Annotated in this window: 58 protein-coding genes and 3 pseudogenes; 36 read left to right on the top strand and 25 right to left on the bottom strand. The window is 70.5% G+C overall.

Annotated elements, in window-relative coordinates; all coding sequences use genetic code 11:
- Positions 1-1,291: 1,291 nt before the first annotated feature.
- Complete coding sequence (locus V1L54_RS27475) at positions 1,292-1,951, top strand: MarR family transcriptional regulator (protein WP_039655034.1); 660 nt, start codon at positions 1,292-1,294, stop codon at positions 1,949-1,951.
- The gene (locus V1L54_RS27470; RefSeq protein WP_330120852.1) at positions 1,945-2,361 is read left to right on the top strand and encodes a hypothetical protein; all 417 of its coding nucleotides are present in this window, start codon (positions 1,945-1,947) and stop codon (positions 2,359-2,361) included. The genes V1L54_RS27475 and V1L54_RS27470 overlap by 7 nt, the downstream gene beginning before the upstream one ends.
- A gap of 430 nt (positions 2,362-2,791) precedes the next feature.
- Here V1L54_RS27470 and V1L54_RS27465 read toward each other — a convergent pair whose 3' ends face one another.
- Complete coding sequence (locus tag V1L54_RS27465) at positions 2,792-3,178, bottom strand: hypothetical protein (RefSeq protein ID WP_330120851.1); 387 nt, start codon at positions 3,176-3,178, stop codon at positions 2,792-2,794.
- A gap of 294 nt (positions 3,179-3,472) precedes the next feature.
- Between V1L54_RS27465 and V1L54_RS27460 the strand changes: the two genes are divergently transcribed.
- Entirely contained in the window at positions 3,473-4,075 is a 603-nt protein-coding gene (locus V1L54_RS27460) for a hypothetical protein (protein ID WP_330120850.1), read from the top strand.
- Positions 4,076-4,105: 30 nt separating this feature from the next.
- Here the strand turns inward: V1L54_RS27460 and V1L54_RS27455 are convergent, their stop codons facing one another.
- The 5 genes from V1L54_RS27455 to V1L54_RS27435 form a co-directional block, all read right to left on the bottom strand.
- Positions 4,106-4,705 carry a DUF6262 family protein gene (locus V1L54_RS27455; RefSeq protein WP_330120849.1) on the bottom strand — a complete coding sequence of 200 codons (600 nt, stop codon included), beginning with the start codon at positions 4,703-4,705 and terminating at the stop codon, positions 4,106-4,108.
- A 90-nt stretch (positions 4,706-4,795) separates the two neighbouring features.
- Entirely contained in the window at positions 4,796-5,323 is a 528-nt protein-coding gene (locus V1L54_RS27450) for a hypothetical protein (RefSeq protein WP_330120848.1), read from the bottom strand.
- A gap of 376 nt (positions 5,324-5,699) precedes the next feature.
- Positions 5,700-5,960 (bottom strand): hypothetical protein, encoded by a 261-nt coding sequence (locus V1L54_RS27445; protein WP_330120847.1) that lies wholly within the window; start codon positions 5,958-5,960, stop codon positions 5,700-5,702.
- The gene (locus V1L54_RS27440) at positions 5,957-6,262 is read right to left on the bottom strand and encodes a DUF6247 family protein (RefSeq protein WP_330120856.1); all 306 of its coding nucleotides are present in this window, start codon (positions 6,260-6,262) and stop codon (positions 5,957-5,959) included. Before V1L54_RS27440 ends, V1L54_RS27445 begins: the two co-directional genes overlap by 4 nt.
- A 153-nt stretch (positions 6,263-6,415) precedes the next feature.
- Positions 6,416-6,766 (bottom strand): hypothetical protein, encoded by a 351-nt coding sequence (locus tag V1L54_RS27435; RefSeq protein WP_330120846.1) that lies wholly within the window; start codon positions 6,764-6,766, stop codon positions 6,416-6,418.
- 126 nt (positions 6,767-6,892) lie between these two features.
- Between V1L54_RS27435 and V1L54_RS27430 the strand changes: the two genes are divergently transcribed.
- The gene (locus V1L54_RS27430) at positions 6,893-7,609 is read left to right on the top strand and encodes a DUF3800 domain-containing protein (protein ID WP_330120845.1); all 717 of its coding nucleotides are present in this window, start codon (positions 6,893-6,895) and stop codon (positions 7,607-7,609) included.
- A gap of 121 nt (positions 7,610-7,730) precedes the next feature.
- Here V1L54_RS27430 and tpg read toward each other — a convergent pair whose 3' ends face one another.
- Both tpg and tap read right to left on the bottom strand, forming a co-directional pair.
- Complete coding sequence (gene tpg / locus V1L54_RS27425) at positions 7,731-8,288, bottom strand: telomere-protecting terminal protein Tpg (protein WP_330120844.1); 558 nt, start codon at positions 8,286-8,288, stop codon at positions 7,731-7,733.
- A gap of 3 nt (positions 8,289-8,291) precedes the next feature.
- Positions 8,292-10,382 (bottom strand): telomere-associated protein Tap, encoded by a 2,091-nt coding sequence (gene tap, locus V1L54_RS27420; protein ID WP_330120843.1) that lies wholly within the window; start codon positions 10,380-10,382, stop codon positions 8,292-8,294.
- 249 nt (positions 10,383-10,631) lie between these two features.
- On the opposite strand from tap, the gene V1L54_RS27415 reads away from it, so the two are divergent.
- The 5 genes and pseudogenes from V1L54_RS27415 to V1L54_RS29595 form a co-directional block, all read left to right on the top strand.
- Positions 10,632-10,934, top strand: a complete 303-nt coding sequence (locus tag V1L54_RS27415) for a hypothetical protein (RefSeq protein ID WP_330120842.1) — start codon at positions 10,632-10,634, stop codon at positions 10,932-10,934.
- A 335-nt stretch (positions 10,935-11,269) separates the two neighbouring features.
- The gene (locus V1L54_RS27410; RefSeq protein ID WP_330120841.1) at positions 11,270-11,515 is read left to right on the top strand and encodes a hypothetical protein; all 246 of its coding nucleotides are present in this window, start codon (positions 11,270-11,272) and stop codon (positions 11,513-11,515) included.
- Complete coding sequence (locus V1L54_RS27405; protein ID WP_330120840.1) at positions 11,512-12,087, top strand: RNA polymerase sigma factor; 576 nt, start codon at positions 11,512-11,514, stop codon at positions 12,085-12,087. Before V1L54_RS27410 ends, V1L54_RS27405 begins: the two co-directional genes overlap by 4 nt.
- Positions 12,084-13,142, top strand: coding sequence for a hypothetical protein (locus tag V1L54_RS27400; RefSeq protein ID WP_330120839.1), 1,059 nt, complete (start codon positions 12,084-12,086; stop codon positions 13,140-13,142). Before V1L54_RS27405 ends, V1L54_RS27400 begins: the two co-directional genes overlap by 4 nt.
- An 84-nt stretch (positions 13,143-13,226) precedes the next feature.
- Positions 13,227-13,400: pseudogene (locus V1L54_RS29595) on the top strand (transposase); the annotation flags it as partial.
- A gap of 140 nt (positions 13,401-13,540) precedes the next feature.
- Here V1L54_RS29595 and V1L54_RS29590 read toward each other — a convergent pair.
- The 3 genes from V1L54_RS29590 to V1L54_RS27385 all read right to left on the bottom strand — a co-directional run bounded on the left by V1L54_RS29590 (position 13,541) and on the right by V1L54_RS27385 (position 14,786).
- On the bottom strand, positions 13,541-13,723 hold the full coding sequence (locus V1L54_RS29590; protein WP_443076810.1) for a hypothetical protein: 183 nt from the start codon (positions 13,721-13,723) through the stop codon (positions 13,541-13,543).
- A 403-nt stretch (positions 13,724-14,126) separates the two neighbouring features.
- Positions 14,127-14,456 carry a hypothetical protein gene (locus V1L54_RS27390; RefSeq protein WP_330120838.1) on the bottom strand — a complete coding sequence of 110 codons (330 nt, stop codon included), beginning with the start codon at positions 14,454-14,456 and terminating at the stop codon, positions 14,127-14,129.
- A gap of 120 nt (positions 14,457-14,576) precedes the next feature.
- Positions 14,577-14,786 carry a hypothetical protein gene (locus V1L54_RS27385; protein WP_330120855.1) on the bottom strand — a complete coding sequence of 70 codons (210 nt, stop codon included), beginning with the start codon at positions 14,784-14,786 and terminating at the stop codon, positions 14,577-14,579.
- 479 nt (positions 14,787-15,265) lie between these two features.
- On the opposite strand from V1L54_RS27385, the gene V1L54_RS27380 reads away from it, so the two are divergent.
- Positions 15,266-15,970: a restriction endonuclease gene (locus tag V1L54_RS27380; protein WP_330120837.1), complete on the top strand. Its 705-nt coding sequence runs from the start codon at positions 15,266-15,268 to the stop codon at positions 15,968-15,970.
- A gap of 51 nt (positions 15,971-16,021) precedes the next feature.
- Here the strand turns inward: V1L54_RS27380 and V1L54_RS27375 are convergent, their stop codons facing one another.
- The 5 genes and pseudogenes from V1L54_RS27375 to V1L54_RS29585 all read right to left on the bottom strand — a co-directional run.
- On the bottom strand, positions 16,022-17,185 hold the full coding sequence (locus V1L54_RS27375) for a protein kinase domain-containing protein (protein ID WP_330120836.1): 1,164 nt from the start codon (positions 17,183-17,185) through the stop codon (positions 16,022-16,024).
- A gap of 145 nt (positions 17,186-17,330) precedes the next feature.
- Positions 17,331-17,522: a hypothetical protein gene (locus V1L54_RS27370; protein ID WP_330120854.1), complete on the bottom strand. Its 192-nt coding sequence runs from the start codon at positions 17,520-17,522 to the stop codon at positions 17,331-17,333.
- 50 nt (positions 17,523-17,572) lie between these two features.
- Positions 17,573-17,848 (bottom strand): hypothetical protein, encoded by a 276-nt coding sequence (locus V1L54_RS27365; RefSeq protein ID WP_330120835.1) that lies wholly within the window; start codon positions 17,846-17,848, stop codon positions 17,573-17,575.
- Between the two features lie 97 nt (positions 17,849-17,945).
- Positions 17,946-18,176: a hypothetical protein gene (locus V1L54_RS27360; RefSeq protein ID WP_330120834.1), complete on the bottom strand. Its 231-nt coding sequence runs from the start codon at positions 18,174-18,176 to the stop codon at positions 17,946-17,948.
- A gap of 178 nt (positions 18,177-18,354) precedes the next feature.
- Positions 18,355-18,633 (bottom strand): annotated as a pseudogene (locus tag V1L54_RS29585) (DciA family protein); the annotation flags it as partial.
- A gap of 34 nt (positions 18,634-18,667) precedes the next feature.
- Between V1L54_RS29585 and V1L54_RS27355 the strand changes: the two are divergent.
- On the top strand, positions 18,668-18,823 hold the full coding sequence (locus tag V1L54_RS27355; protein ID WP_330120833.1) for a hypothetical protein: 156 nt from the start codon (positions 18,668-18,670) through the stop codon (positions 18,821-18,823).
- Positions 18,824-18,825: 2 nt separating this feature from the next.
- Positions 18,826-19,026: pseudogene (locus V1L54_RS29580) on the top strand (IS701 family transposase); the annotation flags it as partial.
- A 26-nt stretch (positions 19,027-19,052) separates the two neighbouring features.
- On the opposite strand, the gene V1L54_RS27350 reads toward V1L54_RS29580, so the two are convergent.
- Positions 19,053-20,840: a ricin-type beta-trefoil lectin domain protein gene (locus tag V1L54_RS27350; protein ID WP_330120832.1), complete on the bottom strand. Its 1,788-nt coding sequence runs from the start codon at positions 20,838-20,840 to the stop codon at positions 19,053-19,055.
- 511 nt (positions 20,841-21,351) lie between these two features.
- Here V1L54_RS27350 and V1L54_RS27345 point away from each other — a divergent pair.
- Entirely contained in the window at positions 21,352-22,557 is a 1,206-nt protein-coding gene (locus V1L54_RS27345; protein ID WP_330120831.1) for an IS110 family RNA-guided transposase, read from the top strand.
- 55 nt (positions 22,558-22,612) lie between these two features.
- On the opposite strand, the gene V1L54_RS27340 is transcribed toward V1L54_RS27345, so the two are convergent.
- Complete coding sequence (locus V1L54_RS27340) at positions 22,613-22,858, bottom strand: hypothetical protein (RefSeq protein WP_330120830.1); 246 nt, start codon at positions 22,856-22,858, stop codon at positions 22,613-22,615.
- 461 nt (positions 22,859-23,319) lie between these two features.
- Here V1L54_RS27340 and V1L54_RS27335 point away from each other — a divergent pair, with 461 nt between their 5' ends.
- A complete protein-coding gene (locus tag V1L54_RS27335; protein WP_330120829.1) occupies positions 23,320-25,113 on the top strand; it encodes a ricin-type beta-trefoil lectin domain protein in 1,794 nt (597 codons plus the stop codon).
- Positions 25,114-25,572: 459 nt separating this feature from the next.
- The gene (locus V1L54_RS27330) at positions 25,573-26,001 is read left to right on the top strand and encodes a hypothetical protein (RefSeq protein WP_330120828.1); all 429 of its coding nucleotides are present in this window, start codon (positions 25,573-25,575) and stop codon (positions 25,999-26,001) included.
- A gap of 705 nt (positions 26,002-26,706) precedes the next feature.
- Here the strand turns inward: V1L54_RS27330 and V1L54_RS27325 are convergent.
- Positions 26,707-29,295 (bottom strand): hypothetical protein, encoded by a 2,589-nt coding sequence (locus V1L54_RS27325; RefSeq protein WP_330120827.1) that lies wholly within the window; start codon positions 29,293-29,295, stop codon positions 26,707-26,709.
- Positions 29,296-29,945: 650 nt separating this feature from the next.
- Positions 29,946-30,245 carry a helix-turn-helix transcriptional regulator gene (locus tag V1L54_RS27320; RefSeq protein ID WP_330120826.1) on the bottom strand — a complete coding sequence of 100 codons (300 nt, stop codon included), beginning with the start codon at positions 30,243-30,245 and terminating at the stop codon, positions 29,946-29,948.
- Positions 30,246-30,338: 93 nt separating this feature from the next.
- Between V1L54_RS27320 and V1L54_RS27315 the strand changes: the two genes are divergently transcribed.
- On the top strand, positions 30,339-30,980 hold the full coding sequence (locus V1L54_RS27315) for an HAD family hydrolase (protein ID WP_330120825.1): 642 nt from the start codon (positions 30,339-30,341) through the stop codon (positions 30,978-30,980).
- Positions 30,981-30,984: 4 nt separating this feature from the next.
- Positions 30,985-31,824 (top strand): DUF1932 domain-containing protein, encoded by an 840-nt coding sequence (locus tag V1L54_RS27310; protein ID WP_330120824.1) that lies wholly within the window; start codon positions 30,985-30,987, stop codon positions 31,822-31,824.
- 7 nt (positions 31,825-31,831) lie between these two features.
- On the opposite strand, the gene V1L54_RS27305 is transcribed toward V1L54_RS27310, so the two are convergent.
- The 4 genes from V1L54_RS27305 to V1L54_RS27290 all read right to left on the bottom strand — a co-directional run bounded on the left by V1L54_RS27305 (position 31,832) and on the right by V1L54_RS27290 (position 35,082).
- Positions 31,832-32,401, bottom strand: a complete 570-nt coding sequence (locus V1L54_RS27305; RefSeq protein ID WP_330120823.1) for a phosphotransferase-like protein — start codon at positions 32,399-32,401, stop codon at positions 31,832-31,834.
- Complete coding sequence (locus tag V1L54_RS27300; RefSeq protein WP_330120822.1) at positions 32,398-33,435, bottom strand: AAA family ATPase; 1,038 nt, start codon at positions 33,433-33,435, stop codon at positions 32,398-32,400. Before V1L54_RS27300 ends, V1L54_RS27305 begins: the two co-directional genes overlap by 4 nt.
- A gap of 181 nt (positions 33,436-33,616) precedes the next feature.
- Positions 33,617-34,186: a P-loop nucleotide/nucleoside kinase family protein gene (locus V1L54_RS27295; RefSeq protein ID WP_330120821.1), complete on the bottom strand. Its 570-nt coding sequence runs from the start codon at positions 34,184-34,186 to the stop codon at positions 33,617-33,619.
- A gap of 137 nt (positions 34,187-34,323) precedes the next feature.
- Positions 34,324-35,082 (bottom strand): GntR family transcriptional regulator, encoded by a 759-nt coding sequence (locus V1L54_RS27290; protein WP_330120820.1) that lies wholly within the window; start codon positions 35,080-35,082, stop codon positions 34,324-34,326.
- A 342-nt stretch (positions 35,083-35,424) separates the two neighbouring features.
- Between V1L54_RS27290 and V1L54_RS27285 the strand changes: the two genes are divergently transcribed.
- The 19 genes from V1L54_RS27285 to V1L54_RS27195 all read left to right on the top strand — a co-directional run bounded on the left by V1L54_RS27285 (position 35,425) and on the right by V1L54_RS27195 (position 51,781).
- Positions 35,425-36,171: a hypothetical protein gene (locus V1L54_RS27285; RefSeq protein ID WP_330120819.1), complete on the top strand. Its 747-nt coding sequence runs from the start codon at positions 35,425-35,427 to the stop codon at positions 36,169-36,171.
- Between the two features lie 803 nt (positions 36,172-36,974).
- On the top strand, positions 36,975-37,199 hold the full coding sequence (locus V1L54_RS27280; protein WP_330120818.1) for a hypothetical protein: 225 nt from the start codon (positions 36,975-36,977) through the stop codon (positions 37,197-37,199).
- A gap of 186 nt (positions 37,200-37,385) precedes the next feature.
- Complete coding sequence (locus tag V1L54_RS27275) at positions 37,386-37,664, top strand: WhiB family transcriptional regulator (protein WP_330120853.1); 279 nt, start codon at positions 37,386-37,388, stop codon at positions 37,662-37,664.
- Positions 37,665-37,776: 112 nt separating this feature from the next.
- Entirely contained in the window at positions 37,777-38,136 is a 360-nt protein-coding gene (locus tag V1L54_RS27270) for a hypothetical protein (RefSeq protein ID WP_330120817.1), read from the top strand.
- A gap of 452 nt (positions 38,137-38,588) precedes the next feature.
- Entirely contained in the window at positions 38,589-40,100 is a 1,512-nt protein-coding gene (locus V1L54_RS27265; protein ID WP_330120816.1) for a DUF2637 domain-containing protein, read from the top strand.
- 115 nt (positions 40,101-40,215) lie between these two features.
- On the top strand, positions 40,216-40,692 hold the full coding sequence (locus V1L54_RS27260; protein ID WP_330120815.1) for a hypothetical protein: 477 nt from the start codon (positions 40,216-40,218) through the stop codon (positions 40,690-40,692).
- The gene (locus tag V1L54_RS27255; RefSeq protein WP_330120814.1) at positions 40,689-40,997 is read left to right on the top strand and encodes a hypothetical protein; all 309 of its coding nucleotides are present in this window, start codon (positions 40,689-40,691) and stop codon (positions 40,995-40,997) included. The genes V1L54_RS27260 and V1L54_RS27255 overlap by 4 nt, the downstream gene beginning before the upstream one ends.
- Before the next feature lie 1,010 nt (positions 40,998-42,007).
- Positions 42,008-43,300: an ATP/GTP-binding protein gene (locus tag V1L54_RS27250; RefSeq protein WP_330120813.1), complete on the top strand. Its 1,293-nt coding sequence runs from the start codon at positions 42,008-42,010 to the stop codon at positions 43,298-43,300.
- 21 nt (positions 43,301-43,321) lie between these two features.
- Entirely contained in the window at positions 43,322-43,741 is a 420-nt protein-coding gene (locus tag V1L54_RS27245; RefSeq protein ID WP_330120812.1) for a conjugal transfer protein TraB, read from the top strand.
- Between the two features lie 81 nt (positions 43,742-43,822).
- Positions 43,823-45,958, top strand: a complete 2,136-nt coding sequence (locus V1L54_RS27240) for a chromosome segregation protein ParM (protein WP_330120811.1) — start codon at positions 43,823-43,825, stop codon at positions 45,956-45,958.
- Between the two features lie 77 nt (positions 45,959-46,035).
- The gene (locus V1L54_RS27235) at positions 46,036-46,224 is read left to right on the top strand and encodes a hypothetical protein (RefSeq protein ID WP_330120810.1); all 189 of its coding nucleotides are present in this window, start codon (positions 46,036-46,038) and stop codon (positions 46,222-46,224) included.
- 370 nt (positions 46,225-46,594) lie between these two features.
- Complete coding sequence (locus V1L54_RS27230; RefSeq protein ID WP_330120809.1) at positions 46,595-47,086, top strand: hypothetical protein; 492 nt, start codon at positions 46,595-46,597, stop codon at positions 47,084-47,086.
- A 52-nt stretch (positions 47,087-47,138) separates the two neighbouring features.
- Positions 47,139-47,909, top strand: coding sequence for a hypothetical protein (locus tag V1L54_RS27225; protein WP_330120808.1), 771 nt, complete (start codon positions 47,139-47,141; stop codon positions 47,907-47,909).
- Positions 47,910-48,504: 595 nt separating this feature from the next.
- Positions 48,505-48,939: a hypothetical protein gene (locus V1L54_RS27220; RefSeq protein ID WP_330120807.1), complete on the top strand. Its 435-nt coding sequence runs from the start codon at positions 48,505-48,507 to the stop codon at positions 48,937-48,939.
- Positions 48,926-49,315, top strand: coding sequence for an RRQRL motif-containing zinc-binding protein (locus V1L54_RS27215; protein WP_330120806.1), 390 nt, complete (start codon positions 48,926-48,928; stop codon positions 49,313-49,315). Before V1L54_RS27220 ends, V1L54_RS27215 begins: the two co-directional genes overlap by 14 nt.
- A 408-nt stretch (positions 49,316-49,723) precedes the next feature.
- The gene (locus V1L54_RS27210; protein ID WP_330120805.1) at positions 49,724-50,185 is read left to right on the top strand and encodes a Pycsar system effector family protein; all 462 of its coding nucleotides are present in this window, start codon (positions 49,724-49,726) and stop codon (positions 50,183-50,185) included.
- An 11-nt stretch (positions 50,186-50,196) separates the two neighbouring features.
- Entirely contained in the window at positions 50,197-50,544 is a 348-nt protein-coding gene (locus V1L54_RS27205) for a hypothetical protein (protein WP_330120804.1), read from the top strand.
- On the top strand, positions 50,541-51,503 hold the full coding sequence (locus V1L54_RS27200) for an AAA family ATPase (RefSeq protein ID WP_330120803.1): 963 nt from the start codon (positions 50,541-50,543) through the stop codon (positions 51,501-51,503). The genes V1L54_RS27205 and V1L54_RS27200 overlap by 4 nt, the downstream gene beginning before the upstream one ends.
- Positions 51,500-51,781 carry a hypothetical protein gene (locus V1L54_RS27195; RefSeq protein WP_330120802.1) on the top strand — a complete coding sequence of 94 codons (282 nt, stop codon included), beginning with the start codon at positions 51,500-51,502 and terminating at the stop codon, positions 51,779-51,781. Before V1L54_RS27200 ends, V1L54_RS27195 begins: the two co-directional genes overlap by 4 nt.
- Positions 51,782-52,372: 591 nt before the next feature.
- On the opposite strand, the gene V1L54_RS27190 is transcribed toward V1L54_RS27195, so the two are convergent.
- The coding region (locus V1L54_RS27190; protein ID WP_330120801.1) for a hypothetical protein at positions 52,373-52,693 on the bottom strand (321 nt) is incomplete at its 5' end.

Raw genomic sequence — 52,693 nt, 5'->3', positions numbered from 1 at the left:
CGGATTCCGTCGCAAGCGACGGAATGGAATTCCGCAAGCGGAATTCCAAAGGCGGGACAATTCGCGCAAGCGCGAATTGTGGGCACCCGCGCAAGCGCGGTCGCCTGCGCGGGCAGCAAGGGGAGGTGCATCATGCGCGGGTCTGTGTAGGGCTTGGGAATCGCAGCCACCATCCCCACAACCGAGGTGACGGACCGCCGGTCTGACGGGGTGCCGACCCCATCGCAGTGACGGGCTCCGCTGCGCTCCACCCGAACCCCTCCCCCACCTTCGAAGCTGGCTGCTCACGTTCCTCAATGCCTCGTCGGTATACACGCCAATCCGCCTCCCTGAGCCGAAATGAGTTGCGTATTACCCACGAGAGAGAACGCAAGGTCCGCGTAATGCATCACCCTGGCTGGCTGTGTAGTGTTTGGGTTCTGGATGCACCACCCCTGACTCCGGCAGAAACTCACCGGTCGATTCAGAATTCAGCGGCTTGGACAGCTTAGCCACAGAACGGAAGCCCCGATATGCGAGCTTCGAAATTCGACGTGCGGAGGTACCGGAGCCGAACGGCCCCCTGGGGCCGGGCGGCGGAACCGCCCACCGTCGCCAGCCACGCCTTCCTGCCTTTGAGCGTCACGGTCGGCACCACCCGAGACGCAGCAACGCTGGTGCCGCCTATGGTCCGCACGGGGCCATGGAGTCGCACGCGAAGCCGCCTCAGCCACGATCCCCCGCCCGAGGCACCTCAGGAAGCCGCCTGCGGGCGCGTGTCGTCGTGAGCCCTGTGCACGGAGGCCGGTGGCTGAATGAGCCGCCTACGGGGCCGAAGGGGGCCTGCGCGGGTGCGGTGGGCGTACGAGCCGGGTGGCGGCCGTGGGCGGGGAGAACCGTGATGCCAGCGCACCGCCAGCTGCTCGTGGTTGGTGCCGTCGGTAGCGGGGTCGCCCCGAGAACCCGAGACCCTGGTACCGCCCTCGCGCGCGCGTGCGTCTTAAGGAAAAGAGGGGCACCACGGAGAACGTGCCTTGACCTGGGCTTTTGCGAAAGGTGATGTGTCAGCGCTGACACATTGACCTGCGGAAATGTGTCCGTGGTGTCACACCGACACCCGTATTCGCCAACCCAGCTTGTACAAGTGCGGAACGCTGCTGGTGAGGGCTGGTTTCCAGAGAACACACCTCGAAACCGTTGTGTCGGCGCCGACACCAAAGGGCCACGCCAGGATGTACAAATCTGCCAACCGAGCTTGAACAACTGCTAGTGTCCGGCGCGACCCCCAAGATCGAGGACAGGACCACCGTCGATGCCCCGCCAGCCCAAGCGCCCCACCGCCGGCCGCGGCAAGGCCCGGATCGCCGCCGTGCCGCCCGGTGGCGACAGCGCCTTCCGCGAGACCCTGTCCTCCCGGCTGGGCAAGGACATCAAGCCGCCCACCCGTAAGCGGCCCGTGCAGCAGATGGATGTCAGCGTTCGGTACACGTACCGCGCGCCGCACGACATGTACGGGCGGTCCGGCTACAGCGTGGTGTCCAACGACTTCCTCGCCGACGTCCTGGCCGTGCTCATCGCCCAGCACGGCATGTCGCCGATCCAGTCCGCGGTCCTGCTGTGGTGCATCGGCCGGCAGCGCGAAGGATGGCTGCGCGCGACGCACAAGAAGATCGCCGACAAGCTGGGCGTGGAGCGGTCGAACGTGACCCGGGCGATCGGCCGCCTGGAGCAGTGGCACATGATCCAGCGCGTGGACAGTGGGCTGATCTTCGTGAACCCGATGCTCGGCTTCGAGGGCAACGGAGACGTGCAGCGCGAGATCCTGGACTCCTTGCGCGACAAGGACGGGAAGCTGCCGGAAGACGTCTTCCCGGCCCTGAACGCCCCACCGCCACCGCGCAGCGTCCAGCTGGAGCTCGCTGTCGAAGACGGGGAAGATGAAGTGGTCGACGAGGAGGGGCGGGCATGCTGATCCAGGCGAGCGCCGGTTTCGGAATGCTGTACCGGCTGGACCTCACCAAGGCCGCCATGGAGCTGCTGAGCGCCCTCATCGAGCGCCAAGAGCCCGGCGGCGAGGTGAACGCCTCCCAGGCCGAGCTGGGGGCCCGCGTGGGCCTGTCGCGGAACTCCACGAACACCGCGATGGGACTGCTGGAGAGCAGGAACCTCGTACTGAGGCCGAAGGACCGCAAGTACCGCACCTACTACCTCCACCCCTACATCGCTTCCTACGCCTCCCAGGAAGAGCTGGAGGAAGCGATCGAGGACGCTGCCGAGCGCATCAAGTCCGGCGAACTGCCCGAGATCACCGTTCCGCTGTACGAGACCGCGCCGCCCAAGCGCCAGAGCCAGCCGCTCCGGGCCGTCCGCGCCGCCGGGTGACGCCGCCCGTCATCACCCCCGGGCGATAACCGACCGCAAAATGTGTCCCTGCCGCACAGGAATGTGCAGCAGGGACACACACGTCTGCCCGAGCGGGCGCACCCGGAGCTGTATGCAGCAGCCGTGCATAGATCCCACCCGGAACATCGCAGATCTGCGATCTTATGCAGCGCTGCAGCGGGCCCACCGTCGTACTGGAGCCCACAGAGCAGGAGTCGGCGGCCGGGTGCAGCACGGCCCGAGCAGCGCGTGCAGCAGCTGGCCGTGCTGCACGGCCCGGGCGGGCTACTGCTCGTGCAGCACCCGTGCGGCGCCCGGCCCATGCAAATGCTGCGCTGCGCAGCGCAGCACCCAGAGACCGCACTGCTGCACCCGGCGACCACCACCAGGAGCAGGAGCAGCAACCGAGCAGCAGCACCAGGAGCAGCTTCTACAGCACGGTGCCGTGTAGGGCGCGGCGGTCGCCGGACATCGCGTAGCGGCGCGCAGCGAGCCCGTGTTCGAGGGGCTCGCCGATCTGCTCGCACAGCAGCGCCAGGACGTCGGCGGCGTCGGTGTCGGAGAGGTAGACCGGGGCGACTTCGAGCATCAGCTCGCCGATCGCGTGGGTGCTGGCCGCGCGGTCGTCGACGACTGCGCGCAGCGCGGCGACGGCCGGGTCCGCCGACGGATCGGCGGGCGGTGGCGGGGCGGTGCGGACGTCGCGGACGGCCTGGCGGACCACCGCGCGCACCGTGGCCGTGTCGAGGGCCTGGAGGCCGCTGTGGGCGAGCGTGGCGAGGCGGCGGGTGATCAGGCTCCGCGACGACGTCCGCACGGCTGGAGACGGCGATCAGGGCGCGCTGGGACAGGCCGTAATCGAGCGCGGCCGCGGCGGCCGGGCCGATGTCTCGCGTGCTTTTCCAGCCAGGAGTGTCTTTGGAGTGGCTGTGACCTGGGCAGGCACGTAGCGAACATGTCGGGGACGTGGGTGCGGACTCACCGTGGTTCACTCGATCAGGGGTTAACCTCTCCCTGAGTCGTACCGATTTCCCCTGGAGGTAGTTCCCCCGATCCTCTGGTCTTGCTCAAACCTTTTCCCGGCACTGCCTCTCGCGGGGAGGATCGGGTCATGAACCTGAGCGCGCAGCAGACCAGCAACCTCATCCCGTTGGCTACCGTCATTGCGGCGCTTCTGGCATTGGTGGGGGTCGTGATCAACCTGTACTTCACCCGGCGCCTGGCGAAGGACCGTGAGGCATTCGAGGTGTCGATGAAGAAGACGGAGCACGAGGCGGCACTGAAGGTAGCGATGCATAAGGAGCGGGTGAACCGGTTCGCGGAGGTGTATACGGCGGCTCTGAGGCTGCGGGAGGCGTTCACTACCGAGCGCGCGAAGAAGGACCAGGACAGGGTGATCGAGACGATCATAGAAGCGGACGCGGAGCACCAACTGGCCGTACCGATCATCGAAATGACCTCAGAGATGTCCAAGGCTCTCATCGCGGCACGGATTGCGTGCGCGGCGGTGCTGGTCGATGGCACGGCTCAGATGCGCTCCGCGACTAACCAGCTGCGGGATTTGGCTGACGCCATCGAAGGCGGTTGGAAAGGTACTGGGACGATCCTGTGGGCTGACCCGATCGAAGCACTGGACACCACCTATGCACGGGAGAAGCTGAAGGAGCTGGACCGCTGGATCGAAGCCTTCCCCAGCGTCCCACCCGCCTTGTAGACCCACCGGCCATGGCGGGCCAGCCCTGGATCAGGGCGTCTCCCTGGGAGACGGTTGTCCGTCTTCGAGTAGTGGGGCTTCGAGGTCGGCGATGCGTTTGTCGGCGAAGCGGACGTTGTCACGGGCCGCGGCGAGCCGGTCGGTCGCTCGCCGGTTCTCCTGCTCCAGTTCGCGGACGCGCTTCTTGAGCATGGAGTTCTCCGTGGTGATCCGGACGATGTCGTCCTCGGTCCATTCCGTCCGCAGGTCACGGATCTGGCCGAGGAGTTCGGCGATCTGTGCTCGCTGGTTCAGGACCTCGTCCTGGGTTGCCTTGAGTGCGTCCTCGGTGTTCAGTGCCCGTTCCCTCCAGGACGCTTCGCGCTCCGCGAGTTCGTCCTGGCGGTCCTGGATCCGGCGGCCGGCTGCCCGGCGGGTCGCTTCCTCCACCAGCGTCCGGGCCTGCGGGTGTTCGTAGAGGAAGGTGCGCGAAACGTCCGCGTTCCGGGCGACGGCCGAGACCGTGATGGGGGTCTTGGTCTTCACCAAGTGCGTGACTGCGTCCTTGATCCGGCGGAGGCTGGCCTCGGTCCGCTGCTGGCGGGCCTGGAGCGCCTGTGCCGTGCGGGGGGTGGGAAGGGTCTGGGTCATTCGGAGTCCTCCGACTGGTCCGGATCGTCTTGTTCACCTGCGGCGGCGAGGTCGGAGGCGCGGAAGGCGATGCTCCAGAGCCGCTGGAAGTTAGTCTTGTGGGCGCCGCAGGTCCATGGCGAGGGCCTGGTCGAGCAGGCCGAGTGCGGCGAGCGCCTTCTCCAGGCCGTCGATGGCCTGGGAGGTCGGCTCGAAGACCTGGTGCAGGTAGTCGGCGGTGGCGTCGTCCGGGGCCCGCTCCGCGAGCGATCTCCACTGCTCGCGTTTCCGGTGCCAGTAGAGGAGGTCGGCCCCGGACATGACGAACTTTTCGCAGCCTTCGCAGTTCAGCTTCCAGGGGCAGGCGTCGCCGCGGACGACCGGCTGGAAGGTGCAGAGCCCGCCCTCAGCTGGGGTGCTGCGGCGGGACAGATCCACTGCCATCGCGCGGGCTGCCTCGCGGCTCATGCCCTGGCTGGGCGAGGTGAGGAGCTTGCCCGGATGGGCGGAGCCCGGGCCGGCGACCCAGACGTGGTGCAGGACGTCCTCGATTTCGGAGGAGGCGACTCGTGCGTAGTGCTCGGCCATGCGGCCGGAGACCTGGCCGAGGTACTGCTTGGCCGGCGGTGACCGCGCCATGGATCGCTGCGAGCGCGAGGGCGACGTCCAGGAGCCGGTACGCCTGGGCGCGGCTGAGGCCGAACTCCGCCCGGCAGTACGACTCCCAGCTGCTGTGCCCGAGCGGGAGCCAGATGCGGGCGGCGTGCGCGTCGTGGACCCGGGCGGCGAGCACCGCCACGGAGCGCCGGACGTCGTCCATCGCCTCGCGCAGCCCGGCCGTCATCTCCCGGGCGCGGGCCACGGTCAGCGGCGGCCGCGCCGGTACGGCCCCGCGGCCGCTGGTGACTACCGGTTGCCGCCCGGGTGGCAACCGGTAGATACGGCCGTGGCTACGATCGGAAACGCCCTGACCCCGGCAGTTGCGATGCCGGGGTCAGGGCGTTGTCGCCGGTGGCTATCCGAGCCAGGTGATGGTGAGGACGGACAGGCGGCGCAGGGGCTGGTTCACCCAGTAGGTGAGGGACAGCTGGCCGACGGAGGCGTGCCGGACGTCCTCGCCCTCGGGGTCCTCCGTGTTCCACTGCCGGAAGCCCCATGGATCGCCGGCGGCGGCGTCCAGGACGTCCCACACCGTGTCTTCGACGTGCTCGGGCAGGGTGTCGAGGACCTTCGCGGCCGGGGCGGAGAAGCGGACCGCGTACGGCTGTTCGGTCACCGGCGCCTGCCGCGGAGCTCCGCCATGTCGATGAAGTCGCTGTCGTCGTAGCCGGAGGCGACGAACGCGTCGACGGCCGGGGCGGAGGCGAGGCGGCTCTGCCAGTCCTGGACGACCTCGTACAGCGGCGCGAGGGAGAACGTGCGCCGCGATTCCTCAAGGGCGGCCGCCCACTCCCGCTCGAAGGTCGGCACCCACTGTGCGGCGCGCGCGTCGGCGCGCAGCTGGGCGAGGAGTTCGGCCGGCGCCCCGGGCGCGGGGGCGTACGGCGTGACGGGTGCGTGGTCGGGCTGCGCGCTCATCTGGTCCTCCCGGCGGGTCCTCCCTTCACGGTACGCGCGACGGATCGCCGTGGATGCGGTCATGGGCAGATCCCTCCTACGGGGTGAGCGGCGGCACGAGAGCCGGGCCCCGGCAGTTGCGATGCCGGGGCCCGGCCCGAGGTGTGCCGACCGTCAGGCGGCCGGGGTGAGGGTCAGGGCGTAGTGGCGGCCGGTGGCCAGGTGGACCGTGAGGGTATCGCCGTCGGCGGTGGCGGCCCGGTAGGCGGAGTGGGCCAGGAGCGCGGGGACGACGACGTCGCGCAGCACGGCGGCGGCGGGACCGTCGGCCGGGGCCGGGGCCGGGGCCGGGGCGTCCGTCGGGTTCTGGAAGACCTCGCCGTCGGGGCCAGCCTGGAAGTCGAGCACCCAGGAGTGCCCGGCCGCGGTGAAGACGATGTCGCCCCGGGTGTCAGCGTCGGTGACGTCGCTGGTGCCCGGGTGGTCCTCCAGGACGTCGGCCAGGCGCACGGCTTCTTCGTCCACGGCGGTCAGGTGGCTCTTGTCGCGGTCGATGGGCGGATTTGTGACTGAGCACCTCAGTTGGCGGATTGAGCGTTTCAGTTGGCGGTCTTGCCCGCGCTGGGAGTATCGGCCCGCTTTACTCGAAGCATGGCAAACCTGGTTTACATCGATGAGACCGGCTCTGTTGGGAAAGGCGCCAACAAGCAGAAGCTACTGACGCTGGCCGCCGTGCTCGTGCATGAAGACAATGTGCAGCCCCTCGCAGACAAGTTCCGTCAGATCGCGAGGACCCACCTGGGATGGGTGCCAGCCGACTTCGAGCTTCACGGAAACGAGATCTGGCACGGCACCGGCCACTGGAGCTCCCTGCCGCACGCCGGGCTCATCGCCGTGTACGAGGACGCGATTTCGGTCATCAACGATCTCGACATCGGCGTGTCCCATGCCAGCATCCACAAGGAGCGCCTGCGCACTCGGTACGGCGGGGACATGAGCGGGAACGCCTACCTCTTGGCCTTGCAGTTCCTTCTGGAGAAGATCGACAGCGGGTATATGGGCAACAAGATCCTCATCGCCGACGAGCAGAAGGAACACCAACTGCGGGCGGTGAAGATGGTTGCCGAACTCCAGGACTGGGGCTGGGGCGAAGTGCCCGGGGCTAAGCTCAGGACCGTCATCGACTCCATGCACTTCGTGAGCTCGCACGCAAGTCCGGGGGTACAGCTGGCCGACCTTGTTGCCTACGCGCTACAGCGTCAATGGAACCAATGGGACAGGCATCCGGCTGCCAGGGCGGCAATCGGCAGGGTCACCGACGTGGTCTCCCAGCACACTCGCACCTGGCGTGAACCCTGGCCAACCTGATCACTGCGGGGTCCGCGTGGGGTCCTGCCTCGTACGCTTCTCGTCGCCAACTGGTTTGTGTCATTCGCCAACTGAAGCGCTCAGTCACAGGATTTTCGGTGGGCACGCTTTTCGCTCCTAGTCAGTAATCCAGATCGAGGTAATCGATGTCGTTGATTTCCACGTCCGACAGTCCCATAGCGCGACCGCCGCCGTCCTGGAAATACACTTCTTTGAAACCTTCGGCGATGATTCCGCGCATCTGCTGGTCGCTGGCCCCCGCGTCGCGGGCGTCGAAGAGGCGCTGTGCGTACTGCGGGGGGAGGTGCACGGTGAGCCTGCGGAACCGTCCGTCGTCGGTCGTGCCGACTGGCGCGGTGTAGCCGAACCGGGCCCTGGTTTCCACCGTGATCCCGCCCGTGGTGGCGGCCTTCTTCCGCCGGCGCTTGCGCACCAGCGGCTGCCACCGGGCCCGTACGGCGCCGTCGATCTTGGCGGCGACGTCGGCGCGGGCGTGCTTGCGGGCGCCGCGCCGGTAGCGGTTCACGGAGTCGGCGGTGACCCCGATCTCCGCCGCGACGGCCTTCGCGCTGCCGAACTGCTTGAGCAAGAACCCGATCTGGCCCTTCAACGTCTTGGGCGGGTCCTTGGTGAACGCCTCGCGGTCGGCCCGCTCGATCGCGTCGTCGATCTCCCCCACCGTCTACTCCCCTTCGTCCAGGACGGCGTCGCCGCCCTTGATGTGGCGGGCCGGGTTCAGGCCCTTCTCCATCAGCTCCACCGCCCACAGCATCGGCTGGACGCCCTCCAGCTTCGCCAGGCCCGGCGTGGGCCCGAGACGGAACCCGCCGGGCTGAGGCTTACCCGAGGCCGCGTACGGCAGGAAGTCCAGCGGGGAGGCGCCCGGCGAGGGGTAGACGACGCAGTCGGAGAGCACGGCGAGCGGGAACAGCCCGGTCATCCGGGACATGTTCAACAGCTTGCGGTGCATGTTGACGCGGGCCTTGCTGATGACGGCGGCGCGGATGTCGGGGCGCCAGGTCGGCCGCTCCAGGGCCGGCCACGGCTCGCCCTCCTTGTAGTGGCGGCCCTGCGGGCGCTCGCGGAGCTTGCCGACGCCGCCCTTCACCGTGGCCTTGATGGCGGACAGGACGGCGGCCAGGGCCGGGTCGACCTGCTTGTGCTGCTCCATCGCGGCGAGGAAGGCGCGGTCGTCCAGGTCCCGGGTGACGCCGAGGTCGGCGAGGGTGTCGACGTAGGCGTTCTTGAGGCGGTCGTGCCACGGGTCCAGGTATGCGCCGGTCTCGCGGCGCAGGTACGCCTCGATCGGGTGCACGTCGTAGCCGAGCTCCTGGGCGTAAGCGACGGTGTGCGTGGCGTACCAGGCCGGGCCGGTCGGACGGCTGCCGTCCGGGGTGAACGGGCTGGGTAGGCGCGGGTCGATCTCCACGTGGGAGAGGTCGACCAGCCAGGACCCGGGGATCTTCGGGTTGAACTTCGGGGCGTGGAAGTGGTCGGGGGCGGACAGACCGACGACCAAGCGGGCCGCGGCGGCGAGGAAGGCGGTGTTCAGGTCCAGGCCGACCGCGAAGGGCAGCGTGCACTCCTCATCGGTGAGCAGGTCCACCGGCCGCACCCACTGGTACGCCTCCTCGTTGAGGAACCCGCCAGTCCAGCCGGAGTTCACGACCACGGGGTGTTCCGGGGTGGCCTCCGGCGGCGCCGGGTTCATCGGCTCCGTGCCCAGCGAGCCCGGGTTGTAGGCCGAGATCCAGTTGCCGGTCTCCGTGTCGCGCTCCGGCTTCGTCGGCGGGCGCAGTGCCGTCATCAGCTCCAGGCCGGAGACGGCGGTGGAGCCGCGCGGGGTGATGACCCGCTGGGCGTACACCCCGAGGACGCGGGCGATGTCGGCCGGCTCCATCTCTGCCACGCCGGGCCAGGACCGCTCATCGAGGGCGTCCCAGGACAGGATCGCCAGCTGCACGCACTGCCGCTCGCGCCCCTGCGCCTTGCGGTAGATCCGCGCCCACGGACCGAACCCGCGCTGCGTGAGCTGCCACTTGGCCTTCACGACCTGCTTGACGACCGGGTGGTCCTCCGGCAGGCGCAGGGAGCGGCGCTGCTCGTGGCCCTGAAGGCGCTCGGGCAGCCCGAGCTTCACGGCGGCCGCGGCGGTGAGCACGATCAGCGGGTCGGCGTCCTTGCCGTAGCGGTTGAGCTTGGGCGCACCGAGGCCGGACTCACGCAGCGTCCACTCCACCAGCTCCGGGACCGTGCGGGCGGGGCAGTCGAGCACGATGCCGTCGACGCCGTACGCGGACCCGTCGCCATCCAGCACGGCGAGCGGGCCGTGCGGGAACCGCGGGTCGACGGCGGGCTTCGCCGCCTTCTTCGCCACCGGGCGCCGCGACGACGTCGCCGGGCGGGCGGAGCGCTCCGGCGCGGCAGGCTCCGCCTCGATCCCCTCGGGCGCGGCCGGGCCGGTGAACGTTTTCGGCACCTGCGACTGCGGCACGGCGGCCGGAGCGGTCGTGACGGTGCCGGGCGCGGGGTACTTCGCCGCCCAGCCGTTCAGCAGCCGCTGGTACGCCTCCAGGCGCGGCGACTTCGGCTCAGAGCGGCCGTTCTCGTAGTTCTTCACCGACTGCGTCGTGGTCTTCAGTGCGGCCGCGAGGCGGGCCTGGGTGATGCCGGCGGCTTCACGCAGCCGGGCGCGCTCCGCCGGGGGTGGCAGCTGCGGCTCCTCCTCCAGTAGCGCGTCGATGTTCGCGAACAGCTCTTCCTCAGATGCCATGGGGAATCTCCTTTCGCCCCCCAGCCTAGCAGATTTAACCCATCTAGTTATCCAATTTTTTAACCTGCTCTGATTCTTGGGGGGGTGGGGTGTGAACGTCGTCAGGGGCAGGCGCAGGCCCTGCCTTGCGGCTCACAGGCGTATATGACGCGGCTTCTACCTGGGGAAACGCCGCGTGAGGCTCACAGGGAGCGACTCAGTTGTTGGGAACATCCCTCCCGGACCGGCGTGCTCGGTACGGTGGCGACCATGGCGGATCAAGATGAGACGCAGGACGGGTGGGCGCGGGGACAGTGGGGTGCTGCCGAGCCGTCGCCGGGCGCACCGCCCGGCACGGTGCGGGTCGTCACCGGCACTAGGGCTCGGCAGGTGAACGAACAGGAGGCGCGCGACTTCGGCATCTCCACCGACCGGGTCTGCCTGGAGATTGAGCACGTCTTCTACGACGTCGAGGACGACGTGCTGCGGCAGACGGTCACCGTCGACTACAGCGGCCAGCCGTACGTCACCCGGCACGTGCCCGCCCCCGAAGAACTCGCGCGCCGCGAGTAGCCAGCCCTCAGTGCCTGACCCGCCGGTCACGCCGTCTGCTTCGGGCGACGCGGCTCGATCCGCTGGCCAGTCTTCTCCGCACGCGCCCGGCGCAGCGCGGCGGCTTCAGTCGCCGCGGCCTAGGGCCTGTTGTGAAAGTGCTGGTCGCAGCCACTCGTCGATGGCTGCGACCAGCTAGCCGTTGCGCGACTGGACGGGCCTGAGTTGAGACGGCGGCAGGCTGAAAGCCCGCCGGAAAAATTCCGGCCCCGCGTTCACGATCAAGGCTTCCTCCACCCCTTAGCTCATGACCGGCCAACTGGCCGCGCCCGTACGGGAAAGAAGGGGACTTCCTGGTGGACCCGGCCACGACCGTCATCGTCTCGATCGTCACCGCTAAGGCCTTCGCACTGCTGGCACTGTGGCTGCGCCTTCGCTGGCAGGCTCACCACGAACAGGACCGGCACCGCTACCTTCTCGGTGTCACCGAGAAGATAGCGGTTGGCGACCAGGTCGAACTGGACGACCAGCACCGTGACGGCCACCGCCTGCACGTGACGATCATCCGCACTCCGGTCCATGGGGAGGACCAGGCAACGTGAGCACCTACGACGCGGCAGACGGCACCGGCCGCCCAGCCACCGCACCGACAACTGCCGGCCCGCCCGGACAACGCCACAGCGCCCGGCAGCAGACGGATGACGAGTTCTCCGCCTTCTACCGCGCACACATCCGCCCCTTGGTCGCATTCCTGGTCAACCACGGTGCCGGCGTGCAGACCGCCGCGGACATCGCGCAGGAAGCCATGACCGACGCCTACCGGAACTGGACCGGCATCACTCACCCCAAGGCGTGGGTCCACAAAGCCGCCTCCCGCGCCCTCGTCCGCAAGATCGCCTCCGTCGAAGAACCCGTCGAAGAAGTACCCGAACCCACATCCCTGCTGGCCCGCCCCGATGCCATCGCGGAATGGGAGACCCGGCATGACGTGCTGCCCCTGCTGCGCAGCCTCCCGCCGAGGCAGAGCCAGGTCCTGGCCTGGACCCTGGCCGGCTTCACTCCCACCGACATCGCCGGCCACCTCGGCCTGACCGCTGAGAACGTACGCGCCAACCTCATGAAAGCCCGCCGCGCTGCCGCCGCCCACCTCAACGCACGGGAGGAGGAACAGTGACCGACCACCGAGCACACAACCACCGTGACCAGGCCGTGGACCACCGGCTCACCCACCACCAGCACGCCCTGACCAACGCGCTGGACGACATCCTCGACGCTGAAGCCGGGCTGCGCGAAATCCTCATCCACTCCCGCCACGACACCGCCGTGGACGACCTCGACACCGTCCTCGACACCGAAGCCGGACTCGCGGCCGTTCTGCCTCCCACCCCCGAACCCGCTAACCCGCCCAGCACACACGGCACCCCCCAAGACCACACAGGCGCACAGGAATTCCTCCTCCTCAGCCCTGCAGACCGCATGGCCCTGCGCAACCACCCCCGTGTTAAAGAAGCCAGCCAAGCCCGCGCCTCCGCCCTCGCCCACGCCCGAGACCTCGACCTCACCCTCGGCCGCGCCCTCGCCCTCGCCCACGACCTCACCCATGACCGCGCCCTCGCCCTCGCTCGTGACCGCGCCCTTGACCGCGCCCTCGCCCTCGCCCACGCCCTTGGCCGTGCCCGAGCCCTCGCCCTCGACCCCGCCCTCGCCCTAGACCGCGCCCGAGACCTCGCCCTAGACCGCGCCCGAGACCTCGACCTCGACCGCGCCCTCGATCTCGCCCTCGATCTCGCCCGCGCCCTCGATCTCGACTTCGATCGCGCCCAGGCCCTCGCCCACGCCCACGCCCGAGACTTCACCCACGCCCTCGTCAGGGGCTTTGACCTCGGCCGCGTCCGCGACCGCGCCCACGACCTCACCCGCATCGTCCTCGATATCCATGCTGCTGAGGTTCGCCGGGCCATCGGTCTGGCGCTCCGCCGGGAACCCCCTGAGATCGACGAGGACTCGCTGCACACGCTCCTGAATGACTTCACCACTGCCGATCTGAGCGACGCCGACCTAACTGACATGGATCTCAGCGGAGTCCACTGGTCGGAACACGGCACGCAATGGCCGCCAGCCCTCGACGTCGAAGACCTCAAGGCCCGCTCCGACGAGACCCCGCCCGGCAGCGGAACTTGGACCGTCCGTTCTGGAACCGCAACCATCCGTGACCTCGCCGGACTGTGAACCCCGCAACCCCCGGCGGAGCGCCGAGCGCGCGGGCTAGGGTCTGTTGCGAGAGTGGATCTTGTTCGTTGATGATCATGCCTCGTGGGACGTGGGGATCTGACGAACGGCCAGTGGGCCCGGCTTGAGCCGTTGCTGCCGCAGGGCATCAAGCCGGGTCAGCCGCAGGTGTGGACACGGCGGCAGCTGATAGACGGCATACGGTGGCGGACCCGGACCGGTGCTCCCTGGCGGGATGTACACGAACGTTATGGGCCGTGGGACCGGGTCTATGGCCTGTTCCGGCACTGGCAGCGGGACGGCACCTGGGCGAGGATCCTCACCCAGCTCCAGGCCGAGGCGGACGCGAAGGGTCTGATCACCTGGGATGTCAACGTCGACTCCACCGTCTGCCGGGCTCACCAGCACGCCGCTGGCGCGGCGAAAAGGAGGACCTCCAGAAGGAGCCGCCCGGCGGGGTCTTCGTCGAGCCGGCCGACCACGGCCTGGGATGGTCCCGCGGCGGACTGACCAGCAAAATCCACCTCGCGGTCGAGCAGCGGCACGCGGTCGAGTGCGGGATCAACCGGCTCAAGCGCCATCGTGCCGTCACCGCGCGGTACGACAAACTCGCGGTCCGCTACGAGGCGACTGTGCTGGTCGCAGCCATCAACGAGTGGCTGTGACCAGCACTTTCATAACAGGCCCTAGCGGCGGCGCTGTACGCGGGCCGCCTCGATCGGGGCCGGCTGCTCGTCCGGCATGTGGGTCTCCGGGAAGGCACGGGCGCGAGCGCGCGCATCGCGGCGGTCTGCCGCTCCACCGCGTCCGCGATGGCGGGGTCCACCCGGCGCGGCGGCGCCACCTCCTGGTGCGCGGCAAGCGCACGGCGGTAGCCGTCCGAGGCGGTCTTCCGCATGCGCACCGGACCGGCAGGCGCGGCTGAGGGCTCCGGGTCGGCGTCGGCCGGCTCGCGCGTCGGCACCGTGCCGGGCGCGAGGATCTTCAGGGCGCGCACCACACCGTGCGGCCGGCCGACTCGTTGGCGGCCGCGATGACGCGGGCCAGTTCCACGCCGGATGTCTCATCGCCGCTCGTGCCTGCCCCCACGGGGATGTAGCCGAGGTTCAGGTGCGCGAGGCCAGTCACCTGCTGCACCTGCTCCACCAGCCGCCCGGTGAACATGCGCCGGGCCGACGTCTCGCCGTACCGGTCGATGTGGTCGAACACCAGCTGCAGGTCCTTCATCGCGCGTACCCGCCAGTCGCGGACCTGGTCGCGGGTCAGGTCCGCGAGGACGAGCTCCTGCTCCTGGTCGACGTCGTCGACGACCACTTCCGTATCATCGCCCGCGGCCACATCGCCAGCGTCATCCTCATCGGCACCGACACCTTCACCCTGGTGCACCTGACCGTCCTGTGACAGATTGCGGGCTGCCGCGTTGCAGGGCGGTGCTCACAGGCCGGCTTGCGAGACGCCGCTCACCAGCTGGGACAGGATGTCCATGATGCCCTGCCCGACCGGGGTGGGGGCCAAGAGAACGCCCAGGGCCAGGACGATGACGACGGTCAGCTTCTCGTCGAACCGGCTCCTGGCCTCGGTGCGGCGGCGCAACCGTATGAGGACAATGACCGCGAGCAGGACCGCCACGTTGATCGTCACCAACTGCCCAACCTCCCAGATCACGGCCGCTTCGTCCTGGCGGAGCAGCCAGGCCTGCCCCAGCCCTCTTGTGTAGCCGGAGCCGGTGGGCGCTGTCCGGTGTTTGCGGGTGCTTGGCGGTAAAGCGCCCTCCTGGCCGGAACACGCGAGAACCAGAAACTACGGGTACGAGGCGCGGAGCCCCTGCCGGCGGCGCTCCGGTCCGCTCGTAGCGCTGCGGCCCCGGATAGACCGATTCTCGTCACACCAAGTACCCAAAGCCTGACGTTTTGTCAGTGGCGTGTGCTTCGATGGTTGGTTGACGCAGGAGACCAGCAACGGCCTTGGGGGGTTGAGGTGGCCGCGATGCGTGATGCCGAACGCAAAGACGGTACGGCAGCAGGCCCGTGCTCCGGCCCGGTGCCCGAAGCGGAGACGGGAGTGGCAGCCGGCATCGGCCTGCCGCTGACTTCCCCGGCCGCCCCGGTCCGCGGGAGCAGGCGGTGAGCGGGCGGCGCCCGGCGCGGCGCTCCTCCCCCCGTAAGCGGCGGCCGGCCCGCCGAAGGCAGCAGGGCAACGATCTGCTGACCGTCCTAGCCGTGGGCGCCATGGCGCTGGCGGTGGTCGGCGCGGTGGTGCGGTGGCTGCTGGAGAACTGGTGGCTGCTGATGCTCTTGGCCGCAGCGGCCGCGAGCGTCGGCGGTGCGCTGTGGCACACCCGCTCCCAGCGGGCGCGGTGGGAGCGGGTGCGCGCCCAGGGGCTGCGCTACCGGCTGGCCCAGCTCGACGCTCTGCACTACGACGCCTTCGAGTATGCGGTGCGGGACCTGATGCGCCGCGACGGCTGCGCGGATGCGCAGAAGCTGGGCGGGCGCGGCGACAACGGCTGCGACGTGCTGGCCACCGATCCGTTCGGGCGGCGCTGGGTGATTCAGTGCAAGCACCGTTCCAAGGGCCTGGCCGGGGCCGCGGTCGGCACTCCGGACCTGCAGGTCCTCAACGGCACCGGCCGCCCGGTTCACCGCGGGGACGTGGTGGTGCTGGTGACCAACGGCCGGTTCTCCGCCCCGGCCCGCGACTTCGGGAAGCAGCAGCAGCTGCACCTGGTCGACCGCAAGCTCCTGGGGCAGTGGGCGGCCGGCTCCCGCCCGCTGTGGGAACTGCTGGACCGCATCCCACCACCCAGACGGGCCACACCCCGCTCCTGAACCCTCCGTCAGCGCCCCGGGCCCCACACCTGATCGGGCCCGGAACGCCGGTCAGTCCTGGACGTGCACGGTGACGTAGAGGTCTCCGGGCGCACCACCGTGCTTGCCGGGGCCGCCGAGCTCGCGGATCCGGATCTGCTGTCTGTCCTTGAGACCGGCAGGGATGCGGACCCTGTAGGTGCGTTGCTCGCGGATAACCTGGCCCTCCCCCTCGCAGGTGGTGCAGGCCCGCGCCGCCTTCTCGTCTTCCCTGGTGGCGCAGGCGGGACAGGCCTTGTGGGCGGTGATGCGCAGGGGGATGATCGCGCCGTCTGCGGCTTCCGCCTGGCTGAGGACCACCTCGCTGGCGATGTTCGGGCCGCGGCTGGGCGGTGTATCGCCGAAGTGACGGTCGTGGATCTCCTCGAGGAGGCCGTAAACCTCGTCGGCGCTGTCCGGACGCTGGGCCGGGTCCTTGGCCAGGAGGCGGCTGACCAACCGCTCCAGCTCCCCGGGAGCGTCCGGGCGCAGGGTGCGCAGCGGCGCGGGCTGTTCGTTGAGGTGCTGGTTGATCAGGTGCCAGGACGTGCCGGTGAAGGGCCGCTGCCCGGCGACCATCTCGTAGAGCACGCAGCCGAGCGAGTACAGGTCGGAGTGGTGGTCGAAGGTGCCGGACAGCGCTTCGGGAGCCATGTAGGCCGGGGTGCCGATCAGGACGCCAGTAGTGGTGATGTCGTGCCGTTTGTCGCTGCCCTTGGTGATGCCGAAGTCGACGACCGTCGCCTTGCCGCTGGAGCGGACGATGATGTTGGACGGCTTGACGTCCCGGTGGGTCAGGCCCGCCTCGTGCGCGGCGTCCAGGGCGTCGGCGACGCAGGCGGCCGTGTACAGGGTCTTCGGCAGAGGCAGTCGTCTGTCTTCCAGGACGGCGCTGAGCGGTTTGCCGGGCAGCAGCTGCATCACCAGGTAGGCGTACAGCGGCCCGTTGTGCAGCGCGGAGCCGAAGTCGTGCACGGTGACGATGTGCGGGTGGGACAGGCCGCCGGCGACCGCGGCCTCGCGGGCGAACCGGGCCACCTGCCGGTCGCTGTCCGCGTTGCCGTCGCCGGTGAGGACCTTGACCGCCACCAGCCGGTCGACCTTGGGATCGTGTGCCTTCCAGACCTGCCCGAACCCGCCCGTACCGAGCTGCTCGATCAGTCGGTAGCGGCCATCCAGCACGGTCCCTGCCTGCACGACTCCCCCTCTTCGGTACGCGCCGCGACGCCTGGTGTACCAGACGTGTGCCCGTCACGCTACGCCCGCACAACCACCGGTGGCAGAAGGCCGCGGAGGGTCTTCTGCCACCGGCCGGGCGGGATGGCACTTGCTGCCGGAGCTTTCAGATGTAGACGACGCGGACGACGGTGACGGTCAGCACCGCGTCGCTGACGTAGAAGCGGACCACCACCGAGCCGACGGTGGCCTCGCGTCGGCTTTCATCGCCCTTGACCGGGGTGGAGCCGTGCCCGTAGGGGTCGGCGGCCATGCGCTGCATCCCGGCGTCGAAGGCCGCCCGCAGCGCATGGGGCATGGAACGGCGGGCCTGGTCGGCCGGCGGGGCGTACTGGAGGCGGTAGCGGCTCACGCCACTTGAGAGCCCGGGGAGCCGGCGTCGGTGGCGCCGACGTCCTCGCCGCGGGCCAGGCGCTCGAACAGTGCCTCGTCCTCGTCGTCGGCGCCAGTGCCGGCCAGCGCCCAGCGCACCAGGGTGGCGGGCAGCTCGGCCGCGGGGACGTGCTCGATCTCGCGGTCGAACTGTTCGGCCTGCTCAGGGTCCATGGCGGCGCGGACGGCGGCGATGGTGCCCGGCAGCTCCACGAGCTTCCCGCCGATGACGGTCTTCATGGTGGCGTCCACAGCTCGGCCCTCCTTCCTGCCCCGTACGGTACGCCTGCCCAGGCCGCCGGTGCGGGGATTCACCGCGAACCGACCCTGGCAACCCGACCCCACCAGATCACGCGGTGCGGCCCAGCCGGTGCGGAACGTTGGCATCGATGAGCCCGGCGCGTTCGACCGCCAGGCGGCGCAGGGCACGGGTCCGGCTGGTCTCGACCGACGCCGTCGTGCGGCGGGCTCGGTTGTGCGGCTGCTCCATGGCGGCTTGGCCGTCGGCGAAGGCGGCGGCGCGCTGCTCCAGCAGGGCTCTGGTCTGTCGCTCTGCTGCGGCCGCGATGGCCGGGACCACCCGGCGCTCGGGCCGGGCGGCCTGGTAGACGGCCCGCGCGGCGCGGTAGCCGGCCGACGCCTCTCGTGCTTCTGCCGGGTCCTCGGGCGGTGCCGCTGTCGCCGGGGCCGGGGTGGGCCGCGGTGTCGTCCGCGCGGGGTGCCGGGATCGCCGTGCCGGGCGGCAGGACCCGGACGGCGCAGACCGCCTCGGTGCTGGCTGCTTCGTTGGCCGCGGCGATGATGCGGGAGGTGATCAGCCTCAGCTGGGTGGCCCAGGCGGGGGAGTCCGGGCGCAGGTCCAGCCGCCCGGTCTCCGTATGGAAGGTGACGGCCTGGACGTGGTCGGGCAGGTGCGGTGCGACGGCGGCCGCGATGTCCGGCCACTGGTTCAGCACTGTGCCTGGGGTACAGGGTCTCCTGCCGGTGTGGTGCGCGGGTGGTTGCCGTAGGGTCGGCTGTCTGGGGGCCGGCCGCATGGTGGGTCCGTCACGGAAAGACCAGGGGCGAGCAATGCAGATACGCATGCCCGCGGCTTCGCCTGATGACGGTGAGCCGCGTCTGAGGCGCGTGCCGTCGGCCGTGGAAGAGGAGGTGAGGATGGCGGCGGTGCGCCGCTACGACATGCTCGATGCCCCGCCTGATGGCGCGTTCGACCGGGCCGGGTGATCGCCGCGCGGCACCACCCGGCCCGCAGCAGCGACCCGATCTCCCTGACCGTCCCGGAGGTCCGCCACCTACTCGCCGTCGTGTTCCACCCACCAGCCATGACCGCAGCCCGACTGCTGCACTGGTCCGCCTGGCGCAGACAGCATCAGGCAACAGCCCGACGCAGCCACTACAGATGGCGCCTCGGCGAACCTGCTGGATAGGCACCGAAACCGCACTGGAGTATTAGTTAGGCTGCGGGGTTGACGAAGTGCCATTGCTGGGTCCAGACGTCGCCCAAACAGCGGTAGATCTCCAGGTTTGTACCCTTGTCCATTCGCGCCTTGGGATCGTCCAGGCAGAGTCCGGACTGTGGGTTCTTCAATTCGTTATCGGCTGTGTGGGTCCACTGCTGTCCGCCGGAGCCATTGCAGTCCCACAGTTGCAACCTTGCGTGATTCCGAAAATTGTTATCGACGATGTCCAGGCACTTTCCCCATACGCGCAATGTGTTGTCTGAATGCAGCGTCCACAGTTGACCCGCTGTTTGGCCGGAATAGTCGCAGTCCCACAATTGGACGACGTCACCGTTTTGACCCTTATTGGTGTCGTTGTCGACGCACATCGTGGTTCCGTTGTCAGGGTTGGTAACGGTGATGAGGCCGAAGGCGGATTCAGTGAGCGGCTTGCTGGACGCTGTGTTCGCCGGGGTCTCAGGCGGTTCCACCAGAGGCTTTCCGGATGCTTCGGCCGGGCCTTTGGGCTTCTCGGCGCTGCCACGCTTGTCGGCGGTGGAACTGCCCGGTGCGCTGGCGGCGCTGCCACGCTTGTCGGCGGTGGAACTGCCCGGTGCGCTGGCGGTGCTGCTGGGCTGGGCGCTGCCGGTGCTGCTGCCGAGTGAGGCGTTGGCGTCGGTGTCGTGCAGGGACCGGATTACGAAGGGGGCGGCCAGGCCGGCAACGGCGAGGGCCAGTCCGGCAAGGGCGATCTTGTGGCGGGCCTTGAACCTGCGGCCTGGCGCGCCGGGGCTGCGGGTGGGGCCGTTGTTGCTGGTAGCGGGGTTGTCGGGAGTTGTCCTGGATAATTCCGTGGTTGTCCGGAGCGGAGCTGAGAGGGGCGCCGCGTCTGGAGTGTCGGGGGCCGGGGTGTGCTTGGCGACGACGGTTCCGGGGATGGTGCGGGAGTTGTCGTCCTGTGCGCGGGGTTCGAGGCCGGCCTGCTCCACTACCTCGGACAGCAGCACGCCGCGGTGGGCGCGGTCGGTGCTGATGAGGTCGAGTTGCTCGTCCATCCCGCGGTCGATCTCCTCGTCCGACATGGAGGGCTCGGGAGCATACCGCGGCAGCAGCGTGGGCTCGGCGTCGATCGGGGCCGGATCGGCTGCCGTCTGCTGAAGCCGGCTGATGTCCTCCAGGGCCTCCTGCCGCTCGCGCAGCAGCACCGCCTGGGCCTGCTCGGCGGTGAAGCGGTCGCTTCGCGCACGCTCCAGTTCGACCTGGACCCGTGCGAGCCGCAACTGGGCCTGCTCCAGACGCTGCGCGCTCTCGGCGCGTTCCTTGTCGTGGAGGTGCTCCACCTCGCGGGTGAGTCTCGCGACCTTCCTCTCCTGCCAGCCAGAGAACTGCAAGAGCATGAGGATGACGCGTTCGCTGCGTGCCGCCACCGTTTGGGCCTTGACCAGGGCCTGAGTGGTCTCGTCGAGTCGGCGGTGGAGGCTGACCAGCTCTGTGCCGAGGCTGTCCTGCGGGGGAGCGGTGCCCTCGGCGGCGGCCTTCCACAGCTTGTTCGCCTCGACCAGGACGCGGTCGCTCCAGCTGTCGGACCGTGTACGGCGCAGTTCGTGCAGCACCTCGCCGAGCACCGGCTTGGGGATCAGCTTGCCCCCATTGAGGTATTCCGCCCACATCGACCGGCTACCGGAAAAGCGCTTCGCGACCTTGTCGACGGTATCGAGCCCAAGTCTGCCGGTGAGCTCGACCAAGTACCGGGCCAGAGCATTCTGCGCGTCGGTTCCCTTGTACTTGCGCTCCCGCCCCACGGCTCCCCCCACACATGGTTGTCCGGCTTAGTCCAGGCCTTTGTCCTGCTCTTGCGCCGCTCACCTGCATTCTACGGCAGCAGGCTGACGGACAATCAGAACACTCCTCACACTGGGTGTCCAAGTGCTCGCCACGAGCGGAGAAGGACGTGACCCGGGGACGCCTTCTTCTTGGGCGTGGGTGACGGTTGCTGCTGGTACGGCAGCTCGATGTTGCCACGGCGGCTTGTGGCGCTCGGCGATGCCCTGAGCGATCGGTCCGGGGCCAAGAAGAGAGGACGGATCCTTACCTTCTTGGTGGGCTCGTCCTGGTCCTTCGTACGATCGGGAGACCCAGGGGCCCGGGTGTGGCTCAAAAAGCTCATGCCGCTCGTGTGGCTTTCAGTGATTGGCCGCCCGGTGCCCCGCGACGACACGGCCGCTCATTGGGATGCGCGAACTTGATCGCTCCGTAAGGACACGTCGGCGAGGTCGTCTGCAGGGCCAACACCGAGACGGCAGGGGAGGCACGATGCCCAAGCTGTGGGCGGGGGTAGACGCGGGCAAGGCCGAGCACCATTGCACGGTGATCGGCACGGATGGCGCGAAGGTGCTGTCGCGGCGGATCGCCAACAGCGAACCCGAGCTGCTGGACCTGGTCCGTGACGTGCTGACACTGGCCGGCGGGGAGGAGGTGGTCTGGGCGGTCGACCTGAATGCCGGCGGGGCCACGTTGCTGATCACCCTGCTGCTCGGTCACGGCCAGCACCTGCTCTACCTTCCCGGCCGCACCGTCCACCACGCCTCGGGCGCCTACCGCGGCGACGGGAAGACGGATGCGAAGGACGCCTTCGTCATCGCCGACCAAGCGAGGATGCGCCGCGACCTGCAGCCGCTGCAGGAGTGGGACGAGATCGCTGTGGACCTGCGGATCCTCACCGCCCGCCGATACGACCTGACCGCCGACCGCACCCGCACCATCAACCGGCTGCGCGCCCAGCTGCTGGAGTACTTTCCCGCCCTGGAGCGCGCCTTTGACTACGCCACCTCCAAGGCCGCCCTCACCCTGCTGACCGGCTACCAGACCCCGGCCGCCCTGCGCCGCATCGGCCAATCCCGCCTGGCCACCTGGTTGAAGAACCGCAAGGTGCGCAACGCCGACGCGGTTGCCGCCACCGCGCTCGAGGCCGCGCACGCCCAGCACACCGCCGTCCCTGGCGAACGGACGGCCGCTGCCATGGTGCGCGTCCTCGCGAAGGAGCTGTTGGCCCTGGGCGAGGAGATCGAGCGGACCGACGCGTTGATCGCGGTCCGCTTCCGCGAGCATCGCCATGCCGAGGTGATCACCAGCATGCCCGGCATCGGCACCCTGCTCGGCGCCGAGTTCATCGTCTGCGCCGGCGGCGACCTGGATGCCTTCGGCACCTCGGGGCGCCTCGCCGGGGTCGCTGGCCTGGCCCCGGTCCCCAAGGACTCCGGCCGCATCAGCGGCAACCTGCGCCGGCCCCGCCGCTACCACCGCCGCCTGTTGCGCGTGTTCTATCTCTCCGCCCAGGTCGCCGCCCGTTGCTGCCCGACGTCGAAGGCTTTCTACCAGCGCAAACGAGCCGAGGGAAAGACTCACCGGCAGGCCGTCCTGGCTCTCGCCCGACGCCGCCTCGATGTGCTGTGGGCCCTCATTCGCGACCAGCGCACCTTCACCGCCGAGCCACCCCGACGCGACCTCGCGACGGCATGACCCGCCCCGCCCTGCCCGACCAGCGACCTTGACAACCACCATTGGGAATCACTGATCAGCCCCTCGCGCCAGTGCTCCGGGCGCCTGCGGCGTACTTCCATGAAGACCTGTCCCAGCAGGTCCTTGGGATCAGCTTCGCACCGTTGAGGTACTCCGCCCACGTCGATCGACTTGCCGCTCGGGGGAAGCGCTCAGCGACCTTCGCCGTGGTGTCGAGGCCGATGCTTTCGGCGACGTCGACCAGAAAGCGCGCCATGGCCTGCTGAGCGGCCGTGCCCTTGAACTCGCGCTTGCGCCCCATCGCTCCCGCCCGCGGTTGTCCGGCTCTGTCCAGGCTTTTGTCCAGCCCTCACGCCGCTCACCTGCACTTTACTCCGGCGCCCTGACGGTCAATCACATCGCGGCACATGCTGAGTCCGAACGTACCCCTTGGAGCCGTTCGGCACCGGGGCGGATGTGAGAGGACGGATCACTGATGAGACACACCAGCCAGAACGCGCGAAAGTGCCGGCGCGTCGGCTGGCGAGGAAGTCCCGGATGTCGGAGCGGTCGTCGCCGCGGTCGGTGGGTCGGAGGGCCATGTCCTCCACGGCAGCGGCGGACCGGCGGGGAGGGAGGTTGAGCTTGTCCCCCCCCCGATAAACCGAACCTTCTCCTACATGGGCGCAGTGCACCGATGTGCCCGCGACGTGGCGACGGCACGCACGGACACGCGTGCCGGAACGCCACACGAATTCGTCCACGACACGGAAACGAGGATTCATGCACTTGGCAACCGCACCACGACGCCGCCGGACCAGGGCGGCCCGGCTGCTGCTTCTCGGCGCGCTGCTGGCCCTGCTGGTGACGGGGCTGCCCGGCTCCTCGCCGACCGCCCAGGCGGCGCCCGGGGACCGCGTCACCGCCCAGTGGAACATGCACGGCCAGTTCCAGGGCACCGAGGGGGAACGCGGCTCCCGGGAGTCGCGCTGGCGGAACGCGGTGCCGGAGTGGCTGCGCCACGCGGACGTCCTCGCCCTCCAGGAAGCGGGGACCGCGCCGCCGGACCGGGCGGTCTGGAACGAGCGCAGGTTCGTGGGAAGGGGCGTCACCGAGCACACCCTTCAACTCGGCGGGCCCGATAGCCCGGACCTGGTGAACATCTACTGGGGGGACGTGGGCCAGCAGCGCAACGGACTGGCCATCGTCACCCGGGAGACCGCCACCGACGTCGTACAGCTCGCCGTGCACCACGACACCCTTGAGGCCCGGCCCATTATCGGCATCCAGCTCGGTAACGACTGGTACTTCACCGGCCACGCCCGCGCGCTGGGGGAGGGCAGGGACAACGACGCCGCTGCGATGTACGAGACCGCCCGGCAGGAGATGCGGCGACGCGGCGTCCCCGACCAGAACTGGCATTTCCTGGCCGACTTCAACACGCATCCCGCCCGGATGCCCGCCAGCTTGCAGGACCGTGTCGTCGCGGTGGGGGAGCCCACCCATCAGGGCGGCGCGGAACTCGACTTCACCATGGAGGGGGCACCCGCCAACCACAGCCACCGCGCCCAGCGGCAGTGGATCAACTCCGACCACTTCGGACTGCTGATGGACTATCAGGGGTGCCGCAAGCGCGATCTGGCGTGCGAGGCCCCGCTGCCCGGACACACCTACCGCTTCTTCGCGGATCACACCCCCGACTCGGCCATCACCCGCGCCCGTACCCGCACCGGCGAGCCCGCGCTGCGGCACTACCGGCCCGGCCGCGACGCGAACGATCCCGACTACCTGGTGCAGCTCCGCTACAGCATGCAGCCAGGCGAGTACCTGCTCGCCTACGGCGGGGACGGGAACGCCTGCATCGAGCGGGTCGGCAATGACGCGGTGGTCGGGGCCTGCGACCCGGAGAACGAGGAGCAGCACTGGAAGCTGGACGGCAGCAGGCAAATCCAGGACCCGGATCACACGGTCTACCTCCAGCCGGGCGGCACGGGTCTCATTGTCCGCGGCTACCACTACGCATGGCAGGCCAGGCCACTGGAGTACGAACCGCCGCACGACATCCTCAAGCGAGAGGACGCGGCGCAACCCGAGCAGCCGGAACCCGGCCGGGCGGACGACGCGGACGCGGAGTTGGAGACGGAGGAGGACACCAGCACCGACGTCGGTGAAAGCAACGACGCCCCGGCGGGAGCCCGCACCGGGGGCCACCCCCCGGTGTGGTACGTGGACATGGCGACGGGCAGGTGCCTCGACAGCAACGCGGCCGGTGAGGTCTACACGTTGGGCTGCAACGGCGGCGATCCCCAACGCTGGGGAGCGCAGGTGAACAGTACCGGCGGGGTGGAACTGAAGAACGTCGCCACGGACTTGTGCCTGGACAGCAACACCGACGGTCACGTCTACACGCTGGGCTGCAACGGCGGCGCCAACCAACGCTGGCAGGTACGGGACACCGGCGGCCAGGCAGTGGAGTGGAAGAACACGGCCACGGGGTTGTGCCTGGACAGCAACGCCGACGGTGACGTCTACGCAGGGGGATGCAACCAGGGCGACAACCAACGCTGGGGACCCTGACACCCCGCACCGCTCTCCCTGACGAGCGTCGGCCGTACGGGGCGCAGTGCGGCTTGGGGCTGCTCGACCTGCCGCCACCGAAGCCCGTTCACCTGGCGCTGCCTCCTAGAGGGGGTCGCTGCGGCCGAGGGCCGGCCAAGGCCGGGCGCAAGGCCGGCGGCAGGGATACCCACGGGCGGCACGCACACCGGCCGAGACAGGGCCAGCCGAACCAGTTGGCGCCGTGGGCGGCGGTGGACGAAAAGCACACCTTGGGGATCCCGATGAGGCGGCCCGGCTTCCCGAGGCCGGGCCGCCCCGGATCGAGCAGGCTCTGACGAACCGGAAATCTGGGCAGGCAATGAATTGCCCGGGTGCCCAACGTAGGCGGTCGGCACGCATGGATGGGCGTGCTGATGAGGCCCATACCTGTATGTGCCCTCCGTTCTCTGTAAGATCGAATGAAGGAAGCGAAGTGACATGTCGGATGCGCTGATTCTCCTGTCTACTACATGGATCGTGGGAGCAACCATCACCGGGACCTGCGTACGGTATTGCGTACTCGCGTGGCGTCTGTGGCGAACCGGGGTGAGCACAACGGGAATCGTCATCGACAACCTGCGGACTGAGAGCGATTCGGGAGTGAAGTACCGCCCCGTCATCCAGTACTGCGACCAGCAGGGAAACCTGCTGAAATCCACGCCTTTCGTAGGCACTGACAATAAAAGGCCAGTAGGGGAAAGGATGCAAGTTCTCTATTTCATCCACAAGCCGAAGATCATGTATCCGCACAACGGAATCGCTCTGGTCATGACACTGCTGTCGAACTGGCTCCTGATGGTCGTTGGAGTGAATTTCCTGGTCGTCGCGGTTGTGGCTTCGCTGGACATCCTTCTCGCGGGGAGCTGACGGTCCGGCTCTCCCTTCTGCGTTCCAGACCGCGAGCCGCCGCCAGCATCGACGAAGCCGTGAGCGCCCACCACACCACCGCCCCCGAACCCGGCTGAGCCCCGCCTCCAACCAGGCACACGGGTGCGGCGTACCGGCGGCCGCCGGGAGGTACCGGTGACAGGCGCGTCCACGGTGGTGGAGCCGCCCGCGTCAACAGCGGCCGTGGTTTCGATGGCGTCGACGGTGATGGGGTAGGTCGGCAGGACCGTGTCCGTGCCGGTGATGACCAGCAGCCGGCCGAGACGCGCAGGGCGCGCACGCTCGCTCCGGGCACCTTCGCGTTGGCCGCCGCGATCAGCTTCGGCACGATCCAGCGCACCTTGGTGCCGTACGCGGGAGCATCGGGAACGAGGTCCAGGCGGCCGGTGTCCGCGTCGAACTTCACCACCTGGATGTGCCCGGCAAACTCGGGCGCGACGGCGACGAGGATGGCCTCCCACTGAGCCAGGACGCTGCCGCCAGCGGCCGGGGCGACCACGCCGCGCTCGGTCATCATCATCGTGATCGCCGCACCCAGCCCCAGCAACTCATGGCCGTCCCGCCGCAGAACCGTGCCGGTGCGCCGCTTCGACTTCGTCGTACAGCCGGTGCCGTTCTTCTTCGTCGCCTCCCGGGCCGCAACCAGGGCCTGGCGCGCGAGGTCGACACCGCTCAGCTCGGTCGTCACGCGATCACCGCTCCGGTTGCCTTGCCATCCAGCGGGCGCGCGGCGAGTTCGGGCAGCCGATCGGTCCACGGCGCGGCTGCGGCCTGCTCGGCGCGCGCCGTCAGCTGCTCGCGCAGCTGCTCCAGCCGCACCGTGAGCAGGTACTCGGCCGTGCGCTCCCGGGCCGCGTCGGCGGCCTTCGCCGCCGCCGCGACGGCGTCCGCACCACTCGGGTTGTGGTCATACCAGCGGCGTCCCTGCTCGGTCTTGTACGCCCGGCAGGCCTCGGTCTCGGCCTCCTCGGTCCGGCCCAGCATCGCCAGCGCATTGCGCCGGTACTCCGCCAGGAGCTGCTCGGCGGTGTGGAGCGCGCCGTAGGCGAGCACGGACGCGGTGCCCACCGGGTCGGCCTCCTGGTCGGCCGGGTCCATGGCTCGCAGGTAGGTGGCGCGGACGTCGGCGATCTCGCGCTCCATCGCCGCCCGAACCTCGGTGGTGACGGCCGCGACGTCGGCCGGGTCGGTCAGATCGGCCGACCAGGTCGCCGCGACCAGCCCGGCCTCCACGATCGCCGCCTCGGTCCGGCGCCGGAAGCCACACGCCTCGCACAGCCCGGCCGCCCGGTCCTGCCCGCAGTCCTCGCACGGCAGGGCCTGGCGCACCGCGTCGGCGGCGGCCGCAGCCTCACGTTCGCGTTCCGCCTGCTCCTGGGCAGCCGCACGGGCGGCATCGCGGCGGGCCTGCTCCGCGCGGGTCTGCTCACGGCGCCGCACGAGGTCCTCCGCCTCGATGGCGGCCTGCTCGCGCAGCCGGTCCTCGAGGACGCGCTGGCGCTCGCGGTCGGTGAGGCCGGGCAGCTGCCGGTCGATCTCGGCAGCGATCCGGGCGCGGCGGGCCCGCCGGAGGTGGAGCATGTTGCCGCAGCTCTCGCACTCAGCCCCGGTGTCCAGCCGGATCCCGTCGTCGCACCGCCGGTCCGTGCACGCCTGGCGCTGCATCAGGCCCCGCCGGATCAGCCACGGATACGGGCGGTCGACCAGGGCCTCGCCGCCGGTCTCCGCCAGGCGGTCGACCAGCCGGTCGGCCAGCAGCCGCGGCGCGGCACCCTGCTGTGCCAGCAAGCCCTCCAGGCGGGCCAGCTCCGTCTTCGCGGCCGCCTCCACCTGGTTCTGCTGCCAGCCGTTCAGCCGCTCCCACAGCCCCGCCACCGGCCCCAGAGCAACCCGCAGACCAAGAGCAACCGGAAGGGTCACCCTCCGCTGCCGCTGCGCCTTTTCCCAGCCCACGGCCTTCGGCCGGGCACCGGCCCCAGCCCCGGCAGCACGCTGCCCGTCACGCTCATCGACCGGGGACTCCTTGGGCTTTTTCCCGCGTAGCGGGCCGCCCTCAGCCACCGGCGACCCGCTCCTGGCAGCGGCGCTCTCGCCGTCAACGGCCTGGTCCTCGCGCCCGCACGCGCGGTCCGGCAGACCACGGTTCCCACCACGGCCTTCGCCGGAAAAGCCACAAGAGAGAACGGGGGAAGAGACAGGAGTAACCAGGGGAGGGTGGTCAGTGTGAAGGGCTGCCGCAACGTCGGGCTCTGCAACATCCGCCTCATCCGTCACCAGCACGCCGCTGACCTGCGATTCCGTCGCCGTCTCCGGCGCCTGACCCGGCCCTGCCGCAACGTCGGGGTCTGAAAACTCAGGCTCCGGGCCCTCCGCACGGTCCTCCTGGACGTCGTCGGCGGCCGTGCGGCCGTGCGCGGCGGCGACCGCCGGCACCATCAGCCGCGACCGGTGCGCCAGCCCGGAGCCCGTCTTCAGACGCACCCGCAGCACCAGCTCCCGGTCCTCCAAGCGCTCCAGCACCCGCTCCCCCGCCGACGCCGAGCAGCCCAGCAGCCGGGCCACCGTCGCCGCCGCGCGGCCGCGCTTGGTGTCCACCGAGCCGCCGCACTGCCGCACCCGGCCCGTCTCCCGCGCCTCCAGCACCAGCAGCAGCAGCGCCAGCCGATCCGTCGCCGCGCCGCGGCCCGTACGGTCCCCCAGCAGCCCGGCCGGAGTCACCCGACCGTCCCGGTGCGTCCAGCCCGGCGCCATCACGGCCTCCAGCAGCCGCAGCAGCGTCGCGAACTCCTTGCGCGACAGCCCCAGCGGATGCCCGATGACCTTCCGCGCCCGCCACAGTGGCAGCACCGTGCACCGCAGCCCGCCGTCCTGGCCGTACTCGCCTTCCGCCGTCTCTACCGTGACCACACCGGAGCGGCGCAGGCCCGGAACTACCTCGGAAGCGACGTAGGACTTGGACAGCCCCAGCCACCGGCCCAGCTCACCTGCACGGATCTCCACCACTCCCGACTCCGACGGCGTCCGCGACGCCAGCACCACCACGGCCAGCCGCACCGCATCCGAGACACCGTCCAAGCCGGCCACGTCCAGCAGCGCCCGCACCGCGCCACCCAGCCGGGCACGAGCATCCCGCCCCAGCGCCAGCGGATGCCCCGGACTCCGTACCGGCGCCGGACCGGCCTGCGCAGGCACCGCCCAAAGCCGCGGCCGCCGCTGCCCCGGCACCCGCACCTGCGTCTTCACCGCTGCGGCGACCGCCGCCCCGGCACTCATCGGCCCACCACAGCAACAACGCCACAGATCACCGGGCGAGCACCACCCGAACGGCCTGTGGACACCCCGGTGGCGTGACGAGCGGGCAGCCCGAGGGCCGGAGCCGGGGTGTGCGGTGCGGCACACTCCGGACTACGACTTACCGGGCAAACCATAAAGAAATGGGATACCGGTCCCGTCGGACGGGAAGATCGCCCTGCGCGAACCGGGGTGATTTGGACATCACCAGGCTGACATGGGGACACCAGATCGGGCACTATGACGAAGACGCCTTTCATCAGGCGGCCGCGCCCCGCCCGCTACGCGGGAAGGGTCGGCCAATGGATGTGAGGTTGTTGGCCCGCTCCGGTCAGGAGCGGGTGGCCGTGCGAAGGACCAGGGGCGACTCCGTTCTTCTCTGGTGGTTCGTGTCGGTGCAGCGGCCGTTGTCAGCGGCCGTGTTGTGCAAGGCCCTTGTCAGGGGCCGGCCCGCTTGTCAGGCGGGGTAGTGCAGTGGAGTGGAACGGCTCGATGAGCCGAGGCTCAGGACCGGGTGTCAACCGGAACTGAGCAGTCGACCGGGAGGTCAACCCGGTCGGCGCGAAGGGCCGCGCGAGGCCGAAGCGGATTGTCAGTCCGCCTTTCGGCGCGCGCGGCCGGTGGCGGTTACGTCACCCCGACCCCCTTGATTCCGAGGCTGGCGTCGGCATGCCCGAATCCGGGTCGGCGGCCTCCGGGAATCGCTCGGCAAGCCTCTTGAGCAGGTGCACGTAGGCCTTGCGGTGTGGTCGCCGTGGATGGGTCTGGCCAAGCTCCCACCGGGCCACGGCGAGGCGCTTCACCCCCACGGCCTCCGCGACCTCCTGCTGGGTAAGCCCTGCGGCCAGGCGCAGCTGCTGCCGCACATGCGGCGGCGGCAGAACGTCGTCCAGCAGAGCATCGACCCGCTGCAAGGGGTCCGCGTTGGCCATGGCCCAACCTCTCATGATCACTGACTTTCTGAAAGATACACCATGGGATCGATCTTGGGTGTTGGGTACCGATGCGCCGATAAGGTCGTGTGCATGCTGGCCCTCTTCGATCTGGACGGCACGCTGGTCGATCGGCGGGCGGCGTTCGGCGACGCCGTGGCTGATCTCTGCCGTGCGCACGCCTTCGGCCCGGCCGTCGAACGGTGGCTGCTCACCGAGCTGGCTGATCGCGCGAACCCCGATGACTTCGCCCGACTCCGCACGGCCTTCGACCTGGAGGAGCCCGCCGCAGAACTCTGGCAGGAGTACGTCGGCCTGATGGCGGCCGCCGTCACCTGCCGGCCAGCTGTCCTTGAGGGCCTGGCCCGCCTTCGGGCAGCGGCCTGGACGGTCGGCGTCATCACCAACGGGGCTGCGGATATCCAGCGCGCCAAACTCACCACGACCGGCATCGCCGAGCTGGTCGACGGCATCGCGGTCTCCGGCGACCTGGAGATCCGTAAGCCGGACCGGCGACTCTTCGAACTCGCGGCCGCCCGTTGCGGCCTGGACCTCTCCGACGGCGGCTGGATGATCGGCGACAACCCGGCGGGCGACATCGGCGGTGGCCATCAGGCAGGACTGCGCACCATCTGGCTGCGCGGACGCCCCTGGCCGGACGGCCTTCGCGCCGCGCACCACATCGTCGACGACGTCACCGACGCCATCACCATCCTGCTCAACGAGACGGAGTAGCACCGTGGACCAGCCCACCGTCGGCATCCTCCACCCCGGAAGCATGGGCGCCGCCGTCGCCGTCTGCGCCGCGACCAACGCGGCCGAGGTCCTGTGGTGCGAGGCCGGGCGCAGCTCCGCCTCCGCGGCGCGCGCCGCCCAGTTCTGCCTGACGCCCGTCGCCGAGCTGGCAGAGCTGCTGGACCGCAGCGACATCGTCATCAGCCTCTGCCCGCCGGCCGCCGCCGAGGACCTGGCCCACGACGTCGCAGGGCACCACTTCACGGGGGTGTACGTGGAGGCGAACGCGATCAACCCCGAGCGGGCGCAGCGCATCGCCGCGCTGCTCGAGCCGGAAGCGACCGTCGTGGACGGCGGCGTCGTGGGTTCCCCTCCGGTCGGCGGCAAGACACCGACCCTGTACCTGTCGGGCGCGGTCGCCGCGACTACGCGGATTGAGGCCCTCTTCGCGGGCACCGCTACCCGGACGGCAGTGCTGGGCACGAAGGTCGGGAAGGCGTCCGCGCTGAAGCTGGCGTACGCGAGCTTCCAGAAGACGTCGCGGGTCCTGGTGGCACTCGCGATCGGAATGGCGCGCGAGCACGGCGTCGACCAGGAGCTCATCGAGGTCGCCTCGAAGCGCACCGACTCGTACCTCTCCGAGCCGCAGTACGTCGCCAAGACCGCCGCCCGCGCCTGGCGCTGGGGCCCGGAGCTGGAGGAAGCCGCCGATGCGCTCGCGGCCGCCGGCCTGCCGCCGGAGACGTTGCGTGCGGCCGCGTCCACGCTGGCACGGTGGAACGAGGCCAAGGACGACGGTGAACTCACACTCACCGACGCCCTGGACCAACTCGCCCAGCCGTAGCCCGCGCTCACGCCGTCGCTGCTCCCGCCCGCTGCGCCAGCAGCTGGTCGATGCGCCGCGCCGCGTCCTGCGGCGACGCGGCCGTGGTGTCCACGGTCAGGTTCCAGACCGCGCTCGGGTGCGCGTCCAGATCCTCGCGGGTCGCGTCCCACGCCGCCAGCCGCGCCGCGGTGTCGCGGTCGCCGCGGCCCGCCGATCGCTCCGCGGTCGCCTCGCGAGGGCACCACAGCAGCACCACCGACCAGTCCGCCGGGTAGCCGTCGACCAGGGCCCGGATGCCGTCGACCTGCCCGAGGTGCACCACCGGCACCCCGGCCGCGAACGCGGCGTCCAGCCCCGGTCTGTCCAGCACGTACGTATTGCCGTACCGGCTGTTCGCGTAGACGACGTCGCCCGCGGCCTCCAGCTCGCGCAGCTGCTCCACCGTGCCCATCCGGTAGCCGGTCGACTTGCCCGTCCCTACCTTGAGCCGGGCGAACTGGCGGTAGTACGGGCGCAGTTCGGTAAGCGCCGCGGTGACGGTGTCCTTGCCCGCTGCCGGTGGGCCGTACAGGATCACACCCTGCCGTCCGGTCATGCGTACATCGCTCCCATCGCCTGCCGGGCCTGGTCGGCGAGTGTCACCGCGGTTCCCAGCCGGTTGTCGACGACCAGGTGCGGCACGGCCGGGCGCAGATCCAGGTCGATGGTCGCCATGTACTCATCCCATCGGGCGAGCTTCCAGGCGTCCCGGGCCGCCGACCGGAAGGTGATGTATTCGCGCATCGACTCCTCATCGCAGCGCACCCACACCGGGAAGACGTCGACGCCCATGGACGCGGCCCGGTTCGACAGTCGCTGCATCCAGTCCGGGTCGGTCATCTCCGAGATGAACGGCGCCGAAAGCACTGTACTGATCCCGCACTTGATGTTGGCCATGGCCGACTGCATGAGGCAGTCGTACTCCACCGACCGGACACGCTCCCGGTAGAGCTCCGTGTGCCGGTCGTTCGGGTCGCCGCCCAGAGCCACCAGGAGCCGTTCCACCAGCGGCCGGGTCAGCGGGTCTTTGTCGAGCAGCGGCCACCCGGTGAGCTGGACAAAGAAGCGAGCGAGCTCCGTCTTCCCGGAACCGGCGAACCCGCCCACCAGAATCAGGACCGGGCGGTGCGGGTCACCGCCGGTGTGCCGGCGCTTCCACGCGTCGATGATCCGCTGCTGCAGAGCCAAGTGGCCAGCGTCCTCAGTGCCCGGCGAGATGCGGTGGACCGCTCGCTCAACGGCCAGGACGTGTGCACCGTTGAGGTGGTCGTCCATCGGCGTGAGAGTGAAGGATGTCTCCTCACCTGGCAGAGCGGCACGGAAGCCGAGGTCGGGCTCCGTCGCGCGGTAGAGGAGGCAGTAGGCGCGGCGGTAGTGCGGGCCCGGGTAGACCTCGCCCTGCTCGTGCTGCCACAACGTCTGCGGATTTGCGGCAGGGATTCCCTTGAGTTTTGCCTGCTCAGCAACTTCACGGAGACGTTCGCCGGCCTTCTCCAAAGTCAGGCCGTGAGCCTCTCGCTGCTCACGTAGTCGGTCCGGCCTCCACCCCGCTCGATGCTTCCCCACCGTCGTCCCCTCGGTCGTCGTCATGGCCCGTGAGCCTAGGCCGCAGCCGCTAAATCCCATGTGTACGTACATGTTGAAAACCCGTGAATGCCGATGCGTATGAGCTTCGACAAGGCGCTGTGATGTTGCGATCCGGCTCCTGCGGATGTGATGGCCCTCACAAGACCGCTGACAAGCGCCTGGTGTAGCGCGTGGGAGGTAGAAGTCAATGCCGACCGCCATCCGTGGAGGGGCGTGCACGACGAAGATCCGCCAGCACGCTCTCCGGGTGACCGTCGTACACGATGTGCGGTTCATCATCGGTCGGCGGGGTGAAGCGGCCCGCATGCCTGAGCAGATCTTCCTCGCTGAACTCGATGCTGTTTGCGTCGACCAGCGATTGCTCGTTGCGCTTCCGGATCCGGTCCCAGCGCACCTCGTGCGGCACTGGCAAGTAGATGAGGACGGGCTCGCCGCCGGCCTCTCTCACGGTCGCTGCCCACTGGGCACGCTCTTCCGGAGTCCAGAAGCCGTGGTCGACCACGGCGTCGTGTCCAACCGCCAGGAGTTCCTGGAGCTCAAGGGCGATGTCCTTGAGCACGGGTGCCTCCCTGATCCTGAACTGCCCGCGGGGAAAGTCCCTGCCGTAGTGGCCGTAACGGCGGAACATCTCCTCGTCAGGGCAGAGGCGCCGAAACCCGGCCTCTTCCAGGGCGCGGGCGAGGGTCGTTTTGCCGGAGCCCTGGAGACCGGACATGAGGATCGCGCGAGGCGCGGGGCCCGGTCGGCCGGACAATGCGGCGGAGATGCGCGTGATCTTGGATCATCCTTCCAGCGTGAGGGTGTCGGTGTGCTCGGCTCGAAGGAGCTGGGCGAGGCGAGCTTCGAGGCAGAAGACGAGCGTGTCGTCCAGCACGGCGACTTCGTACCTGGTCAGCGCTGCACCTCTGACGTCGTGCGACGGGTGCGGCCCGGGGCACCCAAGTCCACGCCGTACTCCAACAGCTCCCCGTCGGCATCCAGGAAGCGCGCGGTCAGCACAAGGATCGCCGCGACGGTGTCAGCCTCCAGCTCCAAAAGCTCGAGGTCGTGTGCTGTCGCGATGCGAGCCGTCTCCTCATCCACACGCTTCACGACGTGCCGCCCGGTAGCCCGAGCGATCAAGTCGAGCGACAACCCGCCCCTGAGGCGCTCACTCCGCGCCAACTCGGGAACGGCCTGGGCGAACTCCGCTGGGATCCATGACGTGGAGTGGGAGACGATGCCATGACCGTCCCGGTAAACACGGCTACGGCGAATCACGTCGTCGCCCGCCGGAATGCCCAGCACGTCAGCGACGTCTTCGGGGGCTTCGACTATGCCGGCGGTGTGGCCGGACGACTTCTCGCCGACGCCCCACGACGACTGCGTCTTGCTGCTGCGGTCGTGGCGCTCCGCCCCGGAGGACAGCGAGATGGGGCGCGCCATCACCTCGGTGCCGACGCCCGGGATGCCCCGCACGAGCTTCTCTTCACGCAGCAGCCGCATGGCCCGGTCCGCAGTGGCTGTGCTGACCTTCCACTCATTTGCCAGCGTCTTGATGCTGGGCAGGAGATCGCCCGGCGAGAGCTCCCCAGAGCTGATCAAGTCGCGGTAGTGGCCCGCGATGCGCGCATACGGCGGTCGGTTGTCGGCTCGGGGTGGCCCTGACATGTGCCTCTCCGCCTCCTTCGAATTGTCTCTGGGTGCCTCACTATACCGCTTGACACATCAGGTTACCTGAGGCAGCCTGATGTATGTAAGGCATCGGTGATCCTCTGGGAGCACCGAGTAAGCACCACCGCAAAACAGCAGGAGTCACTGCCCCTTCGGGGGCGGCGGCAGTGGGGTGAGCCGAGCTCCCCCGGCCTAGGCGCCTGTACCGAATAGCTCCACCTGATCCACCTCGAACGGCGCTGCTGCGCTGTCTGTCTGCCAGGACCAACCTGCCGAAAGGCCGGCCTGGCGCGGCAGAGAAGGCAGCACCCGCACTCGCTTCCACGTCAGGAGGACTCGATGCCCCGCAAGCGTCCCGGCCGCGTCCGGACCAAGAACACCAACCGTCGTGCGCCGCTGCTGCTCAGCACCGTGGCTCCGGAAGACTTCAACGTCCGGCCGGACGAAGTGAAGTCAATCACCTGCCCCGACTGCCGCACTTGGCGCCGGATCATGGGCGACAAGGTTCTCAAGATCCGCGAGCACTGCATCAGCGACAAGCTGGCGGAGGGCGAGAAGCACACCGCTTGCCCCGGCAGCGACCAGCTCGTGGTCATCGACATCGACGTCCGCCGCTGGCAGGCCAAGCAGGACCGCTTGCTGCGGGACGCGATGCCGCAGGAGAACCGACGCGCGGCGCGGCAGTTCTACAAGCCCCTGCCCGGCCCGGCCATCCCGGTCCACCAGGTCGAGGCCCCGCTGACGCTGGAGACGGCCCGCCAGTTCTACCTCGCCCACCGGGCCGGGTGCACGGCCTGCACCGGTTCCCGGCACTGCCGCGACGGCCAGCGGCTGGCGCGCCGCTTCGTCAGCGCACTGCGACAGGATCCCCAGCGGCGCCGAGCCCGCCGACTGCTGGAGGAGATCACCCGAGAGACCGAGCGGCGCGAGGCCCGCCAGATGCCGCGCCGCCGGGCTCGGCAGTGGGGCGAGATCCTCCCGGCCGTGCAGCACGCCGACGGCCAGCGAGAGACCGCCATGGAGAACGCTGTCTCCGACTATCACGGCCCGGCCGTCCCGCTGGCCCCGCTCCGCGTCACCACCTGACCCACGCCCCCCGCCCACCGGCACCACTTCCGCAGCCCTCAGGAGCCCCGTGCTCCTGGGGGCTGCCTCATGCCCTGACTTTTCCGGAGAACTGCATGCACCTGGACGACCTGAACGCCGTGCAACTGGCCGCCGCGCGGCAGGCGGCCTGACCCGGCTGTTCCTGCGCTGCACGCCGCCCCCACCCGTCGCCTGGCTGCACAGCAGCGGTAGTGGGTGGGGACGGCGTGGGGCAGCAGGATCGCCCCGCGTCCACCAACCACAAGCGCCGCCCAGGGATTGGGCCCCTGGGCGGCGCGATACAGGCCCTGAACTGGAGGAACCTGTGACCGACATCCTGGCACGCGCCGTAATCGCGGCGCACCCCACCGGCGACAGCGACCCGGACATGGACGAGGCCCTGCGCCGCGTCCGGGCGGGAGGCACCCGATGACCTGGGTGACCGGCCCGCACGGCGAGAACGGCGACGACCTGTCCAAAAAGAACACCGAAGCCAACAAGCAGAGCAAGCAGAACAGCCAGATGAAGGGCGGTGGCCGGTGAGCGACCGCCCGCCGCTGCCGCTGCGGCCCACCCCGCACGAACGGGACGGCCGCAGCGAACAACCTGCCCCGGCCCGCCCGCACCCCTCATTCACCGCGTCCCCGGAGTCCTGAATCCCCGACCCCATAGTCGCCGCCCGCGCCGCACAGCAGTACGCGGCGTGGGCGGCCTCCGTCTACGGCACCCGGCACCCCCGCGTCCGCGCGCTGCTGGCGGCCGCCGCCACGGCGGCCGCCAGGTCGTGGGAGGCCGGGCACCGGGTGCTCGACATCCACCTCATCTCCACCACAGACAAGGAGCCGGTCGTGGCCACCGACGACCTGTACCTGCGCTACATGGCCGCTTTCGAGGCCTCCACCGGGCACACCGCCGACTGCGCCGCCTGCCAGGCCGACCAGCCGTGTCAGACCGGCCAGCCGCTCCACGAGCGGTTGGCCCGTCTCCAGGACGCCTACAGCGAGCGCCAGTCCAGGCGGCAGCGCTGATCCCCCGGCATTGCCCGTCGCCCCCGCGCCTTCCCGGGCGGGGCCGGCGGAGAGCGTCGGGAGTTCCCGCCCGCTCCGGCCCTTCCGGCCGTCGACACAGAACAGCCCCGGGGCGCATCCCTGGGGGCCGATTCGTATTACCGGACCTTCTGGGAGGCCCTTGTGCACACCCTGGTACGCACCGCCCTGTACGGCTACGGCGCCGTCTCCACCGCCGCGCCCGAGCGGCCCCGCCCGGCCTGCGCCGATGAGGACCCCGAGCTGTTCTTCCCCATCGGTAACACCGGTCCGGCGCTGCTGCAGATCGAAGAGGCCAAGGCCGTCTGCCGCCGCGGGTGCCCGCTGCTGGAGAGCTGCCTCCAAGGCGCCCTGGAGCGCAACGAGTCCGGGGTGTGGGGCGGCACCGATGAGGACGAACGCCGCCGCATGAAGCGCCGCGCCGCCCGCCGCCGCTCCCCTGCCTGACCTGTTCTGGCGGCTGCCTGATCCGCTCGCACCGACCGCTGCACCACGGCGGCTGGGACGGGCGGTGACGGGGAGCCGGACAGCCCGGACCGACAGTCGAGGGGAGCCACCCATGGCCACGACGATGACCCCGCTCCAGCCCGGCACGGAAGCCGCCGCCCAGGCGTGCGCCTTCGCGATCTTCGGCAGCGACATCCCGCCGATCGTGCCGGAGGACTACCGCGGCAGCTGGCGCACCACCCTCCACGTCATCGCGGAGGAGTGGGTGGGCGAGGGCCGCGTCGAGCGGCACGCCGCCCGCACCGCGGCCGCGCTCAACGAGCTGTTCGCCACGCAGAAGCGGTACGGCGTCGGCTCGCCCGAGGTGCTCGCCGACGGCAGCGCGCTCCAGCCGCTGATCGACCGGTGCCGCCACTTCGGCATTACCACCGCCGACCTCCGCCGGCACGGCGCGCAGTTCCCCGAGAGCTGACTTCGCGCCCGCCCGGCGGGAGCCGCATCCAGTTTCGCGCCCGCCCCGTGACGCTTCGCGAGTCCGGCCGCCCGTCCCCGGGCCGCCGGCTTTTTCGTGCGCCCGGAGCGGGTAGAGCCGGTGTCCGGTTCACAAGCACCCATCCGCACCAAGAGCCGCTTCGGGAACGCGCCGCCGCGTTTCGAGAGCAGCCCCCGCCGTTTCGCGCACACCCTGAGCGACCCCCTCCGGAGGCCCCCATGACGATCACCGACTGGCCGCGGACCGCGGCTGAACCCGACCCCGAGACGGCTGCACCGGCCGCCGTTTCGGGAACACACGAGCCGGTTTCGCAGACACCCGACGCCGTTTCGGAAGTACCGGAGTTCGCTTCGGAGACGGAAAGCGGAACCGGAACGAAGCCGTCCCCGGGGAAGCTGACCGGCACCCAGAAATGGGCGGCCGGCGCGATCGTGGCCGCCGCGCTCGTGCTCGCGGGCATCGGCCTGTACCTGTCCTTCGAGCACGTCGCGGTCTTCGCCTACGAGGAGCTCCGCTTCGCCAGCCTGGGCAAGGGCCAGCTGTTCGCGGTCGGCGTCGACGTCGGCATCATGGTGATGATCGCGGTCGACTTGCTGATGGCCTGGCTCAAGCGCCCCATCAGCTGGATCCGCTACCCGGTGTGGCTGCTGACGGCCGCCACCGTCGTCCTCAACGCCGCGTCTGGCGCGCCCAAGGACCGGGCGTGGGAACTGCTGGACTACGTCGCCGCTGGCGCCCACGGCGTCGTGCCGGTCCTCTTCATCATGGTGGTGGAGCTGGGCCGCACCTCGATCGACCGCATCGTGCGGCCCGACCGGGCCGAACGCGACTCGATCCCGTGGCTGCGGTGGATCCTCGCCCCCGTGGCGACGGCCCGGATCTTCCGCCGGATGCGGCTGTGGGGCGTCACCTCCTACCCGGAGATGACCCGCCGCGACCAGGACCTCATCGCCTACGAGCAGTGGCTCAAGCGCAAGTACGACGGCGACATCTCCCAGGCCAGCGAGGACGAACTGCTGCCGATGAAGATGGCCCCCTACGGCTACACCGTCGCCCAGGCCCTGGCCATGCCCGATGAGCAGGACCGGGCAGCTCAGGAGCGTAAGGAAGAGGCCGAGCGCCGCCGCCTGGACGCCGAGACCCGCAGCGAGGTCGCCAAGTCCAGGGCCGAAGCCGAGCGGCTGCGCGCCAAGGGCAAGGTGGAGTTGGTCCAGGCGGAGGTCGACGGCCAGACCGGCCAGGCCCGCGCCCACGCCCGTGCCCAGGTCAGCGCCGCAGAGCGGGCCGCTGAGCTGGAGCAGGAGGCGCTGGACAAGGCTCTGATGGCCGAAGCTCGCGCCCGTGAGGCGGAAGCGGAGCACAAGGAGGCCCAGGAGCGCGAGGCGAAGGCCGAGGCGGACCTGCGCGCTGCCGAGCTGGAGCGCCAGGCAGCCGAGAAGCGGAAGGAAGCTGCGGAGGCCGACCGGATCGCCGCGGCGGAGGCCCAGGCGATCGAGACCCAGGCCATCGCCGAAGCCCGCGAGGCCGCTGCCGAAGCGGACCTGCGTGCTGCCGAAACGGAGCGGGCCGCCGCCGAAACGCGGCGCGCCGCCGCCGAAGCCGACCGCATCGAGGCGGACGAGGAAGCCCGGCGGAAGCTCGCCGTCGCCGAAGCGGCTGAGGCCGACGAGCGGGCCGCCGAAGCCACGCGGCGGGCTGCCGAAGCGCGGCGGGTTGCTGCCGAAATCGAGCGGCGCGCGGTCGAAGCCGAGGACACCGCGAAGCTCAAGCCGCGTGAGCGTGCGGTCCGCAGGGTCGCCCGGATGATCCTCGCGGCCGGCGGTGACGTCGACCGGCTGCCGCTGGCCGACATCCAGCGCGAGCTGGCGGTCACCTCCCCCGGCACCGCCTCCGAGTACCGCCAGGAGGCCGCCGAGCTGCTCGCCGGCGGCTACCGCCCCTGATCCACCGTCCGGCACACACCAGTGAGGGCCAGCCCATCGGAAGTGGGCTGGCCCTCGCTGCGACTGCCGGAAGCAGTCGACAGCCCCACCAGTACACCAGGAGGGAATCCCCGCCGTGAACAGCAACAACGACCCGAACCGCTCCCCCCTGCGCGACGTCGCGCAGAGCCCGGAGGCAACCGCCCGGTACCTGGCCGACGTTCAGCGGGTCCTGCTGGACATCGGCAAGAACCTGGAGACCCTCGCGCACGAGACCCGCGTGCACCTGCGCGACACGCACGTGGAGGGCGACCGCTGGTACCACGCCCGGCTGCGCGCGATGCCCGTCGAAAAGGCCCTCGGGAACGTGCTCAAGAACCTGAACAACCTGACCGAGGGCTTGGAAAAGAGCGCCTACAAGCGCCGCGCCCACGACGAGGCCGTTGTGAACACGGCCAAGAGCAGGAAGGAAAAGGAGCTGGAAAGGCAGCGGAAGAAGAACCCGCCGATGCTGCACGGCGCGCCCCACCCGCCGCAGCAGGGTGCACAGAACCAGAATTCCGGCTATGGTGGTCCCACGTCGATTTACGACCTCGGTAGGGAGTCGGCGTGACGCGCCCCCTCAGCAGCGTCGAACGCTCCATTCAAGGGCGGAACAGCTGGCTGCAGGAAGAAGAGCGCAAGGCGATCGAAAGGCGCGGCGAGATCGGCCGGATGGAATTCTGGCTCCGCGTTACCCGGTCCGGAATCGCCAAGGAAGTCAAGGCCGGCCGCAGCGATGTCATCACCGCGTTCACGCTGGTGTGCCGCCTCTTCAAGCTGGTGCTGGAGAAGCGGGCCGCGGGCGACCCGCGGCTGTTCGACCACCTCATGCAGTACGCGGACACTGTCCTCAAGCAGCACGGCCCGCGTAACTGAGCGTCACCCACGAAGGCCCCGCCGGAGCCCGGCGGGGCCTCGCGCGCGTAAAGCGTGCACACGTGCACGCGCACGCGCGTGCACACGAGACCCCACTGTCTGTCAAGTCCCCTGGAGGGGGGTGCACCGTGTCCGACGAGTCCGACGACACCGGCGGCGGAACGCTGGTCCACGGTCCCTGGAGCGGTGAGTCCACATACCCGCTGCCGCCGATCCCGGATTTCATCGACACCATTCCACCGCCGGAAGACATTCCAGCGGCTCCCCCGGAGAGCCCGGAGGAGACGACGATGGAACTGCCGCCCATTCCGGCCGCTCCGAACCCGGCGACGGCACTGCGTTCCGAAGGAATTACCGCACCGGAAACCGGTGAAGACGACGGCGAATACGAAGAAGGCGAATACGAGCAGCCTCGCTCTCTCGCTGACCGTCTCGGTGACTGGGTGGAATTCCGATTGGAAGTAGCGCGGGCCAATCACGAAAGCGAGGCGCCTTTCCGTGAGGCTGAAATAGCGCGGAAGGCCGCGCTGCTGGAGGGCCGCACCGCGCAGGAAGCCGCGATGATGGAGCAGAACGGAAAGCTCCACGCCGCGATGATGAAAGCGAAGGGCGACAAGGCGGCGGCACGCGCCAGGGCGGACGCCGACCGCATGAAGTCGTCCGCCGCCGGCCTGGGGGCGGACAAGGGCCGCTCGAAGGCCGGCGCCTCGGGCGGGTTCTCGCGCGGAGCCGTCGGCAGCGGGCCGTCCCGCACCAACTCGAGCCCGGGGCCGAACCGCTCCGGGACCTCGCGTGGCTCCAACTCCGGCGGCGCCGGCGGCCGTTCCGGCTCCGGACCGGCCGGGGCAAGCGGAGGCGGCAGGGGCGGCACGAAGGGCTCTGACCGGTCCTCTGGCAGCCGTGCAGCCGGTTCCGGACGCAGCGGTTCGTCTGGGGGCTCGAAAGGCCCTCAGGCGGGTTCTGGTGGCTCCGGTCGGGGCAGCGGCTCAGTAGGTGACGGCGGTGGCCGGATGCGGCACGGTCCGGCGTCCGGTGCCCGTGCCGAGCGGGCCCGCGGCCGCCAGGAGCGCGCCGGGGTCCGGCAGGCCAGGGGGCAGGAGCGGCGTAGTGCCGGGCACGCCGCCGGTGTCGCCGGCCGAACCAAGGACCGTGACCAGGCCCGCGCCCAGCGGCAGCAGGCGTGGGAGGACCGCCGCGCGAAGAAGGCGGAGCGTGACGCGGCGCGGAAGGCGAAGCGGGATGCTGCGTCGGCCCCGCCGGGCCGCACCACGCTGGGCCAGTCCGTCGGCGAGGAAGCCCAGCGCCGCTGGGACAAGCGCCGCTCCGACGCGAAGGCCGCCAAGGACGCGAAGGCCGGCGCCGAGAAGGTGAACCTGTCCAAGGGCAAGGGCACCGGCGGCAAGGACGGGAGAACCACCGGGGAAGGCCCGGGCGACACCTCCCGTGCCGCGAAGGACGGCACGGCGGGTGATGGGCTGGGCAGGGACTCCACGGCCGGTGACGGGACATCTGACGGTGCGAAGAAGCGGCGTCGGTTCCGGCGCCGGCGCGCCAGCGGAACGGGCCGGGCCGGATGGCGCGGACGTACCCGCCGCACCGGACGCACCGGCCGGGCGGGTCGTGCCGGGCGGCGCGGTCGTCCCTCACACAGCCCGTTCGGCGTGGAGGACTCCACCCCGACGGTGGAGTGGCCCGAGCACGACACCCGCCCGCCCAAGCGCACCGCGATGGGCGAGGACGACATCGTCGACGCGGACATCGTCCCCGACAAGCCCGCGGCCGTCACGACCGGCGCCAGGGGCCTGCCGCCCGCGCCGGAGAAGCACACCGCACGGCCCGGCACCAGCCGGCCGACCAGCATGGAAGGGAGCAGCGTGAGCAGCCCGGAAGTCAGCAGGCCGTCCGGTGCGGGCGGCCTCAGAGCCCAGCACCGCACGGACATCACGTTCGACGACTACCTGATGGAGATGGCGAACATCGCCATCCAGGCCGCCTGTGACCAGGAGCGGGCCGAAGCTCTCGCGGACGCCCTCGACAAGGTCGCCGACGCCCTGCGGGACATGGCCACCGATCTGATCGGCGACCACAACGTCAGCACCGAGGTCACCGAGCTGATCTCGGACCTGGCCGACGCCGCGGCCCGTATGAAGCAGCAGGCCGAACGGTGCGCCACCGAGTGCGGCCTGGCCCTGGAGGCCGCCAAGCTCGCGGCCGCGATGGTCGCCCGCATCTACGGCGAGGACATGGCCGCGAAGGAAGACGCGGGCCTGAAGTACGCGTCGGCCGCCGCCCACCACGATTAGAAGCAGGGAGGAAACCCGCTGATGAGCAGCGATCTCGCACCCCGCCCCAGCGGCGCGGTGCCCGCGCCGGCCGACGGCGACAACCGCTACAAGGCCATCCAGGCCAAGCTCGACGCTCTCGGGCGCGCGCTGGATGACGCCGGGCTCGGCCTGGAGGAACTGGTGCGCAACGTCCGCCAGAACGCCAAGCGCGCCGAGGACGCGGCCCGCGACGTCGAGGGCGCCGACCTCGACCCGAAGTTTGTGGAGCTGACCAGCAACGTCGGCGTCGCCCTCGGGGGCGCCGGTGTGCAGGTCAAGAAGCTGCACGACACCGCGCAGGAGACCGCCGACCTCGCCCACGAGACCCGGCGCAACCACGCCAAGCTCTACGGCGCGCTGGACGACATCCGCTCGAACCGGCGCGAGAGGACGCCCAAGCCGGGCTTCTTCACCCGCTGACCCCGCTCCCACCCCCTCGCCCACGGGCGGCCCCGCACACCTCGTGGGGCCGCCCGTGCCCATTCTGAGAAGGAGAAGCCGGTGACCACGCCGCGCAGTGTCGCGCTCGAACGCCTCGCCTACACCCTCGCCGCGCCCGTGCTGGCCGTGGCCCCCAACCTCTGCCCCGACAGCCCCGTCAACCAGGTCGTGCAGCTGGCCGGCGCCGCCGGGATCGGCGGCTGGTTCCTCGCCGCCCGGAGCGACGAGCCCGGCGCCGGACGCAAGATCCTGCGCTGGTCCCCGCTGGTCCTGGCCGCCGCCGTCGACGTCGCCGCCGGGCACACCACCGGCTTCGGCCCATACGGGCTGGACGGGCTGCTCGCCGCCGGATGGGCGGCGGCCGGCTACCTGGTGATGCCGTTCTCCCGGCACACCCGCCGCCATCACCGGCCCGCCCTTGCCGCCCCTGCCCCGCAGCTGGCGCCCACCCAAGCCCCGGAGCCGTCCCCGGCAGCCCCGGACGACGGAGCCGACCAGCTCACCCGCGACGCCAGGATGCTGTGGGAACAGGCCGGGATGCCCGGCCGCACGCACATCGTCAAGGCCACCCGGCACCCCGGCCAGCGCCACGACATGACGCTCCTGCTGCGCGCCTCGGAGACCGGACGGCCCATCACCGGCCTGTCGGAGGCCGTAGTCGCCGCCCCGTTCGGCGTGCACTCCAGCGACGTCGTCCTGGCGGAGGTCGCCATCCAGCCCGGCCGCCAGGGCGGGCCCGGCTGGATGGAAGCCCGCATCACCCCCGACGCCAACGCCCGGCGCCGCACCAAGCCGACCGCGCAGGAGCGCTGGACGGACCGGGTCGCAGGTCCCAAGGGCGGCGCCCCCGGCTCCGAGTTGGTCCACAAAACCCGCGACGACGAACGCCAGGTGACCTTCTACCGGGCGAGGATGGCCGACTCCACCGACACCCCGCGCATCGACCTGCCCAAGGTCTGCCGCGCCCTGGGCCTGCCCGAGGACGACTCCTGCGTGTTCGTCCTCATCGACGGCTCGGAGTTCCTGATCAGCGCGTTCGACACTCCGCCACTGTCCGCGATCTTCCCCGCCACCCGCGAACTGCTCACCCCGGACGCCAAGGGCATGTACGTGTGCGGGTTCACCATCACCGGCCAGCCGGTGAAGACTATGGTGTACCAGCACGACAAGAACGCCCCGGCCCACGGGCTCACCCTCGGAGTGTCCCGCTCCGGCAAGACGCAGTTCTTCGCGATCCACATGGCCGCCCAGTCCCTGGCCGGCCAGGTGGTGTGGCTGTCCACCGTCCGCAAGGACGAGAAGACCACCGTGCTCGGGAAGTACATCGACCGGCAGGGCTCCAACGCCCTGTGGATGGCCCGCCAGCTGCGCGCGGCGAAGGCGCTGTGCGAGATCAGAGCGGAGATGCCCTGGCCGCACGACGGCCAGCCGCACGACTACAAACCGGGCGACACCCGCTGCCCCTACCGGCAACTGAACGTGTACGCGGACGAGTTCATGACCGCGGCACAGGACGGGGACTTCGGCGAGTTCATCCAGAAGGACGGCGAGGACCTCACGGTCACCGGGCTGAAATACGGCATCGGCTTCAACCCCGCCGGCCAGTCACCGTTCGCGCACAACGGGTTCTCCACGGAGATGAAGGACAACCTGCGGCAGAACAGCCGCCCGGTCATCTTCAACATGGGCTCGCCCGGCGCCACCCGCAAGGCCGTGGAAGGCACCATGGAGAACGCCTACGACGTGCCGACCATCCCGGCCCGCTACTCCCGCAGCGAAGGCTCCGCGATCGAGCGGGCCATCAGAGGCGAGGCCGACCCGGAAAACGGCGTCTCCACCGGCGGCGTCGCCATCATCGTCCTCGACAACGGCCGCGCCGTGCTCATGCGGTCGCTGTACGCCGACTTCGACACCGACCTGTCCGAGTTGTTCCCCAGCGAGGTCAACCGGCTCACCGACTACGAGATCGCGGAGCTGGACAAACGCGGCCTGTGGTTCGACTGGAACGAGCCCGTGCGACCCGGCGAGTTCTGGCCCGAGCCCGACGAGGACGACGAGAGCCGATCCCGCCAGCGCGGCGGAGGCGGCAAGGACGGCGGCGGACGCGGTTCCAAGGGCGGTGGCCGCCGCACCGAGCCGCAGGTCGCCTCACCCCGCCAGGCCCTGGAGGCCATCAAGAGCCTCACCGATGCCTGACCACACCCACCCCGGGGCCGGCCCCGCCCGAGCGCGGCCGGCCCCCGCCCGACCCCTGCCAAGGAGCACCACCCACCGTGACCCTCTCGATCTCCGCCGCCGTGCTGCTGGGCATCATCGTCGCCGTCCTGGTCAAGGGCGGATACGTCCGCATCGGCTCCGCACTGGCCTGCACGCTGTTCGGCTTCACCCTCGCCGCGACCGGCCTGGCCCCAGCCATCCACAGCGGCCTCGCCTCGCTCGCCGGGCTGGTCTCCATCCTCTGACTACGCCTCTGTCCAAGGTGGGTCGGGGGTGTAGTTGAGTCCGTCGCAAAAGCGGCAGTCCCACTCCGCAGGGACCTCCCATTTATCCACCCACCAACCGACCTGCTTGCCCACGAAGTAGTTGTCCCCACCGCACCACCCGCACTCGAAGACGAACTCCACCCGATCCCCTTCCCCGAGCCTGTCGGTTCGAGGATGCCCGGGGCGCGAATGCGGTGACTACCCGCCCGCCCGCCAGCCACGCTCCCCCCTTCCCCCGCACCACCGGACAACGACCCCGGCGGCGCCGTGTACCGCACCTCCCCCATGCGCCCTCCTGGCCGCCACGGCCAGGAGGGCGCTCCCCTTTCCGCATGATCGGAGAACCCCGATGGACCCCCTGACCACCCAGTCCGGCATGCCCGAGTCCGAGGCCGCGGCCGAAGCCCGCCGCCTGATCGACAACTGGGCGAGCAAGCCCGTACACCACCACCCCACCTCATTCCGCGACGACACCGAGCCGCCGGCCTTCGGCACCGCCCCACCCGTGAGGCAGGACGACCAGCGGATCGTCCCGGCCTGGGCGGCCGGGATCGCGGTGGCCTCCATCGGCGCGGGCGCCGGGATCACCGGCATCGGCTGCGGCGCCTGGCTCGTGCTCCAGGGCCTGGCCTCCGTCACGTTGAACGCCGTCCTGATGGCCACCCTGCCGTTCGCGGGCCTGGCCATGGCCGCCACCGCCCTCGGCGGCGCGCTCAGCAAGGCCCGCGCGACCGTCACCAGGAACGTCTACGAGGGTCCGGTCACCCACCACACCGAAATCCACAACAACAGCACCACGCGCGGGGCGTTCTTCGCCCGCACCCGCAACGAGATCCGCTGACCGGCTCCGGCCAGCCCACCACCTACCCCTTCGCCGAAGGAGCAGCTGCACCATGTCCCACCACGAGCGGCAGATGAACGGCCAGCCCCGCCCGAACCACATCCCCGACCAGCTCGACCCCCCGCCCACCCGCAAAAACAGGCAGCGCCCCGCGCGGCTACGCACCGCGTGGAAGGGCTCCTGGCAGGAAGGCGGTTTCCTCTACCAGCGGTGGGAGGAGATCCTCCAGGCCCGGCACGCCAGCTGGCACGAGATCGCCAACTGGATCAAGGCGGCGGCACTGTTCGGCGGACTCAGCCTCATCGTGATGATGGTGGACACCGCCGGTGACATCGTCTCCGCCACCCTCAAGGGCCTGTCCACCGCCCCGGCCACCGACGCCGGTGACGGCAACGGCCTGTGGGGCACGGTCGACCACCCAATCCGGGCGTTCCTCACCGACCAGGCCGCCCACCTCGCCGTCACCCCCGCCGCGCTGTACGCATTCTGGCAGCTGACCGGAGCGCTCTCACTCATCGGCGGCTTCCTCGGCAACGCCGGCGCCCGCATCGCCTGGCTGCTGTTCGGCATCGCAAGCCTTGCCATGATCTGGTCCGCCACCCCGGACGGAGGCCGCGCCGCCGCCACCGGGCTCGCCACCCTCATGTGGGCACTGGCCAGCACCTTCGCCCTGCGCGGTCTGACCTTGCGGCCCATCGTCCACAACCATCCGCCGCAATACCAGTTCAACCCCGCGCTCCACTTCCACGCGCCGACCCCGACGGGCGACGACTTCGGCAACTTCAACGGCGAAGAGGGCAACGTGCACCTGCTTCAGCGCTGACCCAAGGCACCGCCTGGCGGCACACCCACCCGACCCTCTTCGACCAACTTCGGCAGCGAGCCGCTCGACTGCTCCGACCCGCAGCACCCGCTGAAGACCTGACGCCCTGCCTGGCCCTCGCCCCATCCCGCACCCCGGGACCGGGCGAGGACCGGACAGGCCGCCCGGCCGAACGCACCGCCCGTGCCCCGCCGACACCAGCACGACGTCGACGGGGCGCAGCGTTGTCACCCGACGACTGGAGGAGATCGCTCGTGCTCATCCCCCGCCCGCGCCGCCGGATCGGTCGGCCCCGCCCGCAGCGCCCCGGCCCCCGCTACCCGACCCCGCCCCACCGGCCGGACAGCACCCGCCGCGCGCGATAGCCAGCGACCCCGCCCGCGCCCGGACCCCGGCGGCCACGCTCCTGCAGCGCGCCCACCACCGCCTGGCCACCGGCGGCTGGTGCCACGGAGCCCTGGCCGACCGCAAGCCCAGCCAGCAGCCAACCCTGCCACCGCCTCTCCGCCTCGCCCTGCCAGGGGCAGCCGCGCCCTACCCGCGCGCGGCTGCACCGGCAAGGGAAGCCACCGAGCAGAAACGGAGCCCTTTCACCATGCCCCCAGCCCTGGACGAGATGCTCGGCCCTGAGCGGGCCGCCCAGATCATCAAGGACTTCGCCCGGGACCTCGCCCACCGCGACGGCCTGCCCGAGAACATCGCGCTGCGCCTGGCGTGCGAGCGCGCCACCGACGGCGACCCGCTGCTGCTGGCCGCGCCCGGCCAGGTGTGGACCCTGCGCCCGGACGCCGACCCCGACGACGCCCCAGCCCGCCGCCTGACCATCTACGGGAGGCTGGAGGCGCCGCCGCGGATCCTGGTCCTGGCCGACGACAACCTGCCCGGCGGGACCGACGCCGCAGCGGACACCGGCGACGAGGACGAGGGCGAGGACGGGATACCGCTGTCCGTCTTGGACCGCTACCAGCTGCAGCACTGGTCCCCGGCCTCGGCCGCAGGAAGCCGCAGGAGCGGCGATGGGCTTCGCTGACCGGCACGAGGAACTACCCACCTACCGGTGGCGCCAAGCCCCGGCCGGGTTCGCGACCCGCCGCCAGCTGCGGGACATGGGGCTGCGGCCCGGCGGCCAGGAGCCCGTCGCGCGGATCGAATGCCGCAGCGGCAAGCGCTTCGCCTGGCTGTACCGCATCGACCGCGCGGCGCCGAAGATCCCGATGACGCTCGCCAAAGAAGCCGCGCTGGACCGGGCCATGGCCGCCCGCCAGACCTGCCCGGTCTGCCGCCGCCGGTACTTCTTCGCTCTGCCGCTGCGCACGCTCGGCTCCTGCCTGGAGTGCCACGACGGAACCCCCGCCGACCCCGCCACCTACACCCAGCCCGCCGGCGGTCACCGGCTGGCGGCCTGACCACCGCACACTACGAGAAGGAGAGTCACTCCGTGGGGCTTCCCGCACCTGTCCGGGCCGCCGCACTGGCGGCCGCCGTGCCGGTCACGCTCGCCGCAGCCACCGCCGCGCTCCGGGCCGTCCCGTGACGGCTGTCCGCCGACCGGCACCACATCGACCTCTCCCCCGAGCCGCGCCGCGACTGCCCCGACTGCCGGGGTGAGGGCGGCTGGTGGGCCAGCGGAGCGAAACCGGAGGCGGATGCCTGCGGCTGCTGGGCCCTCCGCCTCCCGCTGCTGCCCGTCCGCGCCCCTGGTTCGACGAGCCGCCGTTTTGACAACCCGTTCTCCTGCCCGTCAGGGGCGGCCGACCGTACGCGGCCGGCCGCCCCTGACGCGTGGGGCCCGAGACCCCAGGAGGTCCCCTTCGATGACCGTGGCCATCCCGGCTCCCAGTCCCTCGCAGAACCTGGACGCCGCGTGCGCGTCGGTCGCGGGTCAGATCGCCCGCACCGACGGCAAAGCGAGTCTGCTGCTGGCCTTCGACGGCGCCGTGCTCGCCGGACTCGCCTCCCTCGCCGACACCGGCCTGCCGACCGCGGCCAAGGTGTTCGGCGCGCTTGCGGTCGTCGCCCTGGGCGCGGCCGCGGTGCTGCTGCTGTTGGTGGTCCGGCCCCGCCTGGACGGCACCGACCGCGCCAGCTTCCCCCACTGGGCACAGCTGGACGAGGACGGTATCCGCGCCTGCATGGACGGCGACACCCGCCCCGCCCAAGTGCAGGTGCTGTCGACCATCGCGATGGCCAAGTTCATCCGGCTGCGCAGGGCGGTCGACTGCAGCCTGGCCGCCCTGGCCCTCCTCGCGCTGGCCGCCGCCGGCACCGCCTGGTGACGGCGGCCGCGATGACCGCTACCACCCGCACCGACCGCGTCCGCACCGCGGCCGCCATCGCCCGCCTCGCCCTCCAGCAGATCCAGGACGAAACCACCGGCGACATCGCCGCCCCCGAGCTGGCGGCGATCGTGCGCGAGCTTCACGACGAAGCCGACCCGCCCGGTGGCGTCCTCGGCGCGCTCGCGCAGCTGCTCACCCGCACCGCCCAGGCCGCAGCGCTCACCCCGGGCGACACCGACGACCGTGAGGCCGCCGCCTGCGCCCTCGAGGAAGCCGCGGCCTTCATCACCGACTCCGCCGGGATGCGCCTGCACCTGGCCACCCGCACCCTCCACCCGCAAGGAGAACGCCCGTGACCGCACCGCTGTCCCCGCACCTGCCTGAACGCTGCCTGGTGGTCCTCATCGGCGCCTCCGGCGCCGGCAAGTCGACGCTGGCCGCCACCTGGCCCGCCACCCAGGTCCTGTCCCTGGACGCCCTGCGCGGCACGATCAGCGACAACCCGGGCGACCAGGAGGCGACCGCCGACGCGGTCGACGCCCTGCACCTGCTCCTGGAGCGCCGGATGGCCCGGCGCCTGTTCACCGTCGTCGACGCCACGAACGTCACCCGGTCCGCCAGAGAGCCGCTGGTCGCCGCCGCCAAACGGCACAACATGCCCGCCGTCGCGGTCATCGTCGCCACCCCGGCCTCCGTCTGCATCGAGCGCCAGGGCCCAAGGCCGGCCAACCGGACGGTGCCCGAGGACACGGTCCGCCGCCAGCACAAGGCGATGGTCCACTCCCACTCGGCACTGCTCAGCGAGGGCTTCAACGAAGTCCTGTTCGCCGACTCCCTGTACCGCCTGGAGCCGCTGCTGCGGACGCTGTCCCAGGCCCGCGAAGCCGACCTCGGGCTGGACGGCAGCGACGGCCTGGGCGACCTGCTCCTGCCCCGCCGCTTCTTCGGCCCCGAGATCCTGCCGCTGTGGCGGTGGAGGGACGGCTCCGACATCGCCGACGGCGACCGGGTCGCGGAGATCCGCCTCGGGCAGCAGCACCTCACCCTCGCGTTCCGCGAGGACGTCGACGGGGAGGGCGACATCGGCTTCGACGCCCTGGTGCCCTGCCCCTTCGACCCGGAGTGCGCCGGCTACGCCTGGGCGCCGGTCTACTCGGTCACCGACCTGTACCGCGCGCTGACCGGCGCCCTGGACGACGCCCCGGACATCGCCTGCACCGTCCACGGCGGATTCGGCGACGCGGACCAGGAGGCCGACGGCCCCGCGGACACCGCTGGCTGCGGAATGCGCGAGCTGGAGGCGGTCGGCGGATGACCACCGACCCTGTCACCGGCGCCGCGTGCGGATGGGACCAGGCCGTCTTCCGGTGCTGCCGGTGCGGCGCCGAGCACACCGCCGCCACCGAGGACGACTACCTGAAGGCCGTCGGCGTCCACGGCGACGCACACGCGGTGTGGGACCGCCTGAACTCCATCGAACGCGACGGTCTCATCTCGATCCTCCGCACGATCGTGTCCGCGCCGGACCTCGCCGTCGAACTCCTGGCCCTCGCCAACCAGCAGCGGAACCTCACCGGAGGCGACACCGCATGAACCCGCACCCCCCGCACCCGCACCCGCTCACCCCGACCGATCTGCCACCGGCGACCAGCGGCAGCACGGCTGCCCGGACTGCCACCTGCCAGTCCAAAGCGGCGCCGCAGGGCTGGCCGCGCACCGCAACACCGTGCACACCCGCCGCGGCGACCACCGCATCCCGATCACCATCCGCCTCAACTTCTGACCCGGAAGGGGTATCCACATGGCCGCAACGGCCCAGAACGCCACCACGAGCACCGACCGGTACGCCGACTACATCGCGGCCCGCGACCGCCACACCGCCCTGCTGACGAAGCGGGGCCCGCGGCCCGGCCACGCCCTGGCCGTCACACTCGTGGACGGCCGCCCCACCCGCCCGGTCCAAGTGCCGATTCGGCCCGGTCCGCGCCCACATCCGCCACGCCCGCACCAAGAACACAGTGCACGAGTACGACATCACCGCCCGCAGCTATCTCGGATGCCCGTCAGCGTGAGGCATGTGAGGTATGCAGGAACTCACCGACATGCCTCACAGCTATCCCAGGGGCCTTCAGGCATGTTGACGATGCTCAAGATCGGATAATTCGGTCTGTCGTCCTGACCGAATCACACCAGGTCATCCCATGCCCATGCAGGGGCGGCATCCTCATTGGGCTCCCGCCCGAAACGGAACCGATCCCGATGGTCGCTGACCTCGACGAACTGAGCGAAGTGCCCCGCTGCAGGAAACCGTGCGACCAGGGCGCCCACCTGCTCGTCCGCCTCGGCCTTCCGCAGCGCGTCGAGCAGGCGAGCCACCGCGTACGGGTGGTCGAGGGGTGCGTGTGCGGCGGCGCGCTCGGCCAGGGCGGCTACCTGCTCCTCCGCCCCGGCCTTCCGCAGCGCGTCGAGCAGCCAGGCCACCGCGCCCGGGTGGTCGAGGGGTGC

The sequence above is a fragment of the Streptomyces rubellus genome (assembly GCF_036323805.1).
Lineage (GTDB): Bacteria > Actinomycetota > Actinomycetes > Streptomycetales > Streptomycetaceae > Streptomyces.
This window is presented reverse-complemented; position numbering and strand designations above follow the sequence as displayed.

What these genes read in the sequence shown, in the direction of transcription:
- V1L54_RS27225 (WP_330120808.1), top strand. Translation starts at nt 47,139, where the DNA reads ATGTCCCACCACGAGCGGCAGATGAACGGCCAGCCCCGCCCGAACCAC.
- V1L54_RS27220 (WP_330120807.1), top strand. Translation starts at nt 48,505, where the DNA reads ATGCCCCCAGCCCTGGACGAGATGCTCGGCCCTGAGCGGGCCGCCCAG.
- V1L54_RS27315 (WP_330120825.1), top strand. Translation starts at nt 30,339, where the DNA reads ATGCTGGCCCTCTTCGATCTGGACGGCACGCTGGTCGATCGGCGGGCG.
- V1L54_RS27335 (WP_330120829.1), top strand. Translation starts at nt 23,320, where the DNA reads ATGCACTTGGCAACCGCACCACGACGCCGCCGGACCAGGGCGGCCCGG.
- V1L54_RS27475 (WP_039655034.1), top strand. Translation starts at nt 1,292, where the DNA reads ATGCCCCGCCAGCCCAAGCGCCCCACCGCCGGCCGCGGCAAGGCCCGG.
- V1L54_RS27285 (WP_330120819.1), top strand. Translation starts at nt 35,425, where the DNA reads ATGCCCCGCAAGCGTCCCGGCCGCGTCCGGACCAAGAACACCAACCGT.
- V1L54_RS27460 (WP_330120850.1), top strand. Translation starts at nt 3,473, where the DNA reads ATGAACCTGAGCGCGCAGCAGACCAGCAACCTCATCCCGTTGGCTACC.
- V1L54_RS27325 (WP_330120827.1), bottom strand. Translation starts at nt 29,295, where the DNA reads ATGAGTGCCGGGGCGGCGGTCGCCGCAGCGGTGAAGACGCAGGTGCGG.
- V1L54_RS27330 (WP_330120828.1), top strand. Translation starts at nt 25,573, where the DNA reads ATGTCGGATGCGCTGATTCTCCTGTCTACTACATGGATCGTGGGAGCA.
- tap (WP_330120843.1), bottom strand. Translation starts at nt 10,382, where the DNA reads ATGGCATCTGAGGAAGAGCTGTTCGCGAACATCGACGCGCTACTGGAG.
- V1L54_RS27210 (WP_330120805.1), top strand. Translation starts at nt 49,724, where the DNA reads ATGACCGTGGCCATCCCGGCTCCCAGTCCCTCGCAGAACCTGGACGCC.
- V1L54_RS27250 (WP_330120813.1), top strand. Translation starts at nt 42,008, where the DNA reads ATGCGGCACGGTCCGGCGTCCGGTGCCCGTGCCGAGCGGGCCCGCGGC.
- V1L54_RS27370 (WP_330120854.1), bottom strand. Translation starts at nt 17,522, where the DNA reads ATGCCCCATGCGCTGCGGGCGGCCTTCGACGCCGGGATGCAGCGCATG.
- V1L54_RS27305 (WP_330120823.1), bottom strand. Translation starts at nt 32,401, where the DNA reads ATGACCGGACGGCAGGGTGTGATCCTGTACGGCCCACCGGCAGCGGGC.
- V1L54_RS27355 (WP_330120833.1), top strand. Translation starts at nt 18,668, where the DNA reads ATGCAGATACGCATGCCCGCGGCTTCGCCTGATGACGGTGAGCCGCGT.
- V1L54_RS27290 (WP_330120820.1), bottom strand. Translation starts at nt 35,082, where the DNA reads ATGTCAGGGCCACCCCGAGCCGACAACCGACCGCCGTATGCGCGCATC.
- V1L54_RS27195 (WP_330120802.1), top strand. Translation starts at nt 51,500, where the DNA reads ATGACCACCGACCCTGTCACCGGCGCCGCGTGCGGATGGGACCAGGCC.
- V1L54_RS27215 (WP_330120806.1), top strand. Translation starts at nt 48,926, where the DNA reads ATGGGCTTCGCTGACCGGCACGAGGAACTACCCACCTACCGGTGGCGC.
- V1L54_RS27245 (WP_330120812.1), top strand. Translation starts at nt 43,322, where the DNA reads ATGAGCAGCGATCTCGCACCCCGCCCCAGCGGCGCGGTGCCCGCGCCG.
- V1L54_RS29590 (WP_443076810.1), bottom strand. Translation starts at nt 13,723, where the DNA reads ATGGCGCTTGAGCCGGTTGATCCCGCACTCGACCGCGTGCCGCTGCTC.
- V1L54_RS27340 (WP_330120830.1), bottom strand. Translation starts at nt 22,858, where the DNA reads ATGGGGCGCAAGCGCGAGTTCAAGGGCACGGCCGCTCAGCAGGCCATG.
- V1L54_RS27205 (WP_330120804.1), top strand. Translation starts at nt 50,197, where the DNA reads ATGACCGCTACCACCCGCACCGACCGCGTCCGCACCGCGGCCGCCATC.
- V1L54_RS27300 (WP_330120822.1), bottom strand. Translation starts at nt 33,435, where the DNA reads ATGACGACGACCGAGGGGACGACGGTGGGGAAGCATCGAGCGGGGTGG.
- V1L54_RS27440 (WP_330120856.1), bottom strand. Translation starts at nt 6,262, where the DNA reads ATGAGCGCGCAGCCCGACCACGCACCCGTCACGCCGTACGCCCCCGCG.
- V1L54_RS27320 (WP_330120826.1), bottom strand. Translation starts at nt 30,245, where the DNA reads ATGGCCAACGCGGACCCCTTGCAGCGGGTCGATGCTCTGCTGGACGAC.
- V1L54_RS27430 (WP_330120845.1), top strand. Translation starts at nt 6,893, where the DNA reads ATGGCAAACCTGGTTTACATCGATGAGACCGGCTCTGTTGGGAAAGGC.
- V1L54_RS27230 (WP_330120809.1), top strand. Translation starts at nt 46,595, where the DNA reads ATGGACCCCCTGACCACCCAGTCCGGCATGCCCGAGTCCGAGGCCGCG.
- V1L54_RS27345 (WP_330120831.1), top strand. Translation starts at nt 21,352, where the DNA reads ATGCCCAAGCTGTGGGCGGGGGTAGACGCGGGCAAGGCCGAGCACCAT.
- V1L54_RS27450 (WP_330120848.1), bottom strand. Translation starts at nt 5,323, where the DNA reads ATGGCGCGGTCACCGCCGGCCAAGCAGTACCTCGGCCAGGTCTCCGGC.
- V1L54_RS27270 (WP_330120817.1), top strand. Translation starts at nt 37,777, where the DNA reads ATGGCCACGACGATGACCCCGCTCCAGCCCGGCACGGAAGCCGCCGCC.
- V1L54_RS27455 (WP_330120849.1), bottom strand. Translation starts at nt 4,705, where the DNA reads ATGACCCAGACCCTTCCCACCCCCCGCACGGCACAGGCGCTCCAGGCC.
- V1L54_RS27415 (WP_330120842.1), top strand. Translation starts at nt 10,632, where the DNA reads ATGGCGGATCAAGATGAGACGCAGGACGGGTGGGCGCGGGGACAGTGG.
- V1L54_RS27470 (WP_330120852.1), top strand. Translation starts at nt 1,945, where the DNA reads ATGCTGATCCAGGCGAGCGCCGGTTTCGGAATGCTGTACCGGCTGGAC.